The sequence below is a fragment of the Bacillus sp. MBGLi79 genome, assembly GCF_002953915.1.
In genome coordinates, this window is the sequence record NZ_CP026521.1 from 1,187,121 (window position 1) to 1,244,042 (window position 56,922).

The window sequence follows — 56,922 nt, forward strand, 5'->3', positions numbered from 1 at the left end:
TATAGTATTGCTTCTTTTTATGAATTATCTATAAAAATAAGTAAATAATAACAATATAAACAATAAAATTAATTAAAAAAAAGAGATACATATATAGAGAGTTAACATTTGGGGAGGAAAATATGAAAAAGCAAATCATTACAGCTACGACAGCAGTTGTTTTAGGATCGACATTATTTGCAGGAGCGGCGTCTGCACAAAGCATTAAGGTGAAAAAAGGCGACACGTTATGGGATCTTTCAAGAAAATACGACACAACGATCAGTAAAATTAAATCAGAGAACCACCTTCGTTCGGACTTTATTTATGTGGGACAGACTTTATCGATTAACGGCAAATCTACAAGTTCAAAAAGCAGCAGTTCTTCTTCTTCCGCTTCTTCTACATACAAAGTAAAGAGCGGAGACAGCCTGTGGAAAATTTCAAAAAAATACGGCATGACAGTCAATGAACTGAAAAAACTGAATGGCTTAAAATCAGACTTGCTTCGTGTTGGACAAGTCCTGAAACTGAAAGGCTCATCAAGTTCAAGCAGCTCCAGCTCATCGAGCGTATCAACGTCTTCAACTTCCACTTATAAAGTGAAGCGCGGGGACAGTCTGTCTAAAATCGCAAAACAATACGGCACTACGGTTAGCAAATTAAAAAGCTTAAACGGCTTAAAATCAGATGTAATCTATGTCAACCAAGTATTGAAGGTGAAAGGAACAAGCACAAGCAGCTCCAAGCCTGCTTCTTCTTCATCATCTTCAAGCAGCAAAGCATCATCTACTACATCACTGAATGTGAGCAAGCTGGTTTCTGATGCGAAAGCGTTAGTCGGCACGCCATATAAATGGGGCGGAACGACAACTTCTGGCTTTGACTGCAGCGGATTCATTTGGTATGTACTGAATAAACAAACAAGTGTGGGCAGAACAAGCACTGCGGGATACTGGAGTTCTATGAAAAGCATTGCCAGCCCGTCTGTTGGTGACTTCGTCTTCTTCACAACATATAAATCCGGCCCTTCTCACATGGGGATTTACATTGGAAACAACAGCTTCATTCATGCAGGATCTGACGGCGTACAAATCAGCAGCTTGGACAACAGCTACTGGAAGCCTCGTTACCTCGGTGCGAAAAGATTCTAATTTTAGAGGAAACCCGTTCATTGGAACGGGTTTTTTTCATTAGACGGAGCACATCCATTTTGGTTGCTCCTAAAAATGAAAATGTGATAAAAAATCCAAGAATTTTTTTTCTTTCTTATTTTCATAAAGGGCGATTGCATAAGCGCCGGCATAGGGCAGCTGAGCAGACTGATAAGGGATTCTGATCATCTGTTTTTCTGCTAACTCCCGCTTTACTGTAGATAAAGGCAGAAATGAAACCCCGAGTCCTTCCTTGATAAACCGTTTCGTTATATGTGTTTGTGTGACCTTCATTGTCCTCACAAATGGAAATGTCACTCTGACTTGACGGAGCAAGTCGTCCCAGTAATCAGGATGATTGTGGGTCAAAAGCAGGTATTGCTCGAGCACCTCTTTGGCATCAATTTCTTTGTCTTCTATGAAACGCTGATCGGGCGGGGCAACAAGGACGACAGGGTCTTTATAAAGGCAGTGGCAGCTTAAAGAGGAAGACTGTACCTTTAGACAGCTCAGTCCGATATCAGCTTCCCCGGCTTTTATCAGTGACGCGATTTCCGCTGATTCGAAAATCGTCACCGCCATTTCTGTTTCCGTGTTCATTGCTGTGTACCGCTTCATGACAGAAGGAAGCACAGTATCTGCAATAAGCGGAGAAACCGCGAGCTGTAAGGTTTGAGAGTAGCCTTGTCGCACTCTGTGAAGCTCTGCCATGCTGTTTTCATAATCATCAAGCAGCCTGAGCGCATACGGTAAATAAGCCCTGCCTTCATCAGTCAGCTGGATCTGTCTGCCTTTTCGCTCAAACAGCTTGCAGCTGATTTCTTTTTCTAATTGCTTGATATGCACAGTCACAGTGGGCTGAGATAAGAAAAGCGTTTCCGCTGTTTTTCGGAAGTTTTCATATTTCGCAGCAGTCACAAAGGTATGAAGCCATTTGAAATCCATTTCTATTCTCCCTCTGATTAATATTTTTAATTAATTTCCTTTAAAATATTCATTATTTTTTAAATATTATATTTACTATAATAACAGAAAAGGATAGGGGGAATACAAATGGTACATTACGGATTAAAGGGAATTACATGTGTGGAAACATCCATCAGCCATATTGATGGTGAAAAAGGGCGTCTGATTTACAGAGGCCATCATGCAAAAGACATCGCACTGAATCATAGCTTTGAAGAAGCGGCTTATTTGATTTTATTTGGGAAACTGCCTTCAGCTGAAGAATTGCAGGTATTTAAAGATAAGCTGGCTGCGGACCGGTACCTTCCGGAACACATTGAGCGCTTGGTTCAGTCATTGCCAAACAATATGGACGATATGTCGGTGCTGAGAACGGTTGTGTCAGCATTGGGGGAAAATACGTACACATTCCATCCGAAAACAGAAGAAGCAATCCGGCTTATTGCAATCACGCCCTCCATCATTGCCTACAGAAAAAGGTGGTCGCTCGGTGAACAAGCAATAACACCTTCTTCCCAGTACGGACATGTCGAAAACTATTATTATATGCTCACAGGTGAACAGCCTTCAGAGGCAAAAAAGAAAGCGCTTGAAACCTATATGATTCTGGCCATGGAGCACGGCATGAACGCATCCACTTTTTCGGCAAGGGTCACATTATCTACAGAAAGTGATTTAGTGTCAGCCGTCACGGCTGCTCTTGGCACGATGAAAGGCCCGCTCCACGGAGGCGCCCCTTCTGCTGTGACAAAAATGCTTGAAGACATTGGAGAAAAAGAACATGCTGAAGCATATCTGAAAGAAAAACTCGAAAAAGGAGAGCGCTTGATGGGATTCGGCCACAGGGTGTACAAAACAAAAGACCCGCGGGCAGAAGCTTTGAGACAGAAAGCAGAAGAGGTGGCCGGCAATGACCGCGATCTCGATCTTGCACTCCATGTAGAAGCAGAAGCGATTCGTTTGCTTGAAATCTACAAACCGGGACGAAAGCTGTACACAAATGTTGAATTTTATGCGGCTGCTGTGATGAAGGCCATCGATTTTGACGATGAATTGTTTACACCGACCTTTTCTGCAAGCCGAATGGTGGGATGGTGCGCCCATGTGCTGGAACAGGCGGAAAACAACATGATTTTCCGTCCATCAGCGAAATATACAGGTGCCATTCCTGAGGAAGTTCTTTCATAGCATATTTTGGCGTTTACTCACTTCTGTCGTGTGGTAACGTTCAGTATTAACCACATGTCTAGGAGTGATGAATGTGAACCCAATGGACAGACAAACAGAAGGACAAGAACCCCAGCATCAGGACAGACAGCCGGGCATTGAATCAGAAATGAATCCGCTGCCCCTGTCAGATGACGAGGATTATCGAGGAAGCGGAAAATTGAAAGGAAAAGTCGCGATCATTACCGGAGGCGACAGCGGGATAGGGAGAGCGGCTGCCATTGCGTTTGCTAAAGAGGGGGCTGATATCTCCATTCTTTACTTAGATGAGCATTCGGACGCAGAGGAAACACGTAAACGGATCGAAAAGGAAAATGTCCGCTGCCTGCTTATCCCGGGAGATGTCGGGGACGAGAACCATTGTGAACAAGCTGTGCGGCAAACAGTGGACCATTTTGGCAAACTAGATATCTTGGTGAACAACGCCGCTGAACAGCATCCCCAGGACAGCATTCTCAATATTTCAACAGAACAGCTGGAAAAAACCTTTCGCACAAATATTTTTTCCATGTTTCATATGACGAAGAAAGCTTTGCCTCACTTGCGAGGGGGCAGTGCCATTATCAATACGACATCGATTACCGCTTATGAAGGAGATACGGCGTTAATTGATTATTCCAGCACAAAAGGTGCGATTGTCTCCTTTACGCGGTCCATGGCGAAGTCGCTTGCGGATAAAGGCATCAGAGTGAATGCGGTGGCGCCTGGTCCGATTTGGACACCGCTTATTCCGGCGACATTCCCTGAGGAAAAAGTGAAACAGCACGGCTTGGATACCCCAATGGGAAGACCGGGACAGCCGGTTGAGCATGCGGGCGCCTATGTTCTGCTGGCGTCTGACGAATCTTCCTATATGACAGGGCAGACCATTCATGTGAATGGCGGCCGTTTTATTTCAACGTAATCAACGAAAAACCAGCTTTGATAGCTGGTTTTTTTGTGTGGTTAGAAATTGGAAAATAAAAAATTTGTCGATTTTTCTAACAATTTTGTTTTCATTTTTGCAATTTTATATATAATATTGAGTAGGAGAAAGGAATGATTCACGACCAGTACAAATATAGTAGAAAAACAGAAAAATGACCATTGCCGCTCATGAATTCAGAAAATTCAAATAAAATATATAAAAATAGATGATCGGGAGTTGAAGGGGAATGAAAGGGAGCGTATTTAGGAAGAAAAGCATTCAGGATTTAATCGCTGCGACGAGCGGTGAAAAGTCTTTAAAAAGAGAATTAGGGGCGTTCGATTTAACGTTGCTTGGAATCGGCGCCATTATTGGTACAGGAATTTTTGTTCTGACGGGAACAGGCGCAGTCACGGCAGGTCCCGGACTGACCATTTCATTTGTTGTGGCGGCGCTGGCTTGTTTATTCGCCGCCCTGTCTTACGCGGAGTTTGCGTCAAGTGTGCCTGTTTCAGGTTCGGTGTATACATTCACTTATGCGACATTGGGAGAGCTTATGGCCTTTATTATCGGGTGGGATTTAATTTTAGAATACATGCTGGCGGTAAGTGCAGTGTCGGTCGGCTGGTCTGGTTATTTCCAATCATTTTTATCAGGGCTCGGCATTCATCTTCCGGTTGCTTTAACAGCGGCACCGGGCGCAGTGAAAGGCACCTTTACTCTGTTTAATCTTCCTGCATTCGTCATTGTAATGGCGATCACATATTTGCTTTATTTAGGCATCAAAGAATCAAAAAGAGTCAACAATATCATGGTTATCTTGAAGATACTGGTTGTTCTGCTGTTTATCGCGGTGGCAGCCGTTTACGTGAAGCCGCACAACTGGCAGCCGTTTATGCCAATGGGCTTTGGCGGCGTATTCAGTGCAGCGGCGCTCGTATTCTTTGCTTTTATCGGATTTGACGCTGTATCCTCTGCTGCGGAAGAGACGAAAAATCCCGCAAAGGATCTGCCTAAAGGCATTATTTTCTCTTTACTGGTTTGCACGATTTTATATGTCACCGTATCAGCAATCATGACTGGGGTTATCCCGTTTGCTCAATTTGCGGGTGTGGATCATCCGGTTTCTCTTGTTCTTCAAAGCGCAGGGCAAAACTGGGTGGCTGGCATCATTGATATTGGCGCCGTGCTGGGAATGACAACAGTTATGCTCGTGATGCTTTACGGGCAGACCCGCGTCATGTTTGCCATGTCGCGTGACGGACTTGTGCCGGGCTCACTTTCTAAAGTGCATCCAAAGCACAAAACACCTTATGTAGCCACTTGGTTTTTCGGAACGATGTCGGCGCTTCTCGGCTCACTTGTTCCGCTGGATGAACTTGCAAAGCTGGTAAACATCGGGACGTTGTCGGCATTTGTCCTGATTTCTGTGGCAGTTATCGTTTTGAGAAAGAAACAGCCTGATCTTCCGAGAGCTTTTAAATGCCCGGGAGTTCCCGTGATCCCAGGCCTGGCGATTCTGTTCTGCCTGTTCTTGATTTTAAATCTGGGATGGGTGACGATTGTCCGCTTCCTGGTGTGGCTGTTAATCGGCTTGGTCATCTATTTCCTGTATTCAAGAAAGCATTCAAAATTAAATCAATAAATAACGAGCGGCCATACGGCCGCTCTCTTTTCTGTTCTTGGCAAATGAATCTATAGAAATGAAGACAAAAATAAGAGATAATATAGGCTGGAAAGGAAGTGACGTTTATTGTCTGAGCAAAAACCAGTCCAATGGGCTTCGAAAATTGGTTTCGTCATGGCAGCGGCCGGTTCGGCTATCGGCTTGGGCGCGATTTGGAAGTTCCCTTACGTAGCGGGGACCAATGGGGGAGGAGCCTTTTTTCTTATCTTCGTGTTATTTACCATCCTCTTAGGCTATCCGCTTTTGGTGGGGGAATTTATTTTTGGAAGACGGAACCAGACGAATGCCATTGATGCATATAAAAAAGAAGCGCCGCGATCAGCTTGGTTTCTTACCGGGTGGATCGGTGTAGCCGCGTGTTTCTTAGTGCTGTCGTTTTACAGTGTAATCGGAGGATGGATCTTGCTGTATATCGTAAAAACGGCGTCAGGCTCACTGTCCGGGCTTTCCCAAGCACAGTATGGCGCTCTTTTTGCTTCTATTATCCAAAATCCGGTGCAGACGCTCACGGCTCAGCTTGTTTTTATGGTACTGACTGTCATCGTTGTCGCCAGAGGGGTTCAAAAAGGGATTGAACGGGTCAGCGCGGTGATAATGCCGATTTTGTTTTTGTTGTTTATTCTGCTTGTTCTCCGGTCTCTTACGCTTAATGGTGGAATGGAAGGCGTAAAGTTTCTGCTTGTGCCACATTTCAGCGATCTGACTCCGGAATCTATATTATTCGCTTTGGGACAGGCTTTCTTTACGTTAACATTGGGGGTATCGGTGATGGTGACCTATAGCTCCTATTTGCCGAAAACACAAAATATCCCTCGTTCGGCAGCCTCCATTGTCTTGATGAATATCATTGTGACACTCTTGGCAGGTCTAGCTATTTTTCCGGCTGTTTTTTCATTCGGTTTTCAGCCAAATGAAGGACCGACACTGCTGTTTACAGTGCTTCCAGCCGTTTTTGAACAGCTGCCGTTTGGCACGTTGTTTTTTATAGGCTTTCTCGTTGCATTTTTATTTGCGGCCTTAACCTCAGCGTTTTCGATGGTTGAAATTATTGTCGCCACAATCGGAAAAGGGGACGAAAAGAAGAGGAAAAAACTGTCATGGACGAGCGGGTTTTTGATCTTTTTGGTCGGAATCCCATGCTGCCTGTCTTATGGCGTATTAAGTGATGTGCACCTATTTGGCAAAACGTTTTTTGATATTGCTGATTTTACCGTCAGCAATGTTTTAATGCCTTCAGGCGCTCTGTTAATTTCTCTTTTTATCCCGCTTAAAATTTCGAAGAGCGAGCTCTTGGCAGAAATGAGAAATGGATCAAATGCAGGTAAAGCATTCTTTTACACATGGTTTTATTTGCTTCGTTTTATCGTGCCGCTTGCCATTATTATCGTGTTCTTAAATTTAATCGGAATTTTATCATTTTAAAAAAACAGGCTCCGGGAATGGAGCCTGTTTTTTATTTAATAAGGTGATATCAACGGCGCCCATGCCGTTTTTAGTTTTTGGATGCCGAGCCTGATGTCCTCTTCTGACAAACCGCCATAACCGATTAAGACAGAAACAAAAGGCGTTCGTTCTTTATATGAAGGGGAGACGGGATAGATGGTTACACCGTTATTTGCGGCTGTTTTTATTGCTTCGTCCTCACTTGCTGGAAACAAAAGACGCAGCAGAATGTGAAGCCCCGAGTTTTTACCGAGAATTTCAACGGTGTTCCCTAGTTCAGAGCGGATGGCTTCTAACAGGACAGCGTGTTTTTTTCGGTAAAGGCCTCTCATTCTATTTATGTGTTTTTGCCACTCTCCGGTTTCGATGAAGTCTGCCAGCGCGAATTGCGAGTGGGCAGAGACGGTTTGCTTCATTAACTCAGCGTTGTTTTTGATCGATTTCATGAGTTCAGGGGGCACAATCATGAAGCTAAGCCGCAAGGAAGGCAGAAGTGACTTTGAAAAAGTGCCAAGATATATGACTCTGCCATTCGGATCTAGGCCCTGTAAAGACGGAATGGGATGGCCGCTGTAGCGAAATTCCCCGTCATAATCATCCTCTATAATGAATGAATTTGATTTTGCTGCCCATGCAAGCAGCTCCTGTCTGCGGGTTATCGTCATGATGGTCCCAAGCGGAAACTGATGCGAAGGAGTCGTATACATGAAATAAGGATTCCGGCGGTAGAGCTCATCCGGCAGGACGCCTTCTGCATCAGTACAAATCGGAATGACATTCATGCGATTTGCTTCAAATATCTTTCTTGAACGGTGAAAGCCCGGTTCTTCAAAGCCGATTTTTGTCCCTGGTTTTAGCATAAGGCAAAGAATTTGCAGAAGCACGGTGGTTCCTGCACCAATGATAATCTGGCCGGGATCGCAATTTACTCCCCGAGACAGCCTGACGAATCGGGCAATCGTGTGCCTGAGTTCGTATTCTCCCTGAGGGTCTCCAGAGGTGTGAAACGAATCAGAATAGCGATCCAGACTTTTTACTATGCTTTTTCTCCATGCGGTAAACGGGAAGTGGGCCGGATCAACATTGCCTTGATAGAAGTCAATAGCAGGTGCGTTCTTTTTATGTGAGCCAGGCTGTGCAGACTGCTGAAAATGGTCAGGAGCTGACGGAAAGTCTGGCTCTACTTCTGCCGCGAACCAACCGATTTTCGGCTTGCTTTTGACATAGCCCTCAGCAGTTAATTGCTCGTAAGCTCGTTCTATTGTTGCCGTGCTGACATCGAGCAAGCTGGAGAGCCTGCGTTTTGAAGGAAGTTTTGTTCCTTTTGCAATTCGCGCATGTGAAATCTCTTGTTTGAAAAAGCTATAGAGCTGCTCATACAGCGGTATTTTGCTCTTTTTATCAAGAAACGGCGTGATATCCATCTCGTATCCCCTTTTTATCTGGCATGGTCATTTTTTCTGATAGTGGCTATTTGGTAAATGCCATTTATTAGCTATGATCATTGTAACGAAAGGAAAGGGGATTGAGAAGATGATTCATATCAAACAATTAACCACGAAAGAAGAATGGGCTGAGTCGTATCCGGTCATGGGTGAATTGAGAACAGAACTAGATATCGAGACATATTTACAAAGGCTTGAAGCCTGTGTGCAGAAAGAATCGTATATGCTTTTTGCCTTATATGAAGATACAGAGATCAGAGCGCTGTGCGGCGCTCAGCCGAGGGTTTCCATTCATAAAGGAGAGCACTTGTGGGTTGCGGATCTAGTTACAACGGCACCTAGCCGATCAAAGGGATACGGCAAAATGCTTTTGGATTATGCCGCAGACTGGGCGAGTAAAGCCAGACTTGGCTTTGTCAGTCTTTCATCTGGCCTTCAGCGTAAAGACGCACATCGATTTTATACAGAAAAAATGGGTTTTGCTATAGAAAGCTATTTGTTCCGAAAACCGGTGTAAATGAAAAAAGACGCCTGAAAAGGCGTCTTTTTTTAAAAGCCAAACTGTAAATTTGTATCTACAGATACAATGGTATACACACAAATAATCACAAAGAGATTAAGGATGACGCCGAGCAGGCCGGGGCCTGTGCGTCCTCTCTTGATGAAGAGTTCAACAACGCCGAACGGAACGGCAGCCATGGCGAACGGAAGCATTTGATAGGAATAAAACGTGACATTGCTGATAATCGCCAAATTCAGCAAGAGCAGGGACAGAACCGCTGTCCCGACAGAGATCCAGCCGAATACATTGTGTTCTTTAAAAATTCTTACCAGTTCCATAATTCCACCTCGCCGACATTCGCTGATTTTACAGATTTGTTTTTCAGCATCCGCTGGATTTCCTTGGTTGGTCCTGTAACGACCGAACCGTAAACATTGACACCGTTTTTCTCTACATAATCTAATCGGTTATCTACATTCAGGTCTTTGCGTTTTGAAATGACCTGAGCCCATTTTTCGTGTTTGGACATAAATTTCAGGGCGTTGATAAACTGATCGCCATTCGACTTGCCTTTTGTATTAAGGGCGGCCAAGAACTTTGAATCCTTTCCAGGATAGCCAAGAGGTTCTGTGGAAGCTGTCTTATTTGTGTTTTTCTCTGTTTCGATTGCGTTCCACAAAAAGCTCACATCATAGCCTTTGAATTTGTTATACACGTCTTTTGTCGGATATGCGCGGTCATATGAAATGTAGACCTCGGATACCGTTCCTTCAGGCAATGTCTTTAATGTTTTTTCTGCTTTTGCGGTTGTTTGTTCAGACGTGTTTGAAGGGTGTGTGAAGTAATGGCCGGTTTTATTCGCTTCTAAGTCATAGTAGTTTACAGCCGGCGCTTTTACTTTGTTATAAAACATTTCAACCCGTTCATTCCCTACGGCAGCCGTCTTCGTGCCAATCTGCTTTTGCAGCGGGAATTCCGTATTCATGCCAAACAGCTTCACTTGGCTTTTCAGCCCGGAAGTATCAACAAGAACATTCGGCATGGTCAGGGCTACAGTGACTGCGGCGGTTTCCATAAACTCATTGCCGGTGCTGTGTTTTCCGCCCATTCCGTAATAGAGGTAGCTTCCCAGCGTGCAAAGCGGCAAAATCATCAATGTCGAAATGACGGCAAGCACAGAAATTCGCAAATAAGATTTGCGTTTGCCGTAGGCTAAAATCGCTTTTTGTTTTTCAGGACTGATGCTGATATCCCAATCGTTATCGTCCTCTAGCTCGCTGTCAATCAATTCCTGATATACTTCGAGCTTCTCAAGTTCTTCCTCAAATGCGGTCATTTCCTGGTCGCTCATTTCCCCATTTTTATATTGATCAAAACGCTTTTTAAATTCTTCATTCATCATTAACACCTCTATTATAAAGTGCTTTCAGCCGCTGTCTGGCACGAAATAAAACACTTTTAAAATTCGCCTCTGAAATATTCATAATATGGGATGCTTCTTTGTAATTTAACTCTTTTAAATAGTATAACGTTAAGGCCTCCCGATAATTATCGGGGAGCTCGGACATATAACCAGTCAGCACTTCCTTTATCTCTACCTGATGGGCAGGGCTCTGAACAGCATTTTGAAAGAGGCTTCCGATTAAGTCATCAGAAATGGTTACTTCTTTCTTATGCTTTCTGACGTAATCAATGAAGGCGTTTCGCGCCACTTGAAAAAGCCAGGGCTTTACTTTGCTGTGATCATAGGAGTGAATGTGTATGTATGCCCGCATAAAGGTTTCCTGCAGCAAGTCTTCAGCAAGATGCTTGTCTTTTGTCATGGAGAGCAGGAACCTGTAAACATCATTCATGTACATTTGGTAAATTTCATCGATCGTCACTGCCTTTTCTCCCCTCTATGTTATACACGCATAAGAAAGGTTTAAAGTTGCACATTACATGCAAACGGCTTTTTTATACCTAATCAAACACCATTCCTATATAGTACCCAAAAATGGCCGCAAAAGATAGTGCGGAGAAATGTTTAACATTTTTTCCAGAGGGGAAAAGATAGTGAAAAAGTGAAGGAGTGGCACAATGGAATATACCAGTATCGCAGACACAGGAATAGAAGCCTCCAGAATCGGCCTCGGCACATGGGCCATTGGCGGAACGATGTGGGGAGGCACTGACGAAAAAACATCGATTGAAACAATCCGCGCCGCTCTTGATCAGGGGATTACACTGATTGACACCGCGCCGGCTTACGGCTTCGGGCAGTCCGAGGAAATCGTCGGAAAGGCAATCAAGGAGTACGGCAAAAGAGACAAGGTAATTCTCGCAACCAAAACGGCTTTGGACTGGAAGAACAACCAGCTGTTCCGCCATGCGAACAGAGCGAGAATTGTAGAGGAAGTTGAGGATTCTTTAAAACGGCTTCAAACAGATTATATTGACCTTTATCAGGTGCATTGGCCTGATCCGCTTGTGCCAATTGAAGAAACAGCGGAAGTCATGAAGGAATTATATGATGCGGGAAAAATCCGGGCGATTGGCGTAAGCAATTTTTCGATTGAGCAAATGGATACATTTCGCGCCGTTGCACCCCTCCATACGATTCAGCCTCCTTATAATTTGTTTGAAAGAGAAATGGAAGAGAATGTTCTTCCGTATGCGAGAGATCACAAGGTGACAACCTTATTATACGGCAGTTTATGCAGAGGGCTGTTAACAGGCAAAATGACTGAAGAATATACATTTGAGAGCGATGATCTGCGTAATCACGATCCAAAATTCCAGAAGCCCCGCTTTAAAGAGTATCTTTCTGCTGTGAATCAATTGGATAAGCTGGCGAAGACTCGTTATGGAAAATCAGTGATTCACTTGGCTGTCAGATGGATCTTAGACCAGCCGGGAGCGGATGTCGCTCTTTGGGGGGCAAGGAAGCCTGAACAGCTTGAGGCGCTATCTGAGATTACAGGCTGGACGCTGAATAGTGAAGATCAGAAAGATATCAATACCATATTGGAAAATACAATTTCAGACCCAGTCGGACCGGAGTTTATGGCCCCGCCGACCAGAGAGGAAATATAACAAAAGCTGAGGGCGAATCCTCAGCTTTTTGGCGTTTTAACGGGAGAAATCTTAAAAATTAGTACCAGGTAATAAAAAATATTGTTATAATAGATGACAGAAAGAATCATTGATTACGACAAAGGAAGTGCGATATGTATAAGTTTTGTGCAAATGCTTTAAAAGTTATTCTTTCTCTTCGCGGAGGAGTGAAGGTGTATAACAAAGAAAACCTTCCGGCCGATTCAGGTTTTGTCATCGCGTGTACACATTCCGGCTGGGTTGATGTGATTACACTCGGAGTCGGGATTCTTCCTTATCAAATACACTACATGGCGAAAAAAGAGCTTTTTCAAAATAAATGGATCGGTTCGTTTCTGCAGAAAATTCATGCCTTTCCGGTAGATCGGGAAAATCCCGGGCCAAGCAGTATTAAAACACCGATTAAGCTGCTGAAAGAAGGAGAGATTGTCGGTATCTTCCCAAGCGGAACAAGAACCTCTGAGGACGTGCCTTTGAAAAGAGGTGCGGTGACAATTGCGCAAATGGGGAAAGCGCCGCTTGTTCCTGCTGCATATCAGGGCCCTTCAAGCGGAAAAGAATTGTTCAAAAAAGGAAAAATGAAGCTGATTATCGGTGAGCCTCTTCACCAGGCTGATTTTGCCCACCTGCCGTCAAAGGAAAGACTTGCAGCAATGACAGAGGCTTTGAATCAGCGGATTAAAGAATTAGAGAATAAACTTGATCAGCTATAAGGCGTTAGCCTGAAACTGTGAAAATAAGAAAAGCACCTTTTATAAGGTGCTTTTCTTATTATGCTTCCTGTTGGTTAGCAGTCTCGAGAAGTTCTTCTTCTTGAAGCTTTTTCACTTCAATATATGCGACGTGGTGGCCGTCAATTTCATTAATGATGAATTCGCAGCCTTCTTCGATGATAGAATCATCTTTTTCAACATCGTATTTTTGAGTAAGGAACCAGCCGCCGATTGTATCGACTTCTTCGTTCTCTAAATGAATGCCGAGCAGGTCGTTTACTTGGTCAATTAGCACTTTTCCGTCAAGAATATAATGGCCTTCGCCGATTTTGCGGATTTCGCTAATTTCATCAATATCAAATTCATCGCGAATTTCACCGACAATTTCCTCGATGATGTCCTCAACCGTTACAAGCCCGGCAGTGCCGCCGTATTCATCAGACAAGATGGCCATGTGGACCCTCTCTTTTTGCATTTTGACAAGCAGGTCTTGGATCGGCGCAGATTCAATGACATGAATGATCGGATTGACGAATTCAGAAATGGTCGAATCAACAGATACCTCGCCGCTGATGCAGGCGGTCAGCACTTCTTTTATGTTAATAACCCCGATAATGTTATCTTTATCGCCCTCTTCCACAGGGTAGCGGGTATATTTTTCGATCTGAATGATATCCATCATTTCAGAAATCTTGATATCATGCGGAAGGCTGACAATTTCGGTCCGCGGAATCATAATTTCTTTCGCGAGCCTGTCGTCAAATTCAAAGATTTTATTTACATATTTAAACTCTGACTGGTTGATTTCACCGCTTTTATAGCTTTCAGACAAAATGATTCGCAGCTCTTCTTCAGAGTGAGCCAGTTCGTTTTCTGAAACGGTCTCCAGGCCAAATGCTTTTGTCAATAACCGTGCGGAATTGTTCAAAAGCCAAATGAACGGGAACATAATGCGGTAAAACCAAATCAGCGGTTTCGCAAACAGCATAGACACTGCTTCCGCCTTTTGGATAGCGACTGTCTTAGGTGCAAGTTCTCCAACAACAACGTGCAGGAACGTGATAATGGCATACGCAAAAATAAACGATATGACATGTGAAAGGGAACCTGGAACGTTCAATTTTACGAAAAGCGGGTGAAGCAGCCTTTCAATCGTTGATTCACCTAAGACCCCTAATCCGATGGAAGTCAGTGTAATTCCGAGCTGACACGCAGATAAATATTCATCAAGATGCGTGGTCACTTTTTTTACGGCTATTGCTGCTTTATTTCCTTCCGCGATCAGCTGATCGATCCGTGAGCCTCTGATTCTGATAATGGCAAACTCAGATGCCACGAAAAATGCCGTCAGGGCGATTAAAACAGCAACTAAAATCAAATTCACTATGTCCAATTAGAACCTTCACTCTAGCAATGAGAATGAAGGTAACACCTCCTGTTAGATAAAATGGTTTTAACTTAACAGCAGCATTAATGATTGGAACACGGCGAGCTTTTCAGGCGGGAGCTTGCTTTTCAGCTTGTCACGATCCTCAGGCTTCAGCCGTTCAAACCGATGCAAGATTCCGGAGATGTTTTGATTCATATGATCAATTTCTAATGCCAGATTTCCAATTTCATCATTAAGTTTAGCTGAAGAGGGAAACTGGTTCTCCAGTCGATCTTTAATATCGGACAGGGCCAATCGCTGCTTCTTGCAATCTACAATAAATATAAGCCGTTTGAGTGCATTTTCGTCGTAGTAACGGTAATTTGAACAGGATCTGGCCGGCGTAAGCAGACCGAGATTCGTATAATAATCAACTGTCCGTTTCGTTACTCCGGCGAGCGCCGCTAGTTCACTGATGCGATAAGTCTCAGCCCCATCTATATCCCTCCCAACCATCACGTTATAGTTATGAGAATAGTTTAATATATGAACGGTGTCTTGCACAAGTTTATTGTTTTTTCCTAGATGGGAATTGGAAGTTGTGGAATTCATGATCTGATTGAAGTAACATAAAAAGATAGAATTTTCAAATGATGATACACGGAAGGGACAGATGAAATTGGCTGGGTTATCCCGGGAAGTTAAAGAAAACTTAAATAAAGGATCATGGATTCGCAAGCTGTTTGATGAAGGTGCAAGGCTGAAGAAAGAGTTCGGGGAGGAACAGGTATTTGATTTTTCACTCGGCAACCCGATTGTTGAACCTCCTGAAGCTTTTAAGAGAGCGTTAATAGCGGAAGCTGAAAAAGGCAGCCACGGATACATACAAAACCAAGGTCTTCCGGCAGCGAGAGAAAAAGTCGCGCAATTTCTGGGGTCACGTTTTGAAGCTGATTTCCTAGCGGAGCGCATCGTCATGACGGTGGGCGCGGGCGGCGCTTTGAATGTTGCGTTAAAAAGCATCATAAACCCTGGGGAAGAAGTCATTATTCTCGCACCTTATTTTGCCGAATATAAGTTGTATATTGAGAACTATGGGGGCAAGGCCGTCAGCTGCCCGTTGACAGACCGGTTCGAGATCGACATTGAAGCGGTAAGGCAATCGATCACCCCGCAGACAAAAGGGCTGATTCTCAATACACCGCATAACCCGACAGGCACTGTTCTCAGCCAGAAAAATATAGACGATTTAGGTGCTTTATTAAAAGAAATAGAAGAAAAAAACGGCCAGACGATTTATGTGCTGTTTGATGAACCGTATAGTCAATTAATCTATGATGAAGAGCTGGCAAATCCGTTTCAATCGTATCATCGTGTGATTTTGGCCAGCTCATTCAGTAAGGATCTCGGCATAGCCGGGGAGCGGCTCGGGTATATCGGATTAGACAGCCGAATGCCGAATGCGGACCTTTTGATCAACGCTTTTGTGTATTGTAATCGAACGCTTGGATTTGTGAATGCCCCTGTTATGATGCAGCGGACTGTGGCACGAATGGATGATTTAAGAGTAGACGCAAGCGCGTATAAGGAGCGCCGGGATTTAATGGTAGATATTTTAAAAGAAGCCGGTTTTGAATTTGAAATGCCAAAGGGAGGCTTCTTTGTTTTTCCGAAATCGCCGATTGAAGATGAAGTCGCATTTTGTGTGCATGCCGCCCAAAAATACAAATTATTAATTGTGCCGAGCAGCGGTTTTGGAATGAGCGGGCATTTCCGTTTATCCTTCAGTGTGCCGATCGAGCAGATTAAAAACTCACGGGATATTTTCATTTCTTTATATAAAGATTTTGCTTAAGAAGGCAAAGAAAGAGAAAACAGTTTTCCATGCTGTTTTCTTTTTTATATTCACGAAATCCTTACTTCTCCAATCCAGGCAGTCAGCAGAATTGACAAGCAGCGCGTGCAATTAAGGCTTTCTCTATAATAAAAGTCTAAAAATTAAAAAAACATTTTTGGAATGAGTTGTGTTACAATAAAATATACAATTTATAATCAAACTTTGACTTTTGGAGGTGGTATGATGGGGCCCTCTGCTTAGGCAACAATACACCGCGTACCTCAATGTTAAGGAAAAATGATTATATCAGGAGGTGACTCCTTATCCTTTAATAAGAGGGATAAGGTTAAATGGACGATATTGACAGTCTGATTTTAATTGGCGTGCTCATTGCTTTAACCGCGTTTTTCGTTGCAAGCGAGTTTGCGATTGTTAGAGTAAGGAGATCCAGAATAGATCAGCTTATCACAGAAGGAAACAAACGGGCGATACTCGCAAAGCGTGTCATTACAGATTTGGATGAATATTTATCCGCATCCCAGCTGGGCATTACATTGACATCAATTGGACTTGGCGTACTGGGTGAACCGGCCTTTGAACGGCTTCTGCATCCATTATTTGAACCGCTCGGCTTGCCGGACTCGGTTTCTCATGCAGTCTCTTTTGCAGTCGCGTATGGCTTGATCACATTCCTGCACGTCGTTGTAGGTGAACTGGCCCCGAAAACGGTCGCGATTCAAAAGGCAGAGCAGCTGACCTTGCTGATAGCGGGTCCTTTGCGTTTATTCTATTTGCTCCTGTTTCCGTTTATTTGGATCCTCAATGGATCGGCGCGGCTTTTATGCGGAATGTTCGGTTTAAAGCCTGCGTCAGAACATGACGGTTCCCATTCTGAGGAAGAACTCAGGATGCTATTGTCTGAGAGTTTAAAAAACGGAGAGATTAATCCGTCTGAATATAAATATGTGAATAAGATTTTTGAATTTGATAATCGGATCGCGAAAGAAATTATGATACCGCGGAAGGAAATGGCCGCGGTCTCCACAGAGATGACGATGGCTGAAATGCTTGAAGTCATGCTGAAGGAAAAATACACGCGCTGGCCAGTCACAGCTGGGGACAAAGACAGTGTGATCGGTTTGGTCAATACGAAGCATTTGTTTTCTGATTTGCTGTTTATGACAGAAGAAGAACGAATGAAGATGACGATCCATCCGTATGTGCGGCCGGTCATCGAAGTGATTGAAACGATCCCGGTTCATGATTTGCTGATTAAGATGCAGCGCGAGCGCATTCATATGGCTATATTGTCTGATGAATACGGAGGAACCTCGGGACTTGTGACGACAGAGGATATTCTTGAGGAAATTGTCGGCGAGATCAGAGATGAATTTGATGAAGATGAACAGCCGCTGATCCAAAAGCTTGGCGACGGCCATTATGTGATGGATGGAAAGGTTCGGATCGATCAGGTGAATAGCCTTCTTGGCGCGTCGATTCAAGAAGACGTCGATACGATCGGCGGATTGATATTAAAAGAAAACATCGATATTGAGGCTGGTGAATCCATTCGCATCGGTTCATATACGATAAAGGTGCTGAAGATGGACGGCCGATTAATCAAGCAAATCGATATAAAAGGAGAAGCCGGCAGCACAACAGGGATTATGGCGCACCGCAAGCTGCCGCTGCCCGAGCCTGTGATGCTGAACAGTGCAACCTTGAGCGAGAAATAAGCTCAAGGTTTTTTTACATTGCGATTGTCCAGCCGCACCAAAACGCCAAAAGCGACCCGCAAAGTGTCAGGGCGATGTACAGGAGGCTTTCCATTACACGTTTGGCCATTAGGAGTTGAACACTTTCAACGCTGAAAGTGGAAAAGGTCGTAAAGGCGCCAAAAAAACCCGTTCCGATGATAAGCGAAACCGAAGCATTTGTAACGTGAAGCCCTGTAAATATTCCGAGCCCGAGAGCTCCGAGAATATTGACTGTCAGTATGCCAATGGGCAGGCTGAGACCTTTGGCTCTGGCGGTTATCACATTGCCAAGCCAGAAGCGAAGCATGGCGCCAAGTCCGCCCCCTATGAAAATACCCGCTAGTGTCATCTTTCCTGCAGCCCCTTTCTTTGCTGAATGTCTGCTATGCGCCGTCCTGCAAAAACACCAATCAGTGCAAATATGATCCCTGATATCAATGAGATTGCCAGATACAAAACAGCCAGTGAGGGTTGTCCTTGCAAAAGCATCACTGTTTCCTTAGAAAACGTGGACATTGTTGTGAAGCCTCCGCAAAAGCCGGTGCCTAACAAAGCTGACAGCAGAGGGCGTTTTGCCCCAATCATAAAAAATCCGGTTAGAATGCCTAATAGAAGGCTGCCTGCCGCATTTTCCAGCCAGGTTGCCGCAGGGAACTGACCGGTGTGTATCCATAAGTTTAATCCGTATCGGAGGCAGGCGCCAAGCGCGCCTCCGATAAAAACCGCGCTATATCTTTTCATGTTTGCCATCCTTTATGATCAAATCCGGGTAATCTGTAACGATGCCGTCCACGCCCATGGCTCGTAATTTTGCCGCTGTCTTTTCATTGTTGACAGTCCATGCAAATATGTTTAAGCCGCTTTTATGGACGGAACCAATCATCATACGGTTGAGCCGTGTGTATTTTATATTGACATAGTTTGCAAAAGAGCGGAAGGCCCTCAGCTGATTTCTGGACAGCATGCCAAAATTGGGTCTTGTAATGACCGCTGTCGGAATCGATGGATAAAGCTCGCGGAACCTCTGAACGGAACGTAACTGAAAGGATTGGACAATATTGTTGATAGAAAAAGAAAATTGCCCTAACAGCTGTCCCACCTCTTCTTCAATTCCAACTTGAGACGGATGGCCTTTTAGCTCAATTAAAAGGCCGATTTTTTTGTGGTAGCGCTTGAGCACCGCTTCCAGGGTCGGAATACGCTCACCTTGAAAAGCGGGGCCGTACCAGCTTCCTGCATCGAGTTTCTGCAATTCCTCCAAGGTAAAATCCTTAACAAAGCCCGACCCGTTTGTCGTTCGGTCAACTCTGTCATCGTGTATCACAACAATCTGCCTGTCTTTTGTAAGCTGGACATCCAGTTCAATCATATCTGCATTCATTTTCACCGCAAGGTCAAATGCGGCAATCGTATTTTCCGGAGCGTAACCTGATGCTCCGCGATGGGCAATGGTGTACAAGCTAAGTCAGCTCCTCGTATGGGCATTTCTGTTATTGTATCAAATCCATATATGCACAGCGATACAAAGTGGTGAATTTTTTCTGCCATATCGGAATGGTCCGGGCTGAGGAATGCGTATAACTACTAAAAAAAGACATTCAGCGTATCAGAACACATTTCGTCAGAAAATTAGGTCTTTCGACATGTTCACAACAAAATATGATCCTTTATAATAGCAAAAAAGGAGGCGAGATCATGGGAAAAGGGAGAATCAGAGTGGAGGAAAGAATTAAAGCCGAAACGGATGCTGAAATGCAAAAAGCAACTCTCCTTGATCAGACACAAACGAAAAAAGGTAAGTGACTGTCCCTATTGAATCTGGCTGATAGATGAATTGAGAAATGACCCCGGCGTTTCGCCGGGGTTTTGTGCTTGAAAAAAGACATTTAAATAAGCATCATTACGAATATTTTAGTATAATAAACAATCGATTGGGATAGAGGGGAGACAGTCATGCCAGATTATTTGCAGCAGTATTTTACGCTTGATAACATCATACAAATCGGCATCAGCTTGGCGATTTTGCTGGTGTTTCTTATACTCAGAAAATTGTTCACGAGATATTTCTTTAACCTGCTTTTTAATTTGACAAACCGGCCGAAAACAGAAATTTTTAAACAGGTGGTACTGGCGTTTGATAAGCCGGCCAGATGGTTTTTTGTTGCCCTTGGGCTGTTTTTAGCGATCCGGTATTCACCGTTTTTTGACGAGCAAATGCCTGTCATCAGCAAAATATACCGTTCGCTGATTGTGGCGCTCTTGTCCTGGGGGCTTTGTAATTTGACCGCAACGTCGTCGTTTATCTTCCATAAGGTGAATCAGCGCTTCGATTTGGACATGGATGACATTTTGGCGCCGTTTTTATCCAAGCTGCTCCGTTTTGTGATCATAGCGCTCAGTGTCAGTGTGATCGCTCAGGAATTCAATTATGATGTCAACGGATTTGTAGCGGGCCTTGGTCTTGGCGGACTGGCTTTTGCGCTTGCTGCAAAGGATACCATCAGCAACTTCTTTGGCGGTATTATTATTATTACTGAAAAGCCGTTTACGATTGGTGACTGGGTGGAGACGTCGACGGTAACAGGGTCAGTCGAGGATATTACCTTTAGGAGCACGAGATTCAGAACAGCACAGGGGGCGCTTGTAACAGTGCCGAACTCTACGCTGTCGATGGAAGCGATCACGAACTGGACAAGAATGACCAAACGTCAGATTACGTTTTCCATCCATGTGTCCTACGCTACGCCGATTGAGAATCTTGAACGTTCCATTCGTTCTCTCAGAACAATGCTGCTGGAGCATGAAGGCGTTGATAATGAAACAATCATGGTCAACTTTGATACGTTTGCCGACAGCTACTATAATTTATTTTTTAATTTCTATACAAAAACGACGGTTTGGGCTGAAAACCTTGATATTCGAGAGGACATCAACTATAAAATTATTGATATTTTAGGTGCGGAAGGCGTCCAGTTTGCATATCCCGGCCAAATGGTTGTTGTAAAGCAAAAGCACGAAAGCGACCCATTCCAAGTGAATCTAAATAAAGAGGAAAAGGAACGGGCTTAAAAGAGAGACTTCGTCTGACAGAGGCGGAGTCTTTTTCATGGTAAAATAAGAGAAAAAGGCGGTGTTGAGTTGGAAGCATTCAAAAAAATTCTAAATGAAGCACAGAGAATTGTCGTGCTGACTGGAGCGGGGATGAGCACAGAATCAGGAATTCCAGACTTTCGTTCAGCAGGGGGCATTTGGACGGAGGATGCCTCAAGAATGGAAGCGATGAGCCTTGATTATTTTTTAAGCCATCCGCGTCTGTTTTGGCCCAAATTCAAAGAATTGTTCCAGATGAAAATGAGCGGCAGCTTCGAACCGAATGAAGGGCATTTGCTTCTAGCTGAGCTCGAGAAACAAGGGAAGCAGGTCGATATTTTCACGCAAAACATTGACGGTCTTCATAAAAAAGCCGGGAGCAGGCATGTATACGAGCTGCATGGTTCTATCCAGACAGCAGCTTGTCCGGCATGCGGCGCCCGATATGACCTTCCTCATTTACTGGAGCGGGAGGTGCCGGAGTGCACGGCCGCCGGAAGTAATGGTGACATTTGCGGAAGGGTATTAAAAACCGATGTTGTTCTCTTTGGCGATGCCGTCTTGCACTTTGACACCCTTTATGAAAAGCTGGATCAAGCAGATCTTTTATTGGTTATCGGCACGTCTCTCGAAGTAGCTCCGGCGAGATTTGTGCCTGAGGATGCAAGCCTGATTCCCGGCATGAAGAAAGTCATCATAAACCTTGAACCAACGTATTGTGACAGCCTGTTTGACATGGTCATCCATCAAAAAATCGGCGAGTTTGCCCGAAGTTTGGGCATAAAAAAGTGAGCCGCCTTATGCGCCTCACTTTTTTATTCATGAACAGGAACCATTGTGTCCTCTAACACTCCGAAGGAATAGCCCTTTTCTTTTAATTTATTGATTAGCACCGGCAGCGCGTTTACGGTAGCGGGAAGGTCATGCATGAGAATTACGTTTGGGCGGCTTGAAGAGCTGTGTTCCATATTCTCAAGCTGCTGTAATACAGCGGTCACATACTGTGAATTCCGGTATTTCCAGTCCATGCTGTCGATCGTCCAATCCCAGTACACAAACCCCTCTTTCTCCAGGTTGCGGATTTGTGGGGCGGTTAGTGACGGCTTGCTTCCGTATGGCGTTCTGACAAGATCGGTTTTATATCCTGTAATGTCTTGCAGCGTGTCACGCGCCTCCTGCATTTCTTTTAACGGAGATGTCTCTGTTTGATAGAACAATCTGTTATTATGAGTCACGCCATGTAAACCGAGTGCGTGGCCTTCCTTTTCTGCTCTTTTCACCGCCTGCTTGAATTCATTCATCCGCGGTGAAAGCATGAAAAATGTCGCTTTTACATCAGCGCTTTTCAGTACATCGAGCAAGCGGGTTGTAACGGCTGACGGGCCGTCATCGAAGGTTAAGTAAACTGTTTTATCTCCCATGTTCTGCTTTGTCTGCAGATGTTTTATCAGCAGGTCAGGGGAGTCGTTTTTCAGCTTAAGGCTTTCCTTCTCATCTCGAAGCTGGCCGTTTGTTGTGACAGTGACTTCCTTTGCTTTCGTTGAACTGTTGGAATAACCCAAAATCACCATAAGCAAAAGCAGCACACATAAAACTGCTAAACTTGCAAATTTAAAAGCAAGCGAAACTGCAGAAGGAGAAGCTTCTCCTCTCGTTTGTCGCATAACAATCTCTCCATTGGCATAAAATCTCTACATAATGCTGTACAGCAGGCAGCTTATGAAGATGCCATATGATTACAACCTATGTATTACCAATTAAGTATACAGGAATAAAACTGGAAAGAACATAGAAAATTTGTCGAAATATCAGATTTTAAGGAAAAAATAAACTCCTTTCCGCTATAGATCTCTTGATCTTTCTGTTTTTCAGCATGTCCAATATGATAGAATTAGTGACAATGACAGCTTGAAATACATCAGGGAAATCTCGAAAAGGGAGGGCTTTTATGAAGGTTTTAGTCAATGGCCGGCTGATTGGGCGCAGTGAAGCATCGATCGATTTGGAAGATCGCGGTTACCAGTTTGGTGACGGCATCTATGAAGTGATCAGGGTGTACAAAGGAGTATTGTTTGGATTACGTGAGCATGCAGAGCGTTTTTTCAGAAGTGCGGCTGAAATCGGAATTTCACTGCCGTTCAGCATTGAAGATCTCGAGTGGGACCTGCAAAAGCTTGTACAGGAAAATGCGGTCAGTGAGGGAGCGGTATACATCCAGACAACTAGAGGCGTGGCCCCGCGAAAACATCAATATGAAGCAGGCCTTGAGCCGCAAACCACTGCTTACACGTTTGCTGTGAAAAAACCGGAGCAAGAGCAGGCATACGGAGTGGCGGCCATTACAGATGAGGATCTTCGCTGGCTAAGATGCGATATCAAAAGTCTGAATTTACTGTATAATGTGATGGCGAAGCAAAAGGCCTATGAAGCGGGAGCCTTTGAAGCCATTTTACTGAGGGACGGCGTTGTTACGGAGGGCACATCCTCTAACGTTTATGCCGTTATCAACGGGACGGTGCGAACACATCCGGCTAACCGACTCATTCTCAATGGAATTACCCGGATGAATATTTTAGGACTGATTGAAAAGAATGGGATCAAACTGGATGAAAATCCTGTCAGTGAAGAAGAGTTGAAACAGGCGGAAGAGATCTTTATTTCGTCAACGACGGCAGAAATTATTCCGGTCGTGACGCTAGATGGACAATCGGTCGGAAGCGGGAAACCCGGACCAGTGACAAAACAGCTTCAGGCTGCTTTTCAAGAAAGCATTCAGCAGGCTGCAAGCATTTCATAAAACAACGAAAAAAAGAGCCCGCTATTGCAGCGGAGCTCTTTTTATTTTTTCACAAATCCAATCAAAATGGAGATCATTGGCGATATATAGAGGAAGAACGCAAAAGGGAAGTAGTCTATGACGGGAACACCAAGCGCGCTCGCCATAAAAGCGCCGCTGACGCCCCAAGGGATTAACGGGTTAATTAATGTTCCGCCGTCCTCTAATGATCTTGTCAAAAGTTTTCTCTGGATGTTTTGTTTGTCATATAAGGATTTAAATGATTGTCCCGGTATTAATATCGATAAATACTGTTCGCCGGTTGCCAAATTGACGCCGATGCTTGAGCAGACAGTTGCCGCAACAAGACGGCCTTTTGAACGGATGCCTTTCATGACGCCTTCCAATAGTGCTGAAATCAATCCGATTTTCTCCATCAATCCGCCTAGTGCAAAAGCAATCATAATAAGAGAGACTGAGCCCATCATGGATTGCAGTCCGCCTCTGTTGATAATTTTAGCGGCTGCCTCATTGTCAGTGTCAAAACTCGTGCCATTTTGCAGAGCTGTCATAAACGCCTGCAGGCTGCTGTCGGGTACAAATATAGCAGTCAAAATTCCCGAGGAAATAATTCCGGCAGCCAGAACGGGAATGACTGATACCCGTTTAATTGCCAGCAAAACGACTAAGAGCGGGGAAAGAAGGGCCCACGGTGTCACGTTTGCGGCATCTTTGATTGCGGTTATGACTTGTTGAATATCATCGGTTGAAGCAGCGTCCACTGACACTGATGAACCGAGAAAATAAAACAGAACGACAGTGATGAGCAAAGCTGGAATGGTTGTGCCTGTCATATGGCGAATGTGTTCGAAGATCGGTATTTCGCCTATTCCGGCGGCAAAGTTGGTTGTGTCCGACAGCGGCGACATTTTATCACCAAAACAAGCGCCGCATATGACTGCGCCTGCCGTCCATTCAAGCGGGACGCCTGCCGCGCTCGCCACGCCAATCAGTGCTACTCCGATTGTGCTTACAGTTGTCAGGCTTGAGCCAACAAGTGTGCTGATGATCATGCATGAAAATAAAGCGGTCAGCAGAAGGTGGCTTGGTTCAATAAAGGATAGGGCATACACCGTCACAGACGGTATTGCGCCGCTGTACATCCATGCGCCGATTAAGATGCCGATCAGCGCCAGAACGATAATCGGCTGTACGCCGTTTTTGATCCCGTCTACAATCCCTTTTTCAATACTCTTCCAGGAAAATCCGAACCATAATCCGGCTGCTGAAAGCGTGACAACACATAAAAACAGCGGGATATGCGGTTCCACGTGAAGAAAAAATAAGCAAGAAATAATAATGCATAACATAAATATAAATAAACCGACGGCTAACGGAAACGTCAGCTTTTTTTGAGAATCCAAAATAACACCCCATAATTATCTTTAATGCTTTTGTGCTTTTGGGCACGAAAGCATTATAACAGAAAAAAACGAAAATCTATGTTTTTTCACAATTATGAATATAAAAGAAGTGAGCACAGGGCGTGCTCACTTTACAATCAGGACGGGTATATCCGATTTCGCTGAAAGCTTTTCACTTACACTTCCGAATATTAATTTTTTCAGCCTGTTTTGGTCTCTGCTTCCGGTTACGATCATATCGGCAGAAATGCGGTTCGCATGCTCGATAATTGATTCAGCCGGATCGCCTTCTAATATATCGATATCTCCATCTGCCTGCTGTTCATTCAGCATCATTCTGGCTTCGGCGACGACTTCTTCCGTACGGTCTTCATAGATGATTGGTTCAGGTGAAGCAACATCTGATATCAGCGGATCGGGAACACCTGTCATGCCTCCGCTGATATAGCTTGCCTCAGCTGCGGGTCTGGGCGGGTCGATGACGGTCTGATTGTCTTTCATATCATGTGAATGGGCGACGGTAATAGCGGCATTTACGGTTTTAGCAAGATCAATAGCTGTCTGAAGCGCTTTCTTACTATTTTCACTTCCGTCAAACGCAACGATGATACGGTCAGCATGGAACATCCTTCTCACCCTTTCAAAGCGTCTTACAACACTACTACCCGAAATTGAACCCCATTAACCCTTTCCTATTCAAGTAATGATTGACAAAAAAAGGTTTTGTTTATATGATGATAAAAAGATGAAATCAGAATGGAAGGAGGGTTTGCTATGCCAAGGAATTTGCGTGTTTATCAAACAGTTTCATATTGGCGCGGCAAACCCTATGTTCTGTTTTCGTGAACGGTTTTTTAGGCTTGGCCGCGCGCTGAAAAGCGCTGTGCATAACATATCGGTTAAAAAAGGCATGGAGCTGACGCTTCATGCCTTTTTTATATACAAAATCTAAGGAAAGACAGGTGTATGGGATGTGAAGACAAATACAGAGGCGAGGGCTGTTCATGCCAAATTGGATGAAAAAAGCTGCAAGGAAAAAATAGAAGGCGGCTGATGAGGAGATGGGGATAGATGTTTTCAGTATTAAAAAAGCTTGGCTGGTTTTTTAAGGCGTACTGGCTGCGCTATACGATTGCGATTGTCCTTTTATTAGCAGTCAATGTCATTGAAATGTTTCCGCCTAAGCTCTTGGGGAACGCCATAGATGATATGAAATCGGGGGCGTTTACTCCGGAAGGGCTGCTGTTTTATATCGGTATCTTCTTTGTACTGACAGCAGTCGTGTATATGATGTCTTATTTTTGGATGCACCAGCTGTTTGGCGGTGCAAATCTGATGGAGAAAATTCTTCGTACGAAGCTGATGGGGCATCTGCTGACTATGTCGCCGCCGTTTTATGAAAAAAACCGGACAGGCGATTTAATGGCACGGGGGACGAATGATCTTCAGGCCGTCAGTTTAACGACAGGGTTTGGCATCTTGACGTTAGTCGATTCTACGATGTTTATGATGACGATCTTTTTGACGATGGGGTTTTTGATCAGCTGGAAGCTGACCTTTGCCGCCATTATCCCGCTTCCAGTCATGGCGATTGCAATCAGCCTATATGGAAGTAAAATTCATGAGCGGTTTACGGAGGCCCAAAATGCGTTCGGGGCGCTGAATGACAGGGTGCTGGAATCTGTTTCCGGCGTGCGGGTGATTCGTGCGTATGTACAGGAAACAAACGATGTTCGCCGGTTTAATGAAATGACCGCTGATGTTTATCAGAAAAATATGAAAGTGGCTTTTATTGATTCACTGTTCGAGCCGACCGTGAAGCTGCTTGTCGGCGCAAGCTATCTGATTGGGCTCGGCTACGGAGCGTTTCTTGTGTTCCGGAACGAACTGACGCTTGGAGAGCTTGTGTCCTTTAATGTTTATCTCGGTATGATGATTTGGCCGATGTTTGCAATTGGTGAACTCATTAACGTGATGCAGCGCGGCAATGCGTCATTAGACCGGGTAAATGAAACCCTTTCTTCTCAACCGGACGTGACAGATCCAAAACGGCCCGTTGATCTTAAAGAGCCTGGAGATATCGTTTTCAGCAATGTCAGCTTTACATATCCAAGCTCAACAAGCTGCAATATTCAGGATGTTTCATTTGCGGTGCGAAAAGGGCAGACGGTCGGAATTGCCGGTAAAACCGGGAGCGGAAAAACGACAATTATTAAGCAGCTTTTGCGCCAGTACCCTCTAGGTGAAGGGAGCATTACATTTTCAGGCGTGCCGATTCAGCAGATCCCTCTTGACCGGGTCCGCGGGTGGATCGGGTATGTGCCACAGGATCATTTGCTGTTTTCGCGGACTGTAAAAGAAAATATTTTATACGGAAAACAGGATGCGAGTGATGAAGAGGTTCAGCAAGCCATTGCGGAAGCATACTTTGAAAAAGATTTACACATGCTTCCAGCAGGTCTAGAGACAATGGTCGGCGAAAAAGGCGTGGCACTGTCAGGCGGACAGAAACAAAGAATTTCGATTGCGAGAGCACTTATGGCGAATCCAGAGATCTTGATTCTGGATGATTCGCTTTCCGCTGTAGATGCCAAAACAGAGGCTGCGATTATCAGGAACATCAGAGAAAACCGCAAAGGAAAAACGACATTTATTTTGACGCACCGATTATCCGCTGTAGAGCACGCTGACCTGATCCTTGTGATGGACGGCGGCGTCATTGCAGAGAGAGGCACGCATCAAGAATTGCTGGCCAATAATGGGTGGTACCGGGAACAATATGAAAGGCAGCAGCTGTTCACTGCGGAAGAAGGGGGAGCAGGGGCATGAAAATAGGAAAAACGTTATGGAGATACGCACTCCTTTATCGAAAATTGCTAATCACGGCCGTCCTATTGCTAGCTGTCGCCGTCGGTGCAGAACTGACCGGGCCGTTTATCGGCAAGAAAATGATAGACGACCATATCCTCGGCATTGAGAAAACATGGTATGAAGCTGCGGAAAAAGATAAAAATGCCGTTCAGTTTCACGGCGTCTCATATGTCAGAGAGGACCGAATGCAGGAACCTGTTTCAAAAGCAAAAGAAGCGCATATTTATCAAGTGGGAATGGCGTTCTATTTTGTTGATCAGGCTGTCAGCTTCGACGGGAATAGAACGGTTTCTGACGGGAAGCTGACGATTTCAAACGGAGACGAGAGCCGAACATATCCTGCCGAAAAGCTGACTAAGCAGGAACTTTTCGGGTTCTATCAGCCGGAAATAAAGGGAATGGTGTTTCTGATCTGCCTGTATGGAGGCTTGCTGGTGTTTTCGGTGTTTTTTCAATACGGACAGAATTATCTGCTGCAGATGAGCGCCAATCGTATTATTCAAAAGATGAGGCAGGACGTGTTTTCGCACATACAGAAAATGCCGATTCGATATTTTGACAACCTTCCGGCCGGAAAAGTCGTTGCGCGGATTACCAATGATACGGAGGCTATCAGGGATTTATATGTCACCGTGCTTTCTACATTTGTGACAAGCGGAATCTATATGGTCGGGATATTCACGGCTTTGTTTCTGCTTGATGTGAAGCTTGCGTTTGTATGTCTGGCAATTGTGCCGATGATCTGGCTGTGGTCGGTCATTTACCGAAGATACGCCTCATATTACAATCAAAAAATCCGCTCGATCAACAGTGACATTAACGCAAAAATGAATGAATCCATCCAAGGCATGACCATTATTCAGGCTTTCCGCCATCAAAAGGAAACGATGAGAGAATTTGAGGAATTAAATGAATCACATTTTTATTTCCAAAACAGAATGCTGAATTTAAACTCCTTAATGTCCCATAATCTGGTCAATGTCATCCGCAATCTTGCGTTCGTCTGTCTAATCTGGCATTTTGGCGGTGCGAGCCTGAATGCGGCTGGGATTGTTTCTATCGGAGTGCTGTACGCGTTTGTCGATTATTTGAACCGGCTGTTTCAGCCGATCACTGGCATCGTCAATCAGTTTTCAAAGCTGGAGCTTGCTAGGGTCTCCGCCGGGCGTGTTTTTGAACTGCTTGAAGAAAAGAATACGGAAGAAGCAGGTCAACCGGCGAAGGAGCGTGCGCTGGGACGGGTTGAGTTTCGTGATGTGTCATTTGCCTATCAAGATGGTGAGGAGGTATTAAAACATATTTCCTTTACCGCGCAAAAAGGCGAAACCGTAGCGCTCGTCGGTCATACCGGATCAGGAAAAAGCTCGATTTTAAATCTTCTGTTTCGTTTTTATGATGCGCAAAAAGGTGATGTTCTGATTGATGGGAAAAGCATTTACAACATGTCAAGACAGGAACTCAGATCTCATATGGGCATTGTGCTTCAGGACCCGTACTTATTTTCGGGCACAATCGGATCTAACGTAAGTCTGGATGACGAAAGAATGACTGAAGAAGAAATGAAAAAAGCACTGCGGCAAGTCGGTGCCGAGCCGCTTCTAAAAAAGCTTCCGAAGGGCATGAATGAACCCGTGATTGAGAAAGGCAGCACGCTATCCTCTGGCGAGCGGCAGTTAATTTCTTTCGCTAGAGCTTTGGCGTTTGATCCCGCAATTTTGATTTTAGATGAAGCAACGGCGCACATTGATACAGAGACAGAGGCCGTAATCCAGAAGGCGCTTGATGTCGTCAAACAAGGACGCACTACCTTCGTCATCGCTCACCGGCTTTCAACAATCAGAAATGCAGATCAGATTTTGGTTCTTGATAAAGGAGAAATCGTTGAGAGAGGGAACCACGAGGAATTGATGGCATTAGAAGGCCAATATTATCAAATGTATAAACTGCAAAAAGGCCAGAAACATTCCATTGCATAACGCTAAAAAACCCAAAACAATCGTGTTTTGGGTTTTTGATTATGTAGTTAATAAGCCAGCCCGACTCGGAATCCGACATACTTTCCTGTGACGAGCTCACGATATAGAAAGTCAGCAGTATCACCGACCGAAATGCTTGTGCCGCCCTCAGGCAAAACGTTACGCTCCGTACGATAAATGCCGGTTGCTGTTCCGTCCGGGAGGTAAGTGGGGCAGATGATTGTCCAGTCTAATGATGATTCTTTAAGCATTTCGTATACTTTTGCATGCTCCTTGGCTGCGCGGGTCTGCTTTCGTTTCGATTCATTTGTTTCAAACCGGAATTTTCCCGGCTCATATCGGGAATCAAGAATACCTGCGGTGCCGATCGAAATAAGCCGTTTGATATGTTGTTTCTGCATCGTGGAGAGAATGTGTGACATAGCAGTTGACAAGGTATCATCACCATCTGTGCCTAGACAGCTGATCACAATTTCGGCATTCTCCAATATTTTTTTCACATCTTCTAAGCGGCGGGCGTTCCCCATGACGATTCGATCTTTTGGAAGGGGAAGATCAGCATGTTGAGATCTGATCAGAGCGTGAATGGCAAACCGTTCATCTGCTGCAGCTTGAGTTAAAAAGGCTTGTCCGACGCGGCCGCTGGCTCCTAATAAAGCGATTTTCATCAAAAAACCTCCTCGCCTTTCATTATAAAAGGATGTTCTCAGTTTGAACAGCGCGGGAAAGAATACCTGTACCAATAGACAGAACGATGGGAAACATATTCATGAATCATGGATACACTTAAGAACTGAACCAGCTCCCAATCTACAATGGTGATAAATGACACCCCGATTCCCTCCCTCCCTTTCTTTCTAGGATATGTGGAGTGGGAAAAAAGGGTGACAAAATAAAGAGAGCGCGGAAACCGCGCCCTCTATAGCCATATATTGAGTTGTTATTGAATTCTGCCGCCCATTTGCTGCTGAGCGAAAGATACTAAACGTTTTGTGATTTCTCCTCCGACAGAACCGTTAGCGCGGGAAGTTGTGTCCGCTCCAAGGTTAACGCCGAATTCAGAAGCGATTTCAAGTTTCATTTGGTCGATAGCCTGAGCTGCGCCAGGAACTAGTAAATCATTTGAAGAGTTTTGGTTAGCCATGTGTAAAATCTCCTTTTTATTTAGTATGGTTGGGTTAACTGGAGTTGCACCAGTCTGTGGACCCTTCTTGGGTGTCACTGCCCCTCGGCGTAACCCAATGCTTGCCGGCTTGTTACTAGTATTATGTTAAAATGGCCGGAAACTCATGCGGAGAATTGTATGGTAAATGTTGAGAAAGTACAAAAAAAGCCTAGCCATTTGGCTAAGCTAGTCATAAATATGAAAAAGCATCAGTTCATGTATCTCGTTTGTAAGAGCAGGCTCGTCAGCGCGGGCGGGAAACAAATCTCCCCATTCAATCTCACCGCTCTTATGATAGATGCCTTCATAATGAGTACCTTTAAAATAAAATGAAATTTTCCATCCGGGCAGCTTTTCTTTTGGGAATAAAGGTTTCCAGCTGAAATGAGAAATCATAACGGCCACGCTCCTTACATTTAGTATCAATTGACCTGAATCTAAAACGGCTTATGTTCATTGTATCACTGTTTCATAACATCACTGAAGGGTCTTACTGATGCAGTTTGTCCCAGCTTTGGATAAAGATAAGCCCGCTTTATTAAAAAAGCGGACAGGTTACGAAGGCCACAGTGCTTCAGGGGATGTGATTGCCTTCTCAGATAAATAAGACGCGTATTCAAAGCTTCTTCGTTTTGTCAGAGAATCAACATGATGCAAGTTTGGATGAGAAAAAATGCTCCGGCCCGGGCGCGAATTTGCTTCAAACATCCATACTTTACCGTTCTGATCAATGCCAAAATCGAAACCGATCTCGCCGATAAACCCCTCGATATGATCATGAAGCACATGGCTTGCAGTCAGCGCCGCTGCAGAAAGCTTTTTAATGACCTCAACTCTTTCAGCGGGATCATCGTATACTTCCGCAAGTGTCTTTACAGTGCCGCCGTTAGAAAGATGTGTTGTTATGCTGTTTTCTCCGGAAATTTTTACGGCTATTGCTGTTACTGTCCATTTCCCTTTTCTGTTTTTATTGGTATGGACACGGAAATCCGCTGGTTTGCCTTGAAATTCGATGAGATCAACACCTTGCTGAATGAGAAAGTCAGATGGGCTGTGCTGTTTTTGAAATTCTGCAAGAAAAGCGGCGGCATCAGGATAATCAATGGAAGTAAATGTTTTGGCGTCATTCGTGTGCTTCACCGTCAGACTCTCATCTGTCCTTGTCAGCTGATAAATGCCGGTGCCGAGTGCTCCGTTTGCCGGTTTGATATAGACTTTTTTGTATGCATTACAGAGCTCATCGATCAGCTCTTCAGACGGTGTCAGCTCGGATCGAGGCAAAAAAGGAGCTGTTCTCGGGTCTTTTTCGAGCAATTGATGCACGCTCCATTTATTGAAAAACGTTTTATTAAACCATGGGATTTGATATTCATCGATCAGTCTCTTTTTTGTATGTTGCAAGAGAAGTGAATCTTCAATTTTTCGGTTAGGCAAACGGTCATAAACGACGTTCGGCAATGGAACGATTTTTTTCACCCAGCCGTTTTCCCTGTAAAGGAGGCCTTCAATCGTGCCTTCCTCCCAATTGATTTGATGCGCGCCAAAAACGAAACAGTAGCCTCCGGCTTGCTCGTGTAATGTGACAAGCTTAGAAAAAAAGAGGGAACGATCCTTAAAAGGACGCTCAAGAGATACCGTAAACCCTGCCGTAAAGATGCCGACTAACGGCCCGATATGCACTGTATGATCATGAATCAGTATATCAGCCCGGCTGCGGTGGGGGAGCAAAAGCTCATGAAACAGATTTTCAGAGAGAAGCACGGTTTGTTCCAGATGCCGTCTGTAAGCAACGTGGCATCTGACAACCTTCGTTCCGAACGCGGCATGCAAAAGTCCGTCTTCCTTCAGCGAAGAGGGTAGAAACAGGGTGTTTTCACTGGTTTTGTCTATGCCGATCAAAAACCGTTTACGATTCACGCGGAAGAACTCCTTTCTGGCTTTGCTCAGAAAACAGGTACTGGCAGCGTTTTAGAGGACAAGTGTACAGCTGTTCTTTTTGCTCGGGAGAGACACGCAGGATTGACTTCCTGCCCGGTTTGGAATTGATATCTAAAATCCAAATTCTCCCGTCCTTCGCAAGACATATATCAAGCCCGAGTTCAAACAGCGGCCCGTAGCGCTCATCAAGATAATACGGAACCGATTGGGTAATCGAAAACACATCATCCAGTAAGACCACTTGCTGTTTTTTCGGTATATCCTCAAACCATGAGTCAAATGTCAGCGCATCAGATCCGCCTGACAAATTGGCCAGCAGCCCGTGTTTATAGCCGCGTCTCACTGCCTTTCCGACTGTATTCCATTCACCTGCTTCGTTTTTTTCCATAAACAGGCGAATATCACAAGGGTATTGTTCCTTATCTTGAATGTTTAAGTAAGGCTGAAGCAAATATTGATGCTGAAGCACTTTTTTGCACCACGTTTTAAAAGAAGTCTGGTTGGAAAACGTTTTTGTCTGCTTATCCTTTCCGATGTGATAAGTAGCGGTGATGTTTTTCTTGCCCAGCTTCAAAAGAATCACGCCTCTGCCTCCTGCGCCGAATGCCGGTTTAAGGACACAGGCTTTTTCTTTGGATAAAAAGGAATGAATTTGTTCATAGCGGCTCACCTTCATTGTTTCCGGAATATAGGGGTTGATTACAGAATTCTGCTGCAAATCGTGAAGGACGGTCCACTTATCGGGAAGACCCCGCCCGATAAATTCCGTTTTCGGATATTTTTTAAGCCACTCAACGATCGGTTTTGCTTTTTGGGAATGTGAATCCTTGCCGTAAAAACAGCGATCATAAATATAATCTGGAATCGCCATTTCAGTTTCGTTCCATGTGCTGCTGGCGGAATGATAGACCGATGCTTTGACACGCAAGGTGTCAGGTAAAATATCAAATGGTGTAAACCGAACGAAACGTATGCCAAATTCGGGTGCTCTTTTGGCCAGTTCTGCGGAATAATCCGCTTCATGCTGGCGGGATAAGGACATAAAACCGAGTGTTATCATGATGAGACTCCCCCTTTTATTCAAAAGCTGCCGGCGGGTGTCAGCAGCTTTACGGTAAAAACATTCAGGACGTACGCAGCTGACAGTATTCTACTTTACAGATTACGATTCTTTACCTTGCCCTATTCCAAAAGAACAAGCTGATTTTCTGAGAACAGGAATTTGTCTCCTTGTTTGCTAAGTGATTGCATGAGCCTCTATAATACGTATAGGTACATGATCTATATGAAAAAAGCTGAAGCACAGATGGAGGAAGATGAATAGGAATGGGTATTGCAGGAACCTTTATTTTTATGATCGTGATCGGCGCTGTCATTGGAGCGGTGACCAATCATTTAGCAATTCAAATGCTATTTAGGCCGTATAAAGCGTACTATTTGTTTGGGAAACGAGTTCCTTTTACGCCTGGGCTGATCCCGAGACGGCGGGATGAACTTGCAAAACAAATGGGACTGGTGGTGGTCAATCATCTCTTAACCCCTGAGGGCATTAAAAAGCGGCTCGTCTCTGATGCCGCTAAAACGAAGGCTCTTCAAGTGGGGGAACAGCTGATTCAAAAGCTGTCACTTTCTGAGGTGACAGTCAAAGAGGCGCTTGAAAAAGCCGGGGTGAAGCGTCCTGATGAAGCGGCAGATGCATGGATTAGCAGTTGGACGGATGATAAGCTGCACGAGCTTTTCCGCCGATACGGGAATCAATCGTTAAAAGAGCTGGTGCCTTTAGAGGCGCAGGAAAAGCTTGAAGAAAAGATTCCGATGATTTCAGAATATATATTGTCACGGAGTGTCCGTTATTTTGAAAGTGATGAAGGGAAAATGCGTCTCGGCAATATGATTGATGACTTTTTAAAAGAGCGCGGCATGCTTGGAAGCATGGTGCAAATGTTTCTCGGCAATTCAAGCTTGGCGGATCGCGTGCTGCCGGAACTGCTAAAATTTTTGCGGAATGAGGAAACAAATAAATTGCTTTCTGATCTCTTAAAAAACGAATGGGGCAAGCTGAGGGAGTATACGTTTAATGAAGCAGACGAAAAATGGAATGCAAGGGCGCTTATTTTCAGTTTGAAACGAAGCGTGCTGCAAGCATTTTCGACTGCTCCTTTCTTCGACAATACGATTGGGACGCTTACCGTTCGTTATGAATCTGAGCTGACCCAGCACATGCTGCCGGCACTGTTAGACAAATTGCTTGAAGGGGTTTCGGCCAACCTTGAAAGTGTCTTTAAACGGTTGCGTCTTGAGGAAATCGTCAAGGAGCAGGTGGATCAGTTCCCGGTGGAGCGTCTTGAAGAAATGGTGCTGTCCATTTCAAAAAAAGAATTTAAAATGATTACCTATTTGGGAGGCCTTCTTGGCGGAATGATAGGCGCGGTTCAAGCACTGTTTGTCATCCTTTTTTAAGAAGAAATGGTCTTTGATTAATGAAAGGAGTTCCATAGTCTGTTATAGTGGAGTGGTATGTCAAACGGCAATGATGAAAGGAGCTATTTACAATGGCTGTTAATTTTTATGATGTAGCGTATGATCTGGAAAATGCATTACGCGGGAGCGAAGAGTTTACCCGTTTAAAAAACCTTTACGACGAAGTGAACGCAGATGAATCAGCGAAGCGCATGTTTGAAAACTTCCGTGATGTGCAGCTTAGACTCCAGCAAAAACAAATGGCAGGGGAAGAAATTACACAAGAAGAAGTGACACAGGCTCAAAAAACAGTTGCGCTTGTACAGCAGCACGAAAAAATTTCTCAGCTGATGGAAGCGGAGCAGCGCATGAGCATGCTGATCGGTGAATTGAACAAAATCATTATGAAGCCTTTAGAAGAGCTTTACGGCAGTGTTGAAGGCTAATCAGTAAATCCCTTCTTGGAAAAGAAGGGATTTTTTATTCATCAGACAACTTGGAAATCCAATGAATCTTTTACCTCTCCATTGATAATCACTGATAATGTATGGATTCCTTTGTAATGCTTTCTGGTAGTCAGATCTTTGAAGGATTGGATTCTTGTGTATGACTTCGTTTCGTTTTTTCTTATATTTGTTTCTGTTATGTTAAATACTTTCTGATGACGCTGGCCTCTTGCTTTTACAAAATCAATTGCGTATTCAATTCTTACTTTTTGATCCCTGTCTGAATGAATATAGAAAGAAAATTCAAGGCTTTCGCCAATAGCTATCCGACTGGGCTGACATGTTAAATCATGTAGATGTATCGAATCAGCATTTCCATAACCAAAAAGCGCTAAGGCCTGTTTATCACCCTTTTTTAATAAGGTACGATAGGCGTGTTTGATAATCCAATCTGTATGGGGATGTGTTCCGTACCATTGATCTGCGACTTTTTCCAGCAAATGAGGATGCGTTTTTGATATATCATTAAGATTGTTGGCCACGCTTTTCCTTACATATAAGGACTCGTCCTGCATCAGCTTCTCAAGGATCGGCAATACGGGCGTAGGGTCCGATTTCAAAGCCGGTATCGATTTTCCCCATGGCAGGCGGGGCCTGCTTCCTTCGCTCGCAAGTCTTCTCACGTGTTCATTTTCATGCTCAGACCATGTACGCAATTGTGCAATCATTTTTTCTTGGTCTAACAGCAAAAAAGGCCTTACAGCGAATTCTGAGGTCGAATATTGTGTAAAGTATTCCAATGCCTTTATTGATTCTTCCCAATGCGCCAACCCGTACTGCTCCACATAATCAGGGAATAAAATTCCGCTGAGTCCTTTAAAATGAGGAGCTGTCTCCCGTAAAATGGCCAGAGCTTCAACGTATTGTTTTGGCAAAGTTTCGTATAAGGAAACTGTAATACGGCGCATCCGCTCTTTTAAAGTGAGTTCAGGCCAGATTTCGAGCTGCAACGTATCCTTGAATTGGTCTTTGTTAAAGTCAGGATAGGATGACCTTACATGATGGATCAAACGAGTTAACAGTTCTTCATTAAATATTTCTTTTAAATCAGCCATATCAACACCGCTTTTTCGTTTAGTATTTATATTGTATGGGAATGTATGTTCTAAATCAAGTGATGAATCCCAATAATTAACAACGAATCCTACCAGGGATACACAAAAGCTGATTACTTTTTTTAGTTAAAAAAACCCTTGTCATCGGTAAGGAAAACTGAGATAATAGCATTGAAAGCGCCTACACTTACCTATTTCAAATGGATACGGTCGCATATCATGCCGTTATATTGAGGGGATAAGCAACAGAGAGTAAGTGTTCGGAGCGCATCATTGGTCAAACAAGGGGTTCCTGATACATGATTTTTCGTAAAACGAAATAACGATATTAGGGAGAATGGCTGCTTCGATCGTATCCTATCAACAAGCCATACATAAAGTCTGCTGAGCCAGGCTTTTTTTGCTTTAAGAAAAGGTTGTTCTAAACACAGAGACAGGGTCATATCCTATACACAAGTACAGTCATCAAGGAGGGGGACATCTCTGTGTCAAAACAATTGCTTGCCTTAAATATAGATGGAGCGCTGCTTCGGTCGAACGGGAAGATTCATCAGGCAACGAAAGACGCCATTGAATATGTAAAGAAAAAAGGGATTTACGTCACACTCGTGACCAACCGCCACTTTCGTTCAGCACAGAAAATAGCGAAATCGCTAAAGCTTGATGCCAAGCTGATCACCCATAGCGGGGCATATATCGCTGAGAAAATAGACGCCCCGTTTTTTGAAAAAAGAATTTCTGATGATCATACCTTTAACATTGTTCAAGTATTGGAGAGCTACCAATGCAATATTCGGCTTCTTCACGAAAAGTATTCCATTGGAAACAAGAAGAAGGTCAATTCGAATTTATTGGGGAAAGCACTCATTCATCCGTCTGACCCGATCTTTTATCCAGTCCAGTTCGTGGAATCATTAAGCGATCTCCTCATGGATGAGCCAGTGAGCGCACCCGTCATCGAGGTGTACACGGAGCACGACATTCAGCATGATATTACAGAAACGATTACAAAAGCTTTCCCTGCGGTTGATGTGATTCGCGTGAATGATGAGAAGCTGAATATCGTTCCGAAAGGCGTCTCGAAGGAAGCGGGTCTGGCCCTCGTCGCTTCAGAACTGGGCCTGAATATGGAGGATGTCGTGGCCATTGGGCATCAGTATGACGATCTGCCGATGATCGAACTTGCCGGTCTTGGGGTAGCGATGGGGAATGCCGTGCCGGAATTGAAGAGAAAGGCAGACTGGGTCACAAGGTCCAATGACGAGCAAGGTGTCGCTTACATGATGAAGGAATATTTCCGAATGCAGCAGCGAAAAGGGTTTCTTGATAAGTTCCACATGAAACGTGTGTAAAAAAGCCGCTCGCGCCCTAATAGGTGCGGCGGCTTTTTTGCCGGATTGATTTTAGCGGTTTATTTCTGTACACTAAAGAAAGTTTTGAATCTGATAAATTAGGTGATGAAGTTGCAAATAAAAATAGAAGGCATACATGATGACCGCTTGCATCGGCCTCTGCAAAATATTGCAAATTTGTTTTATGAAGAGTGCGAGCTTGTGTATGGCGGAGACGAGCCCGCAGATGTTGTCATTTCTTTAGCGTTCTCACAAACGAATGAGCATGTGACGGTTTCGGGAGAAGTAAAGGGAACGGGCATAAAGGAGCAGCATACAAAATCCTTTTCTCCCGGCATGAATGAAAAAGAAGCTTTTAAGCAAGTGAAAAACACAATGTCTTATGTGTATCTCAATCTTCTACAGGCGCACACGGGCATCACGCAGAAGTGGGGAATCCTCACAGGAATCCGGCCCACAAAGCTGCTTCATAAAAAGCTGCAAAGCGGAATACCCAAGGAGCAAGCGCATGCTGAATTGAAAAAAGACTATTTAATTCACGATGAAAAAATCAAGCTCATGCAGGAAATTGTTGACCGTCAGCTGGCGGCAGTTCCGGATTTGTACCGAGTAAAGGATGAAGTCAGCATTTATATCGGCATTCCGTTCTGCCCGACAAAATGTGCGTATTGCACATTCCCTGCGTACGCCATTCAAGGACAGGCGGGCAGAGTCGGCTCATTCTTATGGGGGCTGCATTACGAAATGCAGAAAATCGGTGAATGGCTGAAGGAGCATGATGTTAAGGTGACAACCATTTACTTTGGCGGCGGAACGCCGACAAGCATTACAGCGGAAGAAATGGATCTGCTGTATGAAGAAATGGTCCGCTCCTTCCCGGATGTGAAAAACATTCGCGAGATTACGGTGGAGGCCGGCCGCCCTGACACGATCACAGAAGAAAAACTCGCCGTTTTAAACAAATATGACATTGACCGGATCAGCATCAATCCGCAATCCTATGAAAACGAAACGCTAAAGGCGATCGGGAGGCACCATACGGTTGAAGAGACCATTGAGAAATATCATCTGTCACGCCAGCATGGCATGAATAATATCAACATGGACTTGATTATCGGTTTACCTGGGGAAGGCGTGAAGGAGTTTAGGCACAGTCTTTCAGAAACGGAAAAGCTGATGCCGGAATCCCTGACCGTTCATACCCTTTCTTTTAAACGGGCGTCAGAAATGACGAGAAACAAGCATAAGTACAAAGTCGCCGGCAGGGAAGAGGTTTCTCAAATGATGGAAGAAGCGGTAGCCTGGACGAAAGAGCATGGGTACGTGCCCTATTATTTATACCGCCAGAAAAACATTCTTGGAAACCTTGAAAACGTCGGATACTCTTTGCCTGGGCAAGAAAGCATCTACAACATTATGATTATGGAAGAGGTGCAGACGATTATCGGCATCGGCTGCGGAGCTGCCAGTAAATTTATTGATCGGGATACAGGGAAAATCACACATTTTGCGAATCCGAAAGATCCGAAATCGTATAATGAGCGCTTCGAACACTACACGGACGAAAAAATCAAATATTTAGAGCAGATGTTTGAGAAAACGACAAAGCAGCACTGATCACAGTGCTGCTTTTTTTATCCCTGTTTTTTTGCGGGCTGAACATCAGGCTTCCATTTAAATACCTTGTTCAGCAAGCGGTAAATCCGTTTTGATTCCTTTGTTACGAGCGGTCCCAAAATCGCCAGAATGAGGACATATAATGCGGCAAACGGCTTTAATGTGGCTGACAGTCCGCCGGCTATCCCAAGATTGGCAACGATAATCGAAAATTCTCCCCGTGAGATGATCGTCAGCCCGATATTGGATGAAGCCTTATGAGAAAGCCCTGCGCGTCGTCCTGCGACCATTCCGGCGATAAAGTTTCCCACAATGGTCAAAATCACTGCACCTAACGCAAGCCAAACCGCTTCACCGAGCGAAAACGGATCAATGCTGAGGCCGAAGCTGAAAAAGAACATCGCACCGAAGAAGTCGCGGAACGGAATGACAAGGTGCTCAATCCTATCGGAATGCTCTGTTTCTGAAAAGACCAAACCGAGCAGCAGCGCGCCGATGGCTTCCGCTACATGGATCGTCTCTGAAAACCCGGCGATAAAAAAGAGCGCTGCGAAAATGACAATAATAAACACTTCATTTGAGCGAATGTCCAACAGTTTATTCAGCAGCGGCGGGAGTTTTCTGGCTGCGATAAAAAACAGCAGCATATAACCGAAGGCGATCAAAATGGACAAGAGCGCACTCCCTACGGATGTCGCATCACCTAGCACAAGGCCGGAAACAACGGACAGATATACGGCAAGGAAAATATCTTCAAACATAATGATGCCGAGAATCAGTTCGGTTTCGGGATTGGCGGTTCTTTTTAAATCAACGAGCACTTTTGCGACAATCGCACTTGACGAGATTGTGATGACGCCTGCGAGGACGAGGACTTCCAGAAAGGAAAACCCGGTGATAACCCCGTAAAGCAGCCCGAGGGTGAAGTTAATCAAGATATAAATCGTTCCGCCGACCGCAATTGATTTTCCTGATTTGATTAATTTCCCGACGGAGAATTCGATCCCGAGATAGAAGAGGAGGAACAGTACGCCCATTCGCCCGAAAAACTCAATGATTTCACTGCTTTCAATAAATGTAAGATCAATAATTCCCATTTTCGGCGCGTGCGGCCCAACCAGCATGCCCAGCACAATCAGAAATGGAATAATTGAAAATTTAATTTTGTTGGCGATCACACTGGCGATTGCCACAAGCACAAGTGCAGTTCCGACTTCAAATACAAGATGGTCCATCGGCGCTCACACGCCCTCTCCAGAAAGAAAATCGTGAATCAGTTTCTTCAGATGCTTTCTCTCACCTGAGAGGACAAGGGTGTCATTTTCTTCAATAATCGAATCGGCTCCGGGATTTAGGAGCTTTTCCTGATTGTGTTTGATGATGGCAATCACAGTGACATCGTAGTTCTGGCGGACATCAAGCTCTCCGAGTGTGCGCCCGATCGATTTGGCGCCTTTTTCGACCTTAAACCATTCAATAATAAGGTCGCTGAAGGCCATTTCGATGGACTCCAGAGCTTGCGGTTTATAGACCATGCCTCCAAGAATAGCTGCAATTTGCCTTGCCTCAGAATCATCCAATGAAATATTTGAAAGGAGCTCATCCGGGTCTCGGTCATTAAACCGGTAAATTTCCCTTCTTCCGTCATCATGAATGATTATCGTCATTTTTTCGCGGTTTCTCGTTTCGATTTCAAACTTTTTGCCGATGCCCGGCAGATCGTTTTCTTTAATATTCAATGAAAATCCCTCCGAATGTAGTGTTGGCAATATGGGGTGAGTTACAAATAAAACTTGAGCAAATTATATTCGGAGGTAATTAGACTGGTATTTGACAGGGGCGGCAAAAGCTTTTTCCAGCCTGTTTATCAGCGGTTCGTCAAGGGGCTTGACAGAGAGCTGCCTGATAGAGTGCGACAGCGGGCTGTACGCGTTGATCAGCTCAGCAGGGTGCACGCTGCCCGGCGACGGTGTTTTTGCCGATTGTGTTTCCTGCGGATATGAGGACATAGGCACATAGCTGTCAGAGCTTGCTTCAAGCTGGGAAGGCAGAACCACGTCCGAAGGGGGAAAGTACACCATAAATAAACTTAACAGAAAACTGATCAGCAATTTATCCATGTTTCTTTCCTCCTTTCTCATCAAGATATCCCTTCTTTTTCACTATATAAAACTTTATGTTTCCATTCAAACAATATGCATTTTTCAGTATCTATTGACCTTGAAAAATAAAAAGGTTTATTTGAGGATGGCGGGGAATGTATAGGAGAAAGAAAAAAGTAAGCGCATACATGGAGGTGCTTTATATGGAGTTTGTTCAATATGCATGTAATGGGGCCGTTGCAGAGATTATCCTGAATCGGCCTGATGCCCATCACGCCCTGAATGAACAGATGCTGTCTGAATTGAAGGAGGCAGTCGAAATGGCGGCTGCAAGCGAGGCGCTCATCGTTCTCCTGAGAGGAAGCGGGAAAGGCTTTTCGGCCGGCGGTGATATCAGGATGATGACGTCAGAGCATGAACCTGATCAATTTAAACGACTGATGGATACGATTGAGGCTGTCACCCTGAAGTTATACGAGATGAAGAAAGTGACAATTGCAGCCATTCACGGTGCTGCTGCGGGGCTGGGCCTGAGTTTGGCGCTTTGTGCGGACATTGTGCTCGCTGAAAAAAACGCCGTTCTCGCGATGAATTTTATTGGCATTGGGCTTGTTCCGGACGGCGGCGGACATTATTTGCTGAAGAAAAGAATCGGCGAAGCAAAAGCGAAAAAGCTGATTTGGAGCGGGAAAAAACTATCTGCCTCTGAAGCTGCCGATATGGGGCTTCTAGATGGAACATTTACCGGAGATCCTGCTGAAGGTGCAAGACCCTTTATCGAAACCCTGTTGGCTTCACCTCTTTTGGCGATGATCGAAACGAAAGCCATCTTTCAAAGCCTCCATCTTGAAGAACTGAAAAAGGTGCTTTCTCTTGAGCGCAATGCCCAAGAGAAAATGAGAATGACCAAGGATCATCAAGAAGGAATCCGTGCCTTTTTAGAGAAACGGGAACCGAAGTTTCAAGCGTAACAGATCAGCCGGAAAGCTGATCATCTGTGAAACAAAATCAGCTTTCCGGCTGCATTGACTAAACGATGAGTATGACTGTGAAGCTCTTTTTCTTTTAAGATAACTTCACCATGCGTTTTAGCCGCTTCTTCATTTTCCGCCTCGAATCGCTCGTTTACCAGAGTGTTCCCCGAAGGATCAAAAACGGTTAGGAAATAATCAGCCATCAGGTTTCTCCTCCATTTTTCATGATTTATCAGTCTTTCTTCATTTATATTCTAACCAGGAAATGAAAATCCTCTATTATGTTTCATCCAAAATTAGTATATAATGGGTCAGGGAAGGAGGAGATTCGGTGCTTACAATTGATCACGTAACGAAGACATTCGGAGATTACAAAGCTGTTGACGGATTGGACTTAGATATTCCGGAACAGCAAATGTTCGGTCTGTTAGGCGCAAACGGAGCGGGAAAAACGACGACGTTTCGCATGATCCTAGGATTATTAAGCATTACGGAGGGCTCAATCAGCTGGAAGGGCCGTCCTGTGAATTATCATATCAGCAACAAAATCGGTTATTTGCCGGAAGAGCGGGGTCTTTATCCGAAAATGAAGGTAAAGGATCAGCTTGTCTATCTCGCCAGATTAAAAGGGATGGAGAAGCGGGAGGCTGTAAAAGAGCTCGGAACATGGCTTGAACGCTTCAATATTACAGATTACGAGAATAAGAAGGTGGAAGAGCTTTCAAAGGGGAATCAGCAAAAAATCCAATTCATTTCGGCAGTTTTGCATAAGCCGGAGCTGCTGATTCTTGATGAACCTTTCAGCGGCCTGGACCCTGTCAATGTTGAGCTGTTAAAAGAGGCTGTGATCTCGCTGAAAAACAGCGGCGTTTCTATTTTATTTTCAAGCCATCGGATGGAACATGTGGAGGAGCTCTGTGAGAACCTTTGCATATTGCAGAAAGGAAGACCGGTCGTGCAAGGCAAGCTGAAGGAGATAAAGCGCTCCTTCGGTAAAAAGAATGTTACCATTCACTCCGATGACGATCTGCGCTTTTTGCAGTCTCATGAGGGTATTCTTCAATGGAAGGAAACGGCCGACGGCGTCAAGCTGCAGATCGCCAATGAAGACATCTCTCAGGAGATTTTTGCGATGCTTCAGGGAAAAGGATTTATCAGAAAGTTTGAGCTTGAAGAGCCGTCACTGCATGATATTTTTATAGAAAAGGTGGGGGCCGTCTATGAATAAATTTTGGATCATGCTCTCTCATACATACAAAAATAAGATTATGGCAAAATCCTTTATTATTTCGACTGTCATCACGGTGCTGCTTGTTTTAGCTGTAACGAATCTGGAGTCGATCATTTCTTTGTTTCAAGGTGACGACGCGAAAGAAAAAATCGCTGTTATTGATGAAACAAACGAATTATATCCGATTTTTTCAAAGCAGCTGAAAGCGGTCGATACAGACGGCGATCTTGATCTGAAGCTGTCGAAGCAATCGGAGGATGAGGTCACAAAGCAAGTCAAAGATGAATCACTCGATGGCATGCTCAGCATCAAACGAGATGAAAAAGGGACCATTTCAGGAACATATAAAGCATTAACGATTTCTGATGAAAGCACGTATCAAACGCTGCAGCAGGCGCTGACGCAAACCAAAACGGCTGTCGGAACGGCGGAGCTCGGCGTGTCGCAGGAAACGATCAGCAGCCTTTATGCGCCCGTTACTGTGGGGCAACAGGCGCTGAAAGAAGGAGCGAAGTCTGAGGAAGAGCTTGGCCAGACGGTAGGGCTTGTTTACATTATGCTGTTTGTCATTTATTTTTCAGTGATTATGTATGCCAGCATGATTGCGATGGAGGTCGCAACTGAAAAATCTTCGCGGGTCATGGAAATCCTGATCTCAAGCATGCCGCCGATCCAGCAAATGTTTGCAAAGCTGCTCGGTATCGGGCTTGTTGGGATCACACAGCTTGCTATCATTATCGGAGCCGGCTCTCTGTCTCTTAAGCTGAACCAAAAGAGCGAAACGGCTTCATCTGTCGGCGGATTCCTTAATCTGACCGACGTATCAGCAACGACTGTCATCTATGCTGTCATTTTCTTTTTGCTCGGATACTTTTTATACGCGACACTCGCCGCGTTTCTCGGCAGCGTTGTCAGCAGAATAGAAGATGTGCAGCAAACGATCACGCCGATGACGCTTTTGGTTGTCGCGGGTTTTATGATCGCGATGTTCGGATTGAATGCGCCTGACGCAGGATTTATTACGGTAACTTCGTTTATTCCGTTCTTTACGCCAATGATTATGTTCTTGCGCGTCGGCATGCTTGATATTCCATTCTGGCAGGCGGCAGCCGGAATCGGAATCACACTGCTCACCATTGTCATACTGGCCGTTATCGGCGCCAGAATTTATAAAGGCGGTGTATTGATTTACAGCAATTCAAGCGCGTTCAAAGCGATCAAACAAGCGCTTCGTTTAGCGAAAAACTGATTGGAAAACAGCCTGGGGATTCTCAGGCTGTTTCTTTATTGACAGAACGTGCATTCGCAAGAATTCGGTGCTAAAATAAGGGTACTTCATCCTGGAAAGGAGCAGAATGTTGACTGATCTAACCTTTATTCATGCGGCAGATCTTCATCTTGACAGCCCGTTTTACGGGATATCGCAGTTGCCGGAGCCGATTTTTGCGCGGATTAAAGAAAGCACGTTTGCAAGCGTGAGACATATAATAAACGCCGCAATGAGAGAACACGTTGATTTCATTTTGCTGGCGGGGGATCTGTTTGATGAAGCCAACCGAAGCTTGAAGGCCCAGCTCTTTTTGAAAAAGCAGTTTGAAAGACTCAGAGAGTGCGGAATTTCGGTGTACGTCATTTTTGGGAATCACGATCATCTTAGCGGGGAATGGACGCCGATTGAATGGCCTGAGAATGTCCATATTTTTTCGTCCGCTGTTCCAGAAGAAAAATCGTTTTTTAAAGAAGGCAGGCGCATAGCGAGCATTTATGGCTTCAGCTATCAGGCCAGAGCCATGACGGAAAACCAAGCCGCCCGCTATCGGAGATCAACTGACGCACCGTTTCATATCGGTATGCTCCACGGCACGCTGTCTGGATCTGAAGGGCATGATCCGTATTGCCCGTTTACACATGATGACCTCGTGAAAAGCGGGATGGATTATTGGGCGCTTGGCCATATACATAAACGCCAGGTTCTATCTGCCGAGCATCCGGCAGTCATTTACCCGGGAAACACGCAAGCACGCCATATGAAGGAGACGGGAGAAAAAGGCTATTATCTCGTTGATGTGACAAACGGAGAAATATCTTATGAATTTCAGAGAGCTCATGATGTCCTGTGGGAAAAAGCAGCGGTAGATGTGACGGAGGCAAAGAATATGACCGTTCTCTTCCAAATGGTGGAGGACACGTTTTCGAAGCTGCGAAAAAAGGGGAGCCCTGTTTGTGTAAGGATTGTTTTACAAGGAACTGCGCCAGAATGGCTGCTGAAGGCGCCAAAAGGCGCCTTGGAAGAGTTTCTTGAGACGCTTCAGGAGCAAGAAGTGGAGGAGGAACTGTTCGTTTGGCCTCTTGCATTGGATGATGAGACAGAAAACGAAGCTAACGTAACAAATCTTGATCCTTTTTTTGGCGGTTTATTTGAAGACATAGATCGCAGCGATCTGTCAGACGTGCTGGAAGGGCTTGAGCGGCATCCAGTGTATAGAAGGCACGCAGACCGGTTTAGCCAAGAGGAAGTAAAGGAAATAAAAGAACAGGCACAAATTTTATTGAAAAAGCAGCTTAAGGTGCTTGAACCATGAGGCGGTGACAGCTTTGCGAATTATATCTTTACACATCTACCAATATGGAAAATTTTCTAATCGAACCTTTCATTTTTCCGCCTCTCCTGTCCAAGTTATCTACGGATTAAATGAGGCAGGAAAAACGACGATGATGTCATTTATTGAAAGCATGCTGTTCGGTTTTCCGAAAACGAAAAAATATGAACCGAAATCAGGCGGTGTCTACGGTGGTATTCTTGAAGCTGAACATCCTGAGTATGGGGTGCTGAAGATCGAACGGACGAAAGGGACTGCCGAAAAGTTAAGAGTGTATACAGAAAAGGGCGAAGTAAAGGATGGAGATGTTTTAAAGCGACTGTTCCAGGGCACAGACAGGTCGTTGTACAAAGCCATTTATTCGTTTGATGTATTCGGGTTGCAGGAAATTCATGCTTTTAACCGGGACAAGATAGGGGAATTTTTGCTATTCTCCAGCTTGTTTGGAGCTGAAGCCGTATCAAAGCTTGATTCAAGGCTGACGAAGGAAAGCGAAAGGCTCTATAAACCAAACGGGCGAAACCCTCAATTGAATCAGGAGCTGGAAACGCTTAAGCAGCTGGCAGTGAAGCTAAAACAGGCTGAAGCAGAGGAAGCGGGCTATCATCAGCTTCTTGAGGAAAAACGAACGCTTGAAGCCCGCCTTGCAGCCGTGGAAACCGAATTGAAAGAGACGGCGGAGCATATCCGAATGATAGAGGGAGCGATTGAGCGAAAGCCGCTGTTGAATGAAAAAGCGACACTCGAACAGGTGATTGCGGAATTTCCGGAACATGCAGGACAATTTCCGGCTGACGCACTGCACCAGCTGGAAAAATATGAATCCCACCTTCACCCGAAATCCGCACAGCTTGAGGCGCTTCGGGTGAAGATGGCAGAGCTGGACAAACAGAGGCAAAAGCTTACCCCAGATAAAGAACTATTGGCGAAAGAAACGCTGATACAAGAGCTTTCGGCATCATTTCATGTGTACCAATCATGGGGAGAACAGCTGGCCGCCATTCAGGCACAGCTGCGCCAGTCGTCTGCACAGACAGCGGCAGGTCTCGAACAGCTCAATAAAACAGATGAAAATGAGCTCCTGAATATGAACACGTCATATGATTATGAATGGCAGCTTCAGCAAGCGGTGCAGCAATATGTACAGGCAAGAGACAGAAAACGGCAGCTTGACGAGACGTTTGAACTTGCCCGGCAAGAGCTGGAAGACGCAGAAAAAGCCGTTCATGCCGCTTCGTCCGCCATTCTTGAAGACAGCCAAAGAAAAGATAAAGAAGCGGCACTTAGCGCATATGATGAAACACAAGGGCAGCACCAAGAGCAAGTACTGCTGAGAGAGCAGCTAACGTTTTTTGAAAGACAGCAGGCTAAACAGAGAAAGACTGTCATTGCAGCTGGTATGTTCTTCATCGTTCTCTTTTTTCTGCTGCAGCAGGTGATTCCCGCCATCAGTATCGGCGCTGCACTTATTGTGTATTGGCTTTTATCAGGAAAAAAAACGTCTTCTCGAAACAGCCGGGAGACAAGACAGCCAATGACGGATATTTCACCAGCAGAAGCTGAAAAGCTGAGAGAAGCGTTATGGGAGGACGACCGCAATAAACAGCATCTTCTCACGCAGCGAGCAGCGCTTCAGCAAAAAGAGGCGGCGTATGAAAGGGTCATCCAGCAGTTTGAACAGTGGGAAGCCGATATGGCCCCGTCCTTAACACAGGTCGAGCGTTTTATGAATGAGCTCAGATTTAACGAAGATCCATCGTTTTTGCTTGATGCATACAGCTTAATGAAGGATGTCAAAAAAGAAGTGAGGAAAAAGCATGAGCTGACTATTGAAGCAGGCAGGCTGAAAAAGCACCGGAGAACATTCGAAGAACGCATCAGCATGCTGCATCCTCATAGTCAGGACATCTCCATCTCGGACGCCCTTCACACATTGCGGAAAAACATTGAGCGTGAAAAAGAAATTGAGAAGCAAAAAAAGGAAATTGAAACAGATATTCATTATACAAAGGAACAGATGCTTGAGCTTGAGCAAGAAATACAGTATTTTCACGTACAGATCGAACAGTTATTTGCCGCGGCTGCTGCAAAAGACAGGGATGCGTTTTTTGCCACAGCCGACATCAGCAGGCAATTGAAGGATACGGAGAACAAGCTTCATCACGTAAACGCACAGCTTCAAGGCGGGCACCCAGAGGAGCTTGAACTGGCGGATTCCAATACGCTTTCTGAATTGAAAAACAAGCAAGTCATCGAGAATGAAAGAAAAGAGCGGCTGACTGAGGAGATCGAGCAGCTCCGCAGCCAAATCGCACTGCTCTTAGTCAAACAGGAACAATTAGAGGCTTCGGGATTGGTGTCAGATCTCAAGCTTCAAACCGAAATGCAAAAAGAACGTGTGAAAGAAACGGCTAAAAAATGGGCCTCCATACAAATGGTCAAACAAGTGATCAAAAACAAATTGGAGCGGCATAAAAAGGTTGAGCTTCCGCGCCTTCTGGAGACAGCAGGAGAATTCTTCCGCCCCCTGACTGACGGAAGCTACCAAACCATTTATTTTTCCGAAACGGATGATTCGATCATGGTTATGCATCGCGATGGAACTGTCTATCATGCGGAAGAGCTGTCACAAGGGACGTGTGAACAGCTGTATACAGCGATCCGATTTGCTCTGGCTGTTACGCGCCAGGATGGGTCAAAGCTTCCGTTTCAGCTTGACGACAGCTTTGTTCATTTTGATCAGGAAAGGCTGAAACGTGTATTACATGTTCTGTATGATTTAACCGAAGGCGGAAGGCAGATTTTGTATTTTACATGCCATGACCATGTGAAAGATGCATTTCATAGCAGCCAAATTATCCATTTGGTGTCATAAAAGAGGTTCTATAGCTGAAAATCGGTATGTGATATACTGGTATTATGTAAGATACGGAGGGAGCTTTAATAGAATGGCTAAAGGGATTATGCTACATGAGGTTGGCGAACAGGTGGACCAGTATCTATTGATTAAATCCTCGACGAAAGGGATTGCAAGCAATGGAAAACCGTTTTTGACGCTGATGCTGCAAGACCAGTCAGGCGATATTGAAGCAAAGCTGTGGGATGCCAAGCAAAGTGATGAAGTGACCTATGCGCCGCAGACGATTGTCAAGGTTGTCGGCGATGTTCACCATTACCGCGGACGCACCCAGCTGAAGCTGAGAAATATCAGACCAGTAAGCGAAAATGAAAACGTCAATATTGATGATTTTTTAGAAACTGCACCGATTCCGAAAAATGAAATGATGGATACCATCACTCAATATATATTTGAAATGAAAAATCCGAATATCCAGCGAATTACAAGGTTTTTAGTGAAAAAACATGAAGCTGAATTTATGGATTATCCGGCGGCTACGAAAAACCACCACGAGTTTGTCTCAGGTTTGGCGTATCATGTTGTCTCTATGCTGAACCTGGCAAAAGCAATAGCAGATTTATATCCGTCTCTTGATCGTGATCTGCTTTATGCCGGTGTTATTCTGCATGATCTTGGAAAAGTGAAGGAGCTGTCCGGCCCTGTTTCCACTTCATACACGGTTGAAGGCAATTTGCTCGGCCATATTTCGATTATGGTGACAGAGCTTTCAAAAGCGGCTGAGGAGCTTCAAATCGATTCTGAAGAGGTGTTAATTCTTCAGCACTTGATTTTGAGTCACCATGGTAAAGCGGAATGGGGCAGTCCGAAACCGCCGATGGTGAAAGAAGCAGAAATTCTTCACTATATAGACAACCTGGATGCAAAAATGAATATGATGGACAGAGCGCTTGAGCGAGTGAAGCCAGGCGAGTACACTGAACGTGTATTTGCTCTGGAAAACCGTTCCTTTTATAAACCGACATTTCATAAATAACTTAAAAAGGACTGATGCTGACATATTCAGCTCAGTCCTTTTTGATGCGTCTTTCCCGCACATAACTCGTCTCATTCCTGCATATGGTTAAGAATAAAGAATCTATGCAAAAGGGGGAGGAGCCCGTGTTATTTTTTCCATGGTGGGTGTATCTTTGTATTGTAGGCATCATTTTCAGCGCATATAAACTTGTGGCGGCAGCCAAAGAGGAAGAAAAAGTAGACCAGGCTTTTATTGAAAAAGAAGGGCAGATTTATATGGAGAGGATGGAAAAGGAGCGAGAACGCCGCAGTTCTCAACAGCATGAAGAAGAAAATCAAAACCATTCCATCGCATAAAAAAAGCTGTGCGGCTCAATGAGCCTGCACAGCTTTTTTATTACTTAGAACTGCTTGAAGATGAAGAAGTGCTGTTGCTTGTTGAAGATGTATTAAATGTGTCTTTCAGATCTTTATCTTTTACTTCGATGTCAGCCTTCTTCATGACTTTTTGAACAGCTTCCTGAACGGCATTGCTGTCATTTAGTTTTTGTTCAAGCACTTCAGATTTCAGTTCTTTTTTCATATCATCGTATTTGCCGCGTTCTTCGGTCTTTTTAATGATATGGTAGCCGTATTGCGTTTTGACAGGATCACTGACTTCACCTGTTTTTAATTTGAATGCAGCTTTGCTGAATGTTTCGTCCATTTGGCCTTCTTTTGCGAACCAGCCAAGATCTCCACCTTTTGAAGCAGAGCTGTCTGTTGAGTATTCTTTCGCAAGATCTTCAAACTTCTCGCCTTTTTTCAGCTTTTTCTCTACTTCTTCAGCTGTCTTTTTATCAGCGACAAGGATGTGGCTTGCACGGATTTTGCCTTTTAAGCCTTCCCAATACTCTTTGATATCGGCGTCTGTTACTTTGATGTTATCTTTAGCCGCTTTTTGTGTCAGCAATTCATATTTTACTTGTTCTTTCAGGTAATCCTTGCCATATTGCTTTTCGAGGGCAGTATATTGATCCCCAAGCTGCGTTTTGTATTCTTTCAGCTTGTTGTCAATTTCTTTATCCGAAACTTTATACTTCTTGTCCAACACTTTTTCTTGCACCAGCTGTGTCAGGACGCTTGCGCCAGCAGTTTTCTTCATGTTTGTGTAAAGCTCGCCTTTAGTTACATCGCCTGCGTCTGTTTTTGCGATGACTTCTTTGTCGCCGCTGCTGCAAGCACTGAGAGCGAGGATGCTTGTAGCAGTGATAGCTGCTATTGCGATTTTTTTCATGGTTTTCAAACACTCCTAATCATTCCAAATTAAATTACCTATGCGTATCATAACATATTGTGGCTTTCTGTAAAAAGATTTTAAATAAAGGGCATTCGTCTAGTCAAACTTTTGCTGATGGCATACTTATATATTGATCAAGAAAAGGAGGTATGTAACATGAGCGGAGGATACTCTAACGGATTCGCGTTGCTCGTAGTACTGTTCATTTTGCTTATCATCGTAGGTGCAGCTTACATCTACTAAGCAGCCCGGGGATCGCTTGCAACATAAGCGATCCTTTATTTTCACTAGCGCCTAATCGTTTCAAACATGAATTGCATAACATGTAATTGGTAAATAAAGTTTTTTACAGGAGGTGCTTTTTAAGATGGGTGAAGTTTTTGCAGGCGGATTCGCTTTATTGGTTGTGTTATTTATTTTATTGATTATCATCGGCGCTTCTTGGCTGTACTAATCAACATAAAAAAGCATAGCTGCTCAATCGCAGCTATGCTTTCTTTCGTTTTTACACTGTAAAGGAGATCTCCACAAACGAAGAGATCAGTAAAATTAATATAGATACATTAATAAATCGGAATACCTTATCTTGCCGCTCTTCAGGAATCTCTCTGACAAGGCATAATGTATTGGTGAGCCTGTTTATGAAATATAAAATAAACACGGCAGCCACGATAAAATAGAATAAAATGATGGGAGATTCCCCCTCTCTCTGAACTGTCCCATATTACATTACCAAATATTTATTAAAAAAGATAGAATGTAAATTGAAAAATCGCTGCCAGCACCAGGGGGTGGCTACTTTTCAACAAGAATATCCAAGCCGTCTGCTTCCTGATCAATAAAAGCGGTTTTCGGCGCTTTTATCAGCTTGAGGGCCAGCAGGAAGTCAGGCAGACAGTAGCCGGCGTGAATGCCCGAGATCATGCAGAAATAATGAGCGTGATTCGGAAACGCCAGTGCGGCGTAAAACAATACCGGTGTAATCAGCAAGAACGGGCTTACCAGTGAAATCAGCATTGTTGTTTTTGGTATTCGTTTCCATGAGCGCATGCGCAATATGTAAAACTTTTTTTCTATTTTTCTTTTTTTGCAGATGATTGGCAGGACATGGATGACTTTATGTACAAATAAAATAACGACGAGCAAACCGCCGAATAAAGGTACATATTCATCGCTTAAGCTTGTGCCAGGCCGCAGCAGCTCAAAAGCTAAAAAGGTAGAGATAAAAACCAAAATCATAAAACATACAGCAGTTAATATTATGCGAACGGCGCCATAATCCTTCATGAGATTTATGGTCTTCCAGCAATTCATCAAAGTCATCCTTCCATACATCTTGAGTAGAATCTCAAAATAATTTACTCCTCCCAAGAGAAAAAATCAATGCTTTTTTAAGAAAAAATATCATCCGGCAGGTATTTTTTTGAAACAAGCAAACAAACTGCGAAATATGGGGTTAGAACTTTCTTCTCAGTGAATTATCAGCTAAAATAAGATTAAAGATAGAAAGAAGTGGTGTGGATGGATTCGATGGATCATCGCATTGAGCGATTAGAATATTACATACAATTATTAGTGAAAACAGTAGATATGGACAGGTACCCCTTCTATGCGCTTCTCATTGATAAAGGGCTGAGCAAGGAAGAAGGGGAAGAGGTTATGGGGATATGCGATGAATTGTCGGAAGAGCTGGCAACACAAAAAGCGCAAGGATTTGTAACCTTTGATAAGCTCCTTGCGCTTTTTGCCGGACAGCTGAATGAAAAGTTAGATGTTCATGAAACGATTTTTGCCCTGTACGAGCAGGGGCTTTACCAAGAGCTGATGGAAGTTTTTATCGACATCATGAAGCATTTTGATTAACTGTTTACAGGTTCGAGCTCTTCTGCCGGTTCATCCGCCGTACTGTCCTTTGCTTTTTTCTTCAGTTTTCCGTTTACGCTTTCAAAGTCATTGTCAATATTGGTGAGTGACGTTTCGAAAATTTCCATAAAATCATCGCCGTAGATATGGCGTATCATACACATCATTTCTGCCACTTCAGGGAATTTTCCGAATAAATGGTACAGAGGCTGTGACCCTTTAAAAACAGCGTTGCGTGTCGGATCAAATTCCTCAAGCAAACTCCAGAATACCTCGGTGCCTTCCTCAGTCAATTGGACGTATGTGTTACGTTTATCATTCAGCCGTTTGGAGAATCTTAAATATCCCCGTTCTTCCAGCTTTTTCGAAAAGTTGAATGCGGTTGATACGTGCATGACCCCGAATTTCGCAATTTCAGAAATGGAAGCTCCATTCAATTGATACGCAATCCATAAAATATGATGCTCATTAATATTCAGGTCATACGGTTTGAGCCATTGCTGCCAATCCTTCTCGATTGATTTCCAAAGAGCCTTGCTAAGCTGAGCCATTTTCTGGGTGAAGACCAGAGCTTCTTTCACATCATAGGGCGGTTCCACTCGATTCATTACGTCACCTGCTTCTCTTTTTCTTTTTCTCTATTATGCCAATAAAATAAAGATTAATAAAGATGAAAATGTAAGAATTTTTTAATAAATTCACAAACCATTGCGGCGGAAGGGTTTATCGGCCTAAAAAAAATACGGGTCCAATTTCGGCCCGCATTTTTTTCTTTTGAATAGGATATTAGTTTTGTAAGGTTTTCTCCAGCTGTCTGATTTTCTCTTCAATATCAGCAATTTCTTTTTGCAGATCCTGCTGGTGCGGTTTGATCTCTTCCTGCCATTTTTTAATTGACGTTTGGAGCTCGCCGCCTACGTCTTTAATCACATCTGTGCTTTCTTTTGCCGCCTTGATCAGCTGGTCTTTTAACGCAAGCCCGTCTGATTTTAAACGTTTGATCGTTTCTTCTAAAGAATCATAATTGGTTTTCATTTTTTCACGCAGCTGCTTTCCTGAGGAAGGTGCAGTAAGAAGAACCGCTGCTCCTCCGATGATGCCGCCTACGAATAGTCCTGTTAATAGAGAACGTCCGCTCGCCATTACAATCACCCCGTCTTTTTCTTCAAAATAGGATTCATTCAGCATTTTTCATTTTTGTTGAAAGCCTGAACTTCTATACATAGCTTGCTTTATTTTAGCATATTTTTTAAGTGAAAAGGAGGGAGAAGGTTGTCTGTCTTTTTGATTGTGTTATCCTGCATCACCCTTGCCTTCGCTACAGGCGCTGTTTACTATATCAGACTTCTCAGCCAGGCTGCTTCTTATCCGCCCAAGAAGGTAATCCGGCAAAAAGCGCTTGTTTGTTCAACCGGAACCGCCTTTACACTATGTCTTATCTTTTTCACAAAACTCCTCGCTTAAAACATGCTGACATGCTGCGGGCGCTCTGTTTTAAAAAAACCTCTCCCGGAAGCGGAAGAGGTTTTGTGTGACAATTATTTAGCAGCTTCCATAAAGCTCGAACGTCTTAAAATGGTTTGCACAATCGGATAAATAATGATCATTGAGATTGTATTCAGCACAGCGGCCGGCAGAACAACAGCTGCGAACAATGCGGCGAAACCGCCAGGCAAACCGACGATCAATAAAGCTGAAGATAGAAACACAATTCCCGATAAGATGGTCCCGATTACTGTCAGCACAGCGGCTGCGCCTGTTTTCCGGCTCTTTCTGAACAAGAGAAACAGGGAGAAGAACAGAAACGCTGATACGGGTTTGTCGATGATGTTAGGGATCTGTCCGGCTGGAAATGCGGTTGTAAGCGCGGAAATGATTCCGGTCACGATCCCGATGACGAGTACGTTTTGCACCCGCGGGAACAGCAGAATGCCCATGAACATCATGATCAGCATCATATCTGGTTTCATGCCGCCTAAAAAGGGCGGAATAATGGAATGAAGCGCTGCGCCGATTGCGGCAAACAGAGCCATAATGACTAACTCTTTTGTTTTCATATCTATGCTCTCCTCTGCTAAGCTTTTGCCCTCCAATAATATGCTCATCATTTATTGCGAAGGCTTTATAAGAATGTGTTATGCAAACAGTATACCAAACGAACGGTTTGCATAGCCAGACTTTTTACTCATTTTCCTGCTGGAATTTCTTCATGAACGCCGCTAGTTTTTCACAGTCTTCAAGAGACACCGCGTTATAAATAGAAGCGCGGCAGCCTCCCACTGAACGGTGTCCGCCAAGGCCGACCATCTTTGCATCTTTTGCTTTCTGAACGAATGTTTTCGTTAATTCATCATCCCGAAGCGTGAAGGTCACGTTCATGCGTGAGCGGCTGTCCTTTCTGGCATGTCCTTTATAGAATCCGTTGCTTACATCAATACAGCTGTAGAGAACCTGCGCTTTTTGTTCATTGCGCTGTTCAGCGGCTTCCACACCGCCGTTTTCCTTCAGCCACTCCAGAACAAGGCTCAGCATATAAATCGCAAATGTCGGCGGAGTGTTGTAGAGTGAATCCGCTTTGACATGCGTGGAATATTTCAAGATTTTTGGGACGTTCGCATTTTCATTTTGCAGCCAGCTTTTTTTCATGATAACTACAGTCACGCCGGAAGGGCCGAGGTTCTTTTGGG

The 56,922-nt window shown here is 44.3% G+C and carries 63 protein-coding genes (1 of these 63 cut by a window edge); 32 read left to right on the plus strand and 31 right to left on the minus strand.

Going from position 1 to position 56,922, the window contains the following annotated elements; translation table 11 throughout:
* Window positions 1-122 precede the first annotated feature (122 nt).
* Window positions 123-1,133 carry a peptidoglycan endopeptidase LytE gene (lytE, locus tag C1T29_RS05925; RefSeq protein WP_095432731.1) on the plus strand — a complete coding sequence of 337 codons (1,011 nt, stop codon included), beginning with the start codon at window positions 123-125 and terminating at the stop codon, window positions 1,131-1,133.
* A 69-nt stretch (window positions 1,134-1,202) separates the two neighbouring features.
* Here the strand turns inward: lytE and citR are convergent, their stop codons facing one another.
* Window positions 1,203-2,078 carry a transcriptional regulator CitR gene (citR, locus tag C1T29_RS05930; RefSeq protein WP_014663348.1) on the minus strand — a complete coding sequence of 292 codons (876 nt, stop codon included), beginning with the start codon at window positions 2,076-2,078 and terminating at the stop codon, window positions 1,203-1,205.
* A gap of 108 nt (window positions 2,079-2,186) precedes the next feature.
* On the opposite strand from citR, the gene citA reads away from it, so the two are divergent.
* The 4 genes from citA to C1T29_RS05950 all read left to right on the plus strand — a co-directional run bounded on the left by citA (window position 2,187) and on the right by C1T29_RS05950 (window position 7,342).
* The gene (citA, locus tag C1T29_RS05935; RefSeq protein ID WP_095432730.1) at window positions 2,187-3,287 is read left to right on the plus strand and encodes a citrate synthase CitA; all 1,101 of its coding nucleotides are present in this window, start codon (window positions 2,187-2,189) and stop codon (window positions 3,285-3,287) included.
* A 73-nt stretch (window positions 3,288-3,360) separates the two neighbouring features.
* A complete protein-coding gene (locus tag C1T29_RS05940; RefSeq protein WP_095432729.1) occupies window positions 3,361-4,230 on the plus strand; it encodes an SDR family oxidoreductase in 870 nt (289 codons plus the stop codon).
* Between the two features lie 250 nt (window positions 4,231-4,480).
* Window positions 4,481-5,878: a branched-chain amino acid transporter BcaP gene (bcaP, locus tag C1T29_RS05945; protein WP_003245791.1), complete on the plus strand. Its 1,398-nt coding sequence runs from the start codon at window positions 4,481-4,483 to the stop codon at window positions 5,876-5,878.
* A 108-nt stretch (window positions 5,879-5,986) separates the two neighbouring features.
* Window positions 5,987-7,342: a sodium-dependent transporter gene (locus C1T29_RS05950; RefSeq protein WP_071580739.1), complete on the plus strand. Its 1,356-nt coding sequence runs from the start codon at window positions 5,987-5,989 to the stop codon at window positions 7,340-7,342.
* A gap of 35 nt (window positions 7,343-7,377) precedes the next feature.
* On the opposite strand, the gene C1T29_RS05955 is transcribed toward C1T29_RS05950, so the two are convergent.
* A complete protein-coding gene (locus tag C1T29_RS05955) occupies window positions 7,378-8,787 on the minus strand; it encodes a MocR-like pyridoxine biosynthesis transcription factor PdxR (RefSeq protein ID WP_103748959.1) in 1,410 nt (469 codons plus the stop codon).
* 109 nt (window positions 8,788-8,896) lie between these two features.
* Between C1T29_RS05955 and C1T29_RS05960 the strand changes: the two genes are divergently transcribed.
* Complete coding sequence (locus tag C1T29_RS05960) at window positions 8,897-9,325, plus strand: GNAT family N-acetyltransferase (protein WP_040083604.1); 429 nt, start codon at window positions 8,897-8,899, stop codon at window positions 9,323-9,325.
* Window positions 9,326-9,357: 32 nt separating this feature from the next.
* On the opposite strand, the gene C1T29_RS05965 is transcribed toward C1T29_RS05960, so the two are convergent.
* From C1T29_RS05965 to sigM, 3 genes are read right to left on the minus strand one after another with little or no spacing between them, the layout of a single operon-like run.
* On the minus strand, window positions 9,358-9,648 hold the full coding sequence (locus C1T29_RS05965) for an anti-sigma-M factor (RefSeq protein ID WP_003233341.1): 291 nt from the start codon (window positions 9,646-9,648) through the stop codon (window positions 9,358-9,360).
* Window positions 9,636-10,712, minus strand: coding sequence for an anti-sigma factor (locus C1T29_RS05970; RefSeq protein WP_103748958.1), 1,077 nt, complete (start codon window positions 10,710-10,712; stop codon window positions 9,636-9,638). Before C1T29_RS05970 ends, C1T29_RS05965 begins: the two co-directional genes overlap by 13 nt.
* Window positions 10,702-11,193 (minus strand): RNA polymerase sigma factor SigM, encoded by a 492-nt coding sequence (gene sigM / locus C1T29_RS05975; RefSeq protein ID WP_003224177.1) that lies wholly within the window; start codon window positions 11,191-11,193, stop codon window positions 10,702-10,704. The genes C1T29_RS05970 and sigM overlap by 11 nt, the downstream gene beginning before the upstream one ends.
* Window positions 11,194-11,389: 196 nt before the next feature.
* Between sigM and akrN the strand changes: the two genes are divergently transcribed.
* Together akrN and C1T29_RS05985 are read left to right on the plus strand one after the other, a co-directional pair.
* Window positions 11,390-12,385 (plus strand): aldo/keto reductase AkrN, encoded by a 996-nt coding sequence (gene akrN / locus C1T29_RS05980; RefSeq protein WP_103748957.1) that lies wholly within the window; start codon window positions 11,390-11,392, stop codon window positions 12,383-12,385.
* Between the two features lie 134 nt (window positions 12,386-12,519).
* Window positions 12,520-13,119 carry a 1-acylglycerol-3-phosphate O-acyltransferase gene (locus tag C1T29_RS05985; protein ID WP_014663357.1) on the plus strand — a complete coding sequence of 200 codons (600 nt, stop codon included), beginning with the start codon at window positions 12,520-12,522 and terminating at the stop codon, window positions 13,117-13,119.
* 58 nt (window positions 13,120-13,177) lie between these two features.
* Here C1T29_RS05985 and C1T29_RS05990 read toward each other — a convergent pair whose 3' ends face one another.
* On the minus strand, window positions 13,178-14,512 hold the full coding sequence (locus C1T29_RS05990; protein ID WP_040083600.1) for a hemolysin family protein: 1,335 nt from the start codon (window positions 14,510-14,512) through the stop codon (window positions 13,178-13,180).
* 60 nt (window positions 14,513-14,572) lie between these two features.
* Window positions 14,573-15,004, minus strand: a complete 432-nt coding sequence (cueR, locus tag C1T29_RS05995) for a Cu(I)-responsive transcriptional regulator (protein ID WP_040083818.1) — start codon at window positions 15,002-15,004, stop codon at window positions 14,573-14,575.
* A gap of 157 nt (window positions 15,005-15,161) precedes the next feature.
* Here cueR and C1T29_RS06000 point away from each other — a divergent pair, with 157 nt between their 5' ends.
* Window positions 15,162-16,343, plus strand: a complete 1,182-nt coding sequence (locus tag C1T29_RS06000) for a pyridoxal phosphate-dependent aminotransferase (protein ID WP_095432726.1) — start codon at window positions 15,162-15,164, stop codon at window positions 16,341-16,343.
* 332 nt (window positions 16,344-16,675) lie between these two features.
* A complete protein-coding gene (locus tag C1T29_RS06005; protein ID WP_095432725.1) occupies window positions 16,676-18,061 on the plus strand; it encodes a hemolysin family protein in 1,386 nt (461 codons plus the stop codon).
* 13 nt (window positions 18,062-18,074) lie between these two features.
* Here C1T29_RS06005 and crcB read toward each other — a convergent pair whose 3' ends face one another.
* From crcB to C1T29_RS06020, 3 genes are read right to left on the minus strand one after another with little or no spacing between them, the layout of a single operon-like run.
* On the minus strand, window positions 18,075-18,431 hold the full coding sequence (crcB, locus tag C1T29_RS06010; protein ID WP_014663362.1) for a fluoride efflux transporter CrcB: 357 nt from the start codon (window positions 18,429-18,431) through the stop codon (window positions 18,075-18,077).
* The gene (locus C1T29_RS06015; protein ID WP_014663363.1) at window positions 18,428-18,823 is read right to left on the minus strand and encodes a fluoride efflux transporter FluC; all 396 of its coding nucleotides are present in this window, start codon (window positions 18,821-18,823) and stop codon (window positions 18,428-18,430) included. The genes crcB and C1T29_RS06015 overlap by 4 nt, the downstream gene beginning before the upstream one ends.
* A complete protein-coding gene (locus tag C1T29_RS06020; RefSeq protein ID WP_095432724.1) occupies window positions 18,810-19,541 on the minus strand; it encodes a glycerophosphodiester phosphodiesterase in 732 nt (243 codons plus the stop codon). The genes C1T29_RS06015 and C1T29_RS06020 overlap by 14 nt, the downstream gene beginning before the upstream one ends.
* Before the next feature lie 236 nt (window positions 19,542-19,777).
* Here C1T29_RS06020 and C1T29_RS06025 point away from each other — a divergent pair, with 236 nt between their 5' ends.
* The 3 genes from C1T29_RS06025 to srtN all read left to right on the plus strand — a co-directional run bounded on the left by C1T29_RS06025 (window position 19,778) and on the right by srtN (window position 21,964).
* Window positions 19,778-19,885: a YhdX family protein gene (locus tag C1T29_RS06025; protein ID WP_009966908.1), complete on the plus strand. Its 108-nt coding sequence runs from the start codon at window positions 19,778-19,780 to the stop codon at window positions 19,883-19,885.
* A gap of 150 nt (window positions 19,886-20,035) precedes the next feature.
* Entirely contained in the window at window positions 20,036-21,151 is a 1,116-nt protein-coding gene (gene mscY, locus C1T29_RS06030; protein WP_040083594.1) for a small-conductance mechanosensitive channel protein MscY, read from the plus strand.
* A gap of 69 nt (window positions 21,152-21,220) precedes the next feature.
* Window positions 21,221-21,964 (plus strand): sirtuin NAD-dependent deacetylase, encoded by a 744-nt coding sequence (gene srtN, locus C1T29_RS06035; protein WP_095432722.1) that lies wholly within the window; start codon window positions 21,221-21,223, stop codon window positions 21,962-21,964.
* 23 nt (window positions 21,965-21,987) lie between these two features.
* Here srtN and C1T29_RS06040 read toward each other — a convergent pair whose 3' ends face one another.
* Window positions 21,988-22,836, minus strand: a complete 849-nt coding sequence (locus C1T29_RS06040; RefSeq protein WP_014663367.1) for a polysaccharide deacetylase family protein — start codon at window positions 22,834-22,836, stop codon at window positions 21,988-21,990.
* A 284-nt stretch (window positions 22,837-23,120) separates the two neighbouring features.
* Between C1T29_RS06040 and dat the strand changes: the two genes are divergently transcribed.
* Window positions 23,121-23,969 (plus strand): D-amino-acid transaminase, encoded by an 849-nt coding sequence (gene dat / locus C1T29_RS06045; protein ID WP_095432721.1) that lies wholly within the window; start codon window positions 23,121-23,123, stop codon window positions 23,967-23,969.
* Window positions 23,970-24,010: 41 nt separating this feature from the next.
* Here the strand turns inward: dat and nhaC are convergent, their stop codons facing one another.
* Together nhaC and C1T29_RS06055 are read right to left on the minus strand one after the other, a co-directional pair.
* Entirely contained in the window at window positions 24,011-25,372 is a 1,362-nt protein-coding gene (nhaC, locus tag C1T29_RS06050) for a Na+/H+ antiporter NhaC (RefSeq protein ID WP_095432720.1), read from the minus strand.
* Between the two features lie 126 nt (window positions 25,373-25,498).
* Entirely contained in the window at window positions 25,499-25,999 is a 501-nt protein-coding gene (locus tag C1T29_RS06055; protein ID WP_014663370.1) for a universal stress protein, read from the minus strand.
* 163 nt (window positions 26,000-26,162) lie between these two features.
* Here C1T29_RS06055 and C1T29_RS06060 point away from each other — a divergent pair, with 163 nt between their 5' ends.
* The 3 genes from C1T29_RS06060 (at window position 26,163) to bmrD (ending at window position 30,219) form a co-directional block, all read left to right on the plus strand.
* Window positions 26,163-26,324, plus strand: a complete 162-nt coding sequence (locus tag C1T29_RS06060) for a hypothetical protein (RefSeq protein ID WP_095432719.1) — start codon at window positions 26,163-26,165, stop codon at window positions 26,322-26,324.
* A gap of 119 nt (window positions 26,325-26,443) precedes the next feature.
* On the plus strand, window positions 26,444-28,201 hold the full coding sequence (gene bmrC, locus C1T29_RS06065; RefSeq protein ID WP_095432718.1) for a multidrug ABC transporter ATP-binding protein BmrC: 1,758 nt from the start codon (window positions 26,444-26,446) through the stop codon (window positions 28,199-28,201).
* Window positions 28,198-30,219: a multidrug resistance ABC transporter ATP-binding protein/permease BmrD gene (gene bmrD, locus C1T29_RS06070; RefSeq protein WP_103748956.1), complete on the plus strand. Its 2,022-nt coding sequence runs from the start codon at window positions 28,198-28,200 to the stop codon at window positions 30,217-30,219. Before bmrC ends, bmrD begins: the two co-directional genes overlap by 4 nt.
* Window positions 30,220-30,266: 47 nt before the next feature.
* Here bmrD and C1T29_RS06075 read toward each other — a convergent pair whose 3' ends face one another.
* The 6 genes from C1T29_RS06075 to spaC form a co-directional block, all read right to left on the minus strand.
* Entirely contained in the window at window positions 30,267-30,887 is a 621-nt protein-coding gene (locus tag C1T29_RS06075) for an SDR family oxidoreductase (RefSeq protein WP_103748955.1), read from the minus strand.
* 38 nt (window positions 30,888-30,925) lie between these two features.
* A complete protein-coding gene (locus C1T29_RS06080; RefSeq protein ID WP_103748954.1) occupies window positions 30,926-31,051 on the minus strand; it encodes a hypothetical protein in 126 nt (41 codons plus the stop codon).
* Window positions 31,052-31,159: 108 nt separating this feature from the next.
* Window positions 31,160-31,363: a beta type acid-soluble spore protein SspB gene (gene sspB, locus C1T29_RS06085; protein ID WP_071580754.1), complete on the minus strand. Its 204-nt coding sequence runs from the start codon at window positions 31,361-31,363 to the stop codon at window positions 31,160-31,162.
* Window positions 31,364-31,570: 207 nt separating this feature from the next.
* Window positions 31,571-31,789 (minus strand): YheE family protein, encoded by a 219-nt coding sequence (locus tag C1T29_RS06090; RefSeq protein WP_080487948.1) that lies wholly within the window; start codon window positions 31,787-31,789, stop codon window positions 31,571-31,573.
* 150 nt (window positions 31,790-31,939) lie between these two features.
* Window positions 31,940-33,301 (minus strand): spore coat associated protein YheD, encoded by a 1,362-nt coding sequence (yheD, locus tag C1T29_RS06095; RefSeq protein WP_095432714.1) that lies wholly within the window; start codon window positions 33,299-33,301, stop codon window positions 31,940-31,942.
* A complete protein-coding gene (gene spaC, locus C1T29_RS06100; RefSeq protein WP_103748953.1) occupies window positions 33,291-34,382 on the minus strand; it encodes a spore coat associated protein SpaC in 1,092 nt (363 codons plus the stop codon). Before spaC ends, yheD begins: the two co-directional genes overlap by 11 nt.
* Window positions 34,383-34,648: 266 nt before the next feature.
* On the opposite strand from spaC, the gene C1T29_RS06105 reads away from it, so the two are divergent.
* Both C1T29_RS06105 and C1T29_RS06110 read left to right on the plus strand, forming a co-directional pair.
* Window positions 34,649-35,782, plus strand: coding sequence for a DUF445 domain-containing protein (locus C1T29_RS06105; RefSeq protein ID WP_095432713.1), 1,134 nt, complete (start codon window positions 34,649-34,651; stop codon window positions 35,780-35,782).
* A 92-nt stretch (window positions 35,783-35,874) separates the two neighbouring features.
* Window positions 35,875-36,228 carry a YlbF/YmcA family competence regulator gene (locus C1T29_RS06110; protein ID WP_003224239.1) on the plus strand — a complete coding sequence of 118 codons (354 nt, stop codon included), beginning with the start codon at window positions 35,875-35,877 and terminating at the stop codon, window positions 36,226-36,228.
* A gap of 41 nt (window positions 36,229-36,269) precedes the next feature.
* Here the strand turns inward: C1T29_RS06110 and C1T29_RS06115 are convergent, their stop codons facing one another.
* Entirely contained in the window at window positions 36,270-37,343 is a 1,074-nt protein-coding gene (locus C1T29_RS06115; protein WP_095432712.1) for a DNA alkylation repair protein, read from the minus strand.
* Window positions 37,344-37,828: 485 nt separating this feature from the next.
* On the opposite strand from C1T29_RS06115, the gene C1T29_RS06120 reads away from it, so the two are divergent.
* Together C1T29_RS06120 and C1T29_RS06125 are read left to right on the plus strand one after the other, a co-directional pair.
* A complete protein-coding gene (locus C1T29_RS06120; RefSeq protein WP_014663382.1) occupies window positions 37,829-38,695 on the plus strand; it encodes a Cof-type HAD-IIB family hydrolase in 867 nt (288 codons plus the stop codon).
* A gap of 111 nt (window positions 38,696-38,806) precedes the next feature.
* The gene (locus C1T29_RS06125; RefSeq protein WP_095432711.1) at window positions 38,807-40,312 is read left to right on the plus strand and encodes a coproporphyrinogen III oxidase; all 1,506 of its coding nucleotides are present in this window, start codon (window positions 38,807-38,809) and stop codon (window positions 40,310-40,312) included.
* Window positions 40,313-40,329: 17 nt separating this feature from the next.
* On the opposite strand, the gene khtU is transcribed toward C1T29_RS06125, so the two are convergent.
* The 3 genes from khtU to C1T29_RS06140 form a co-directional block, all read right to left on the minus strand.
* Entirely contained in the window at window positions 40,330-41,547 is a 1,218-nt protein-coding gene (gene khtU, locus C1T29_RS06130) for a K(+)/H(+) antiporter subunit KhtU (RefSeq protein ID WP_095432710.1), read from the minus strand.
* Between the two features lie 6 nt (window positions 41,548-41,553).
* A complete protein-coding gene (gene khtT / locus C1T29_RS06135; protein WP_014663386.1) occupies window positions 41,554-42,051 on the minus strand; it encodes a K(+)/H(+) antiporter subunit KhtT in 498 nt (165 codons plus the stop codon).
* Between the two features lie 63 nt (window positions 42,052-42,114).
* Complete coding sequence (locus C1T29_RS06140) at window positions 42,115-42,453, minus strand: hypothetical protein (RefSeq protein ID WP_095432709.1); 339 nt, start codon at window positions 42,451-42,453, stop codon at window positions 42,115-42,117.
* Between the two features lie 164 nt (window positions 42,454-42,617).
* Between C1T29_RS06140 and C1T29_RS06145 the strand changes: the two genes are divergently transcribed.
* Complete coding sequence (locus tag C1T29_RS06145) at window positions 42,618-43,385, plus strand: enoyl-CoA hydratase (protein ID WP_095432708.1); 768 nt, start codon at window positions 42,618-42,620, stop codon at window positions 43,383-43,385.
* 20 nt (window positions 43,386-43,405) lie between these two features.
* Here C1T29_RS06145 and C1T29_RS06150 read toward each other — a convergent pair whose 3' ends face one another.
* Entirely contained in the window at window positions 43,406-43,591 is a 186-nt protein-coding gene (locus C1T29_RS06150; protein ID WP_014663389.1) for a YhzD family protein, read from the minus strand.
* 128 nt (window positions 43,592-43,719) lie between these two features.
* On the opposite strand from C1T29_RS06150, the gene C1T29_RS06155 reads away from it, so the two are divergent.
* The 6 genes from C1T29_RS06155 (at window position 43,720) to yhaL (ending at window position 51,450) form a co-directional block, all read left to right on the plus strand.
* Window positions 43,720-44,616, plus strand: coding sequence for an ABC transporter ATP-binding protein (locus tag C1T29_RS06155; RefSeq protein WP_040083572.1), 897 nt, complete (start codon window positions 43,720-43,722; stop codon window positions 44,614-44,616).
* Window positions 44,609-45,868 (plus strand): ABC transporter permease, encoded by a 1,260-nt coding sequence (locus C1T29_RS06160; protein ID WP_095432707.1) that lies wholly within the window; start codon window positions 44,609-44,611, stop codon window positions 45,866-45,868. The genes C1T29_RS06155 and C1T29_RS06160 overlap by 8 nt, the downstream gene beginning before the upstream one ends.
* Window positions 45,869-45,974: 106 nt before the next feature.
* Entirely contained in the window at window positions 45,975-47,201 is a 1,227-nt protein-coding gene (locus C1T29_RS06165; RefSeq protein WP_095432706.1) for a metallophosphoesterase family protein, read from the plus strand.
* Between the two features lie 4 nt (window positions 47,202-47,205).
* Window positions 47,206-50,094: a DNA repair/recombination ATPase SbcE gene (gene sbcE, locus C1T29_RS06170; RefSeq protein WP_103748993.1), complete on the plus strand. Its 2,889-nt coding sequence runs from the start codon at window positions 47,206-47,208 to the stop codon at window positions 50,092-50,094.
* Window positions 50,095-50,167: 73 nt separating this feature from the next.
* Entirely contained in the window at window positions 50,168-51,112 is a 945-nt protein-coding gene (yhaM, locus tag C1T29_RS06175; protein ID WP_014663394.1) for a 3'-5' exoribonuclease YhaM, read from the plus strand.
* Window positions 51,113-51,237: 125 nt separating this feature from the next.
* Window positions 51,238-51,450, plus strand: coding sequence for a sporulation protein YhaL (gene yhaL, locus C1T29_RS06180; RefSeq protein WP_003233252.1), 213 nt, complete (start codon window positions 51,238-51,240; stop codon window positions 51,448-51,450).
* 40 nt (window positions 51,451-51,490) lie between these two features.
* On the opposite strand, the gene prsA is transcribed toward yhaL, so the two are convergent.
* The gene (gene prsA / locus C1T29_RS06185; protein ID WP_014663395.1) at window positions 51,491-52,369 is read right to left on the minus strand and encodes a peptidylprolyl isomerase PrsA; all 879 of its coding nucleotides are present in this window, start codon (window positions 52,367-52,369) and stop codon (window positions 51,491-51,493) included.
* 159 nt (window positions 52,370-52,528) lie between these two features.
* Between prsA and yhzE1 the strand changes: the two genes are divergently transcribed.
* Window positions 52,529-52,615 carry a sporulation protein YhzE1 gene (yhzE1, locus tag C1T29_RS06190; protein WP_003327753.1) on the plus strand — a complete coding sequence of 29 codons (87 nt, stop codon included), beginning with the start codon at window positions 52,529-52,531 and terminating at the stop codon, window positions 52,613-52,615.
* A gap of 124 nt (window positions 52,616-52,739) precedes the next feature.
* Complete coding sequence (yhzE2, locus tag C1T29_RS06195; RefSeq protein WP_003155248.1) at window positions 52,740-52,826, plus strand: sporulation protein YhzE2; 87 nt, start codon at window positions 52,740-52,742, stop codon at window positions 52,824-52,826.
* A gap of 51 nt (window positions 52,827-52,877) precedes the next feature.
* Here the strand turns inward: yhzE2 and C1T29_RS06200 are convergent, their stop codons facing one another.
* Both C1T29_RS06200 and C1T29_RS06205 read right to left on the minus strand, forming a co-directional pair.
* On the minus strand, window positions 52,878-53,060 hold the full coding sequence (locus C1T29_RS06200) for a hypothetical protein (protein ID WP_024571667.1): 183 nt from the start codon (window positions 53,058-53,060) through the stop codon (window positions 52,878-52,880).
* 107 nt (window positions 53,061-53,167) lie between these two features.
* Entirely contained in the window at window positions 53,168-53,686 is a 519-nt protein-coding gene (locus C1T29_RS06205) for a DUF3267 domain-containing protein (protein WP_095432705.1), read from the minus strand.
* A gap of 207 nt (window positions 53,687-53,893) precedes the next feature.
* Here C1T29_RS06205 and C1T29_RS06210 point away from each other — a divergent pair, with 207 nt between their 5' ends.
* Window positions 53,894-54,235 carry a YhaI family protein gene (locus C1T29_RS06210; RefSeq protein WP_014663397.1) on the plus strand — a complete coding sequence of 114 codons (342 nt, stop codon included), beginning with the start codon at window positions 53,894-53,896 and terminating at the stop codon, window positions 54,233-54,235.
* On the opposite strand, the gene C1T29_RS06215 is transcribed toward C1T29_RS06210, so the two are convergent.
* Window positions 54,232-54,843, minus strand: coding sequence for an HTH-type transcriptional regulator Hpr (locus C1T29_RS06215; RefSeq protein WP_014663398.1), 612 nt, complete (start codon window positions 54,841-54,843; stop codon window positions 54,232-54,234). The two genes, C1T29_RS06210 and C1T29_RS06215, sit on opposite strands and share 4 nt — an antisense overlap.
* 178 nt (window positions 54,844-55,021) lie before the next feature.
* Window positions 55,022-55,378, minus strand: a complete 357-nt coding sequence (locus C1T29_RS06220; RefSeq protein ID WP_040083814.1) for a YtxH domain-containing protein — start codon at window positions 55,376-55,378, stop codon at window positions 55,022-55,024.
* 129 nt (window positions 55,379-55,507) lie between these two features.
* Here C1T29_RS06220 and C1T29_RS06225 point away from each other — a divergent pair, with 129 nt between their 5' ends.
* The gene (locus tag C1T29_RS06225; protein WP_014663400.1) at window positions 55,508-55,699 is read left to right on the plus strand and encodes a membrane protein YhzF; all 192 of its coding nucleotides are present in this window, start codon (window positions 55,508-55,510) and stop codon (window positions 55,697-55,699) included.
* Window positions 55,700-55,773: 74 nt separating this feature from the next.
* Here the strand turns inward: C1T29_RS06225 and trpP are convergent, their stop codons facing one another.
* Together trpP and serC are read right to left on the minus strand one after the other, a co-directional pair.
* Entirely contained in the window at window positions 55,774-56,292 is a 519-nt protein-coding gene (gene trpP / locus C1T29_RS06230) for a tryptophan transporter TrpP (protein ID WP_003233236.1), read from the minus strand.
* Between the two features lie 124 nt (window positions 56,293-56,416).
* Window positions 56,417-56,922: the 3' end of a 3-phosphoserine/phosphohydroxythreonine transaminase gene (serC, locus tag C1T29_RS06235; protein WP_095432703.1), read on the minus strand. The gene runs 574 nt beyond the window's last position; the window shows 506 of its 1,080 coding nt (coding positions 575-1,080); its start codon lies beyond the right edge, outside the window; the stop codon is at window positions 56,417-56,419.

Coding starts and splice junctions, on each gene's coding strand:
- lytE (WP_095432731.1), top strand. CDS start 123: ATGAAAAAGCAAATCATTACAGCTACGACAGCAGTTGTTTTAGGATCG.
- citR (WP_014663348.1), bottom strand. CDS start 2,078: ATGGATTTCAAATGGCTTCATACCTTTGTGACTGCTGCGAAATATGAA.
- citA (WP_095432730.1), top strand. CDS start 2,187: ATGGTACATTACGGATTAAAGGGAATTACATGTGTGGAAACATCCATC.
- bcaP (WP_003245791.1), top strand. CDS start 4,481: ATGAAAGGGAGCGTATTTAGGAAGAAAAGCATTCAGGATTTAATCGCT.
- C1T29_RS05955 (WP_103748959.1), bottom strand. CDS start 8,787: ATGGATATCACGCCGTTTCTTGATAAAAAGAGCAAAATACCGCTGTAT.
- C1T29_RS05960 (WP_040083604.1), top strand. CDS start 8,897: ATGATTCATATCAAACAATTAACCACGAAAGAAGAATGGGCTGAGTCG.
- C1T29_RS05965 (WP_003233341.1), bottom strand. CDS start 9,648: ATGGAACTGGTAAGAATTTTTAAAGAACACAATGTATTCGGCTGGATC.
- C1T29_RS05970 (WP_103748958.1), bottom strand. CDS start 10,712: ATGATGAATGAAGAATTTAAAAAGCGTTTTGATCAATATAAAAATGGG.
- akrN (WP_103748957.1), top strand. CDS start 11,390: ATGGAATATACCAGTATCGCAGACACAGGAATAGAAGCCTCCAGAATC.
- C1T29_RS05985 (WP_014663357.1), top strand. CDS start 12,520: ATGTATAAGTTTTGTGCAAATGCTTTAAAAGTTATTCTTTCTCTTCGC.
- cueR (WP_040083818.1), bottom strand. CDS start 15,004: ATGGTTGGGAGGGATATAGATGGGGCTGAGACTTATCGCATCAGTGAA.
- C1T29_RS06000 (WP_095432726.1), top strand. CDS start 15,162: ATGAAATTGGCTGGGTTATCCCGGGAAGTTAAAGAAAACTTAAATAAA.
- C1T29_RS06005 (WP_095432725.1), top strand. CDS start 16,676: ATGGACGATATTGACAGTCTGATTTTAATTGGCGTGCTCATTGCTTTA.
- crcB (WP_014663362.1), bottom strand. CDS start 18,431: ATGACACTAGCGGGTATTTTCATAGGGGGCGGACTTGGCGCCATGCTT.
- C1T29_RS06015 (WP_014663363.1), bottom strand. CDS start 18,823: ATGAAAAGATATAGCGCGGTTTTTATCGGAGGCGCGCTTGGCGCCTGC.
- C1T29_RS06025 (WP_009966908.1), top strand. CDS start 19,778: ATGGGAAAAGGGAGAATCAGAGTGGAGGAAAGAATTAAAGCCGAAACG.
- mscY (WP_040083594.1), top strand. CDS start 20,036: ATGCCAGATTATTTGCAGCAGTATTTTACGCTTGATAACATCATACAA.
- C1T29_RS06040 (WP_014663367.1), bottom strand. CDS start 22,836: ATGCGACAAACGAGAGGAGAAGCTTCTCCTTCTGCAGTTTCGCTTGCT.
- dat (WP_095432721.1), top strand. CDS start 23,121: ATGAAGGTTTTAGTCAATGGCCGGCTGATTGGGCGCAGTGAAGCATCG.
- C1T29_RS06055 (WP_014663370.1), bottom strand. CDS start 25,999: ATGTTCCATGCTGACCGTATCATCGTTGCGTTTGACGGAAGTGAAAAT.
- bmrC (WP_095432718.1), top strand. CDS start 26,444: ATGTTTTCAGTATTAAAAAAGCTTGGCTGGTTTTTTAAGGCGTACTGG.
- bmrD (WP_103748956.1), top strand. CDS start 28,198: ATGAAAATAGGAAAAACGTTATGGAGATACGCACTCCTTTATCGAAAA.
- C1T29_RS06075 (WP_103748955.1), bottom strand. CDS start 30,887: ATGAAAATCGCTTTATTAGGAGCCAGCGGCCGCGTCGGACAAGCCTTT.
- sspB (WP_071580754.1), bottom strand. CDS start 31,363: ATGGCTAACCAAAACTCTTCAAATGATTTACTAGTTCCTGGCGCAGCT.
- spaC (WP_103748953.1), bottom strand. CDS start 34,382: ATGATAACACTCGGTTTTATGTCCTTATCCCGCCAGCATGAAGCGGAT.
- C1T29_RS06105 (WP_095432713.1), top strand. CDS start 34,649: ATGGGTATTGCAGGAACCTTTATTTTTATGATCGTGATCGGCGCTGTC.
- C1T29_RS06110 (WP_003224239.1), top strand. CDS start 35,875: ATGGCTGTTAATTTTTATGATGTAGCGTATGATCTGGAAAATGCATTA.
- C1T29_RS06115 (WP_095432712.1), bottom strand. CDS start 37,343: ATGGCTGATTTAAAAGAAATATTTAATGAAGAACTGTTAACTCGTTTG.
- khtU (WP_095432710.1), bottom strand. CDS start 41,547: ATGGACCATCTTGTATTTGAAGTCGGAACTGCACTTGTGCTTGTGGCA.
- C1T29_RS06140 (WP_095432709.1), bottom strand. CDS start 42,453: ATGAGAAAGGAGGAAAGAAACATGGATAAATTGCTGATCAGTTTTCTG.
- C1T29_RS06145 (WP_095432708.1), top strand. CDS start 42,618: ATGGAGTTTGTTCAATATGCATGTAATGGGGCCGTTGCAGAGATTATC.
- C1T29_RS06150 (WP_014663389.1), bottom strand. CDS start 43,591: ATGGCTGATTATTTCCTAACCGTTTTTGATCCTTCGGGGAACACTCTG.
- C1T29_RS06160 (WP_095432707.1), top strand. CDS start 44,609: ATGAATAAATTTTGGATCATGCTCTCTCATACATACAAAAATAAGATT.
- C1T29_RS06165 (WP_095432706.1), top strand. CDS start 45,975: ATGTTGACTGATCTAACCTTTATTCATGCGGCAGATCTTCATCTTGAC.
- yhaM (WP_014663394.1), top strand. CDS start 50,168: ATGGCTAAAGGGATTATGCTACATGAGGTTGGCGAACAGGTGGACCAG.
- prsA (WP_014663395.1), bottom strand. CDS start 52,369: ATGAAAAAAATCGCAATAGCAGCTATCACTGCTACAAGCATCCTCGCT.
- yhzE1 (WP_003327753.1), top strand. CDS start 52,529: ATGAGCGGAGGATACTCTAACGGATTCGCGTTGCTCGTAGTACTGTTC.
- yhzE2 (WP_003155248.1), top strand. CDS start 52,740: ATGGGTGAAGTTTTTGCAGGCGGATTCGCTTTATTGGTTGTGTTATTT.
- C1T29_RS06205 (WP_095432705.1), bottom strand. CDS start 53,686: ATGAATTGCTGGAAGACCATAAATCTCATGAAGGATTATGGCGCCGTT.
- C1T29_RS06210 (WP_014663397.1), top strand. CDS start 53,894: ATGGATTCGATGGATCATCGCATTGAGCGATTAGAATATTACATACAA.
- C1T29_RS06215 (WP_014663398.1), bottom strand. CDS start 54,843: ATGAATCGAGTGGAACCGCCCTATGATGTGAAAGAAGCTCTGGTCTTC.
- C1T29_RS06220 (WP_040083814.1), bottom strand. CDS start 55,378: ATGGCGAGCGGACGTTCTCTATTAACAGGACTATTCGTAGGCGGCATC.
- trpP (WP_003233236.1), bottom strand. CDS start 56,292: ATGAAAACAAAAGAGTTAGTCATTATGGCTCTGTTTGCCGCAATCGGC.